Genomic DNA, 57,671 nt, shown 5'->3' on the forward strand with positions numbered 1-57,671 from the left:
CCCACGCTTGTTAACGATCTCTAGGATCTGTGCATCATCGGGCTGGGACTCCGATAACTAGTTGCCGCTAGTTATGGGGCTTCACTTTAAAGGAATGTTAATTAATGGGGAAATTTGACCATACAAGGTTGTCAAGTTCACTCCGGCCCTGCGGGCCTGCGCGGGACAGCCTACGCGTTGCTCCGGCTGCCCCTTACAACGGCGTTAAACGTAAGGAAATAGAGAGAGGGAGATCGTGAACAAATATCATATTGCTCAAATTAATATCGCAAAAGCGAAAGCAGAAATGGATAGCGATATTATGTTAGGGTTCGTGGAAAGGCTTGATGAGATTAATTCTCTAGCTGACGAATCTCCAGGTTTTGTTTGGCGCTTACAGTCAGAAGATGGTGACTCCACGGCTATCAGAGTATTTGATGATCCCCTTTTACTTATAAATATGAGTGTGTGGGAAGACATTGAGTCACTAAAGACCTATGTCTATCGAACTGCGCATGTAGATTTAATCCGAGATAGAGACGCGTGGTTCAATAAAACCCAGACCGCGCATCAAGCGCTGTGGTGGGTTTCGCCAGGTCACATTCCTTCACTTGAGGAGGGTAAGTCAAAACTAGATTTGCTCAATAAACAAGGGCCTTCAAGTGACGCTTTTACTTTTGCAAAACCATTTGCGCTCAACCAAACAAACGTTTAACAAACCGGTCAAGGCAGGGACAGTTTTTCCGCCCGGCCTTTTGTGGTTGATACCACAAAAGGCCAAGCTCCAAAACTGCCCCTTACCGGGGCGTTGAGACTGTAGAAAAACTCCAAAAACAAGTGGTTTTTAAGTAAAATCAGGCATCACCCAAGGGAGTAGAGCATGCCTAACTTCAAGAAGCCAAATTACAACCAAGACACTATGGTTGTTATCAATTTCGAAGAGCAGATTCGGCCAGGCACCTTCGAGTTTGTACTTCATCGGCTAATCGAAGATAAGCTGGATCTCTCCACCTTCTATCAAGCGTACAAGAACGACAGTGGCGGTCGATCAGCCTACGACCCCGCAATACTCCTGAAGATAATCCTCTTTGCCTACTACCACGGCATCCGATCTAGTCGCGATATTGAATGGGCCTGCCAAAACAACATTATGTTTAAGGCACTTTCCTGCGATACGGTTCCCCACTTCACCAGCATCGCCAACTTTATCAGTGGCCACCCGGATGCCATTGAAGACATATTTACTCAAATCTTGATGATCTGCGATCAGCAAGGCCTTGTTGGTCACGAGTTGATCGCTATCGATGACTGTAAAATCTCTTCCAATGCGGCTAAGGAACATTCGGGAACATTAGAAGAGCTCGAGCAAAAGCAGGACAAGATTCATCGTCATATTCACGTGTATATTTAATAATAGATTTGGGGTCTAGTGGATATCTAAAATTATATTGTTTTTAACTTGGTTGTTTATCCAATAAACATTCGCCCTGATGTATAATTCGGACTTTTAATGGTTGCTTAATTACAATTTTCTGTAGTTGGTGTTCCTTCTTTTTCTATTCTTAACGATCTTTTATAGCTCGAAAAATTTGACTTTAATCTACGAGGCTCAGGATGACTTTAATTCGTCGCAATTCCTCTTCGCTAACACCGCCGGTTGGCCCGTTTGTTCACTCTGTGCAGCACGGCAATACTTTATATGTTTCTGGTATCACTGCTTTTGGTTGTAGTGCACAGCAAGGGCCTATTGCGGATCAAACCAAGGCGGTATTTGCACAGATAAAACTGATTGCGGAAGAGTTTGGAGCCTCTATGAACACCTTGATTCGGTTAAGCGTATTCGTTACCGAGCTGGATGATCTCGATGGTGTACGCCGTGAAATGTTTGCCGCTTGTGGTGATGCACTGCCGGTGACTTCGCTTATGCAGATATCGGGTCTGTTTTCACCCGATTTGAAGGTTGAAATTGAATCGACCTTTGCGGTACCGGATTAATTCTAGCTCGCCGATGGCTCCTCCAATTTGGCTTCATCGGCGCGTAGCATCTTCTCAATAATGGCACCGCTAAATTCTGTTGGGTATTTAGCGGGCTCTCCGGCTATACGGCAGCTGGCCATACACTCCACTGGTGTTTGGTAGTCCAGGTTAACAAACGTAGGAATCGAAAATCGTGCCTGGTCGGTTCGATTAATAACCCGGTGCGGTGTTGATGAGTAGTAATCGTTGGTCCAACGCTTGAACAGGTTGCCTAAATTGACGATAAAGCTACCCTCAATATAGGGCGCTCCAACCCACTCGCCAGACTTGGTTTTTACCTCCAGCCCACCGACCGAATCTTGATTCAATATGGTAATCAGACCGTGGTCTACATGTGGCGCTACTCCAAACTCGGAATCCGACGAGGTGTGGGGTTGAGGAGGGTAGTGAAACAAACGAGTATGCATCATCGGCTTGTTAAAATAGCGGATAAAATAGTCTTCATCCGCTTTTAGGCTTAGTGCAAACAGACGCATTAAAATGCGCGACGTCTCCATTACGCCATCCAGATAGATTTCGATCGTCTCTCTTAGCCAGGGTTGTTTTTCCGGCCAACGATTGGGCCCGTGCATAAACTTTCCGGCCAATACGTCGGGATCATTGGCCGGTAGCTCGAAGCCAAAGTCAAAACTCTCTTTAAGATCCGGACTGTTCTCGCCCACTTTGGTTGAAAACATCGGCATATAGCCGCGCCGGCTGCGCACGTCCATCAGGCACTCCATTTTGTCTGCCAGTGGCAGCGAGAAGTAACGTTTAGCCGTAGCAAAGGCGGCATCAATAGTGGTTTGCGTTACCGGATGACCCTTGACGTAAAAGAAGCCTAGGTTCATGGCCGCATGATGTAGCTCTAGCGCCAAGCTTTGCCGGCCTTCTGCGGTATTGGCGCGGCTCAAATCAAGAATGGGGATCTCTTCTATAGACGCTGTTCGGGGTGCTTCCAACATAGGTCAGGCTCCAGGCGTATTCGTACTTCGACTAAAATTGCATCGATAAAATTAGGTAAACAAACAACAGTGCATCGATAGCCAGAATGGTTTTTGACAACTTTGGCCACTGTTTACGTACAATGCAGATGCCGGTGTAAACAAAGCAGCCCGAAGCCAGGCTCATTACCAAGTCAGACGAGGCGGCCGTGATGCCAACCATCAGCAGTGGTGGAATACTTTGCTCCGGGATTTTGAGATCGATATCGACCAGCGATCGCAACATCAGTAAGCCAACAATAATTAATGCCGGCGCGATAGCCTGTGCTGGCACAATGGTTAGAATTGGCCAAAAAAAGAGTGAGGCGATAAAGAGCAGCGCCACCACCAGGGCAGTTAGGCCGGTACGCCCACCCATGGAGATGCCGGCGGCTGACTCGACAAATACACCAATGGTTGAGGTGCCCAGCAGCGCTCCGATGGTGGAGGCGAGCCCGTCGGTGGTGTAGGCCTGGAAGCTATTGCGTAGGTTGCCGTTTTTATCCAGCAGCCCGGCATCTCTGGTGAGTGCCATCAGTGTGCCGGTTACCCCAAAGAAGTCAGCTATAAACAGATACAGCATAACGGGTAAGGCGGTGGCGGCTTGGCTAAGTAGGGTGGGGAGATCCAGTGAAAAGGCAATATCGGTTGGCGGCACAGGCCACGCAAAGAGCGCGTCGGGAAACTGTGTGAGAGGCACTCCACTGGCATCGGTAACAAAGCGGCCTAACACAGTGATAAGTACGATACTCAACAGCAAAGCGAAGGGCACCTGGGCGGCAACACAAATAATCGTAATTAACACGCTGGCATAGGCAAAAAATGTTGCCCCTTGCCCTAAAGAGGCAAAGCTCGCGCCGTGAGCGGAGTGTGCGATTAAGCCACTATTGGTAAAGCCCAGCCAGGCAATAAACAACCCCAGTGCGGCCTGTATGCCGATTTTAATCGCTTCGGGGAAGCCCCGAATAATACGTTCGCGCACGCCGGACACCGCGATGACAACAAACAACAGCGCGTTACAGAACACCATGGCCAGCGCAACCGATGGCGAAAATCCCATTCGGATAACAATGACCTGCGCAAACAGAACGTTGTAACCCATGCCGGGTGCCAGTGCGATCGGCAGGTTGGCCCACAGCGCCATGATCAAGGTCCCTATGGCGCTGGCCAGCGCAGTGACAATCACCAGTTGCGCCTGATCCAAGCCGGCGGCAGACAAAACCGCCGGATTGACCGCCAGTATGTAGCTCATCGCGCCGAAGGTGGTTAACCCGGCTAAGCATTCGCGTGCGAGGGTTGTCTCACGTTCCACCAGTTGGAAGTGTTTGGTGAGTTGTTTGGATAGGCTTGATACTGCGTTCATCAAATAAACCTGACTGGTAGGTCAGGCTTTGTATGCGTTTTTCGTGCCAGCTGTGGTGGCCGTTCTTCCCGCTGGCTGGCCAGATGAGTACAGTTTAGTGCTTTACTTTGATGCGATTCCGCTGGCAATACCCCTAGCTGCTAGAAATCTTGATGCCTTGGTCAAATTAATTGTGGTTGTCGATCAAACTTTTTGTGCGCTTTTAAGTACCAACGGTTTATCTTTAGTTTTTACACCTTACCTAATATTGTGCACTCGCACGCAAATGAAACAGTTTCTTGGCAATTATGAGCGGCTCCTTTCAATTTAAACACTTCCCGGCTGAGCTACTACCTCAGTTTATACAGGGGTTACCCAAGGTCGATCTGCACTGCCATCTGATTGGGGCGATACCAGAACAACTCATTGCCCAGTTGGCTGAAAAGCATAGTGTTCCTCTGCCCTGTTCCATAGAAGCGCTGTTCGAATTCTCTGAATTTGATCGCTTTATACAGGCATTGCGCTTGGCCGCCACTGTTCTGCGGGCCGAAGAGGATTTTGCTGAGGTGGGTTACCAGGTACTTAAGCAGGCTCACCAGAAGGCTGGGGTTGTTCACCTGGAGCTAATGTTCAATCCGCAATACCACCTAGAGGCGGGTGTTAGTTATCGCGAGATGGTCGACGGGCTTATCTCCGGGCTTGAACGAGCCGCTGCCGAGTTGGGTGTCAGCTACCGGTTGATTGCCGCATTGGATCGTATTATCGCCCGTGATCAGGCGGAGGGGATTCTCTCGGAAATTATCGCCAACCCACGCCAACAGGTTGCCGGGATTGGGCTAGACGGGCCAGAAGGTAAAGGCCCACCACAGTTGTTCGCCTGGTTTTATCAACAGGCCAAAGCAGCCGGTTTAAGGTGTACCGCTCATGTATGCGAGGACAATCAATCCTTAATAGACGCGCCAGCCAAAAATTACGAGGTGTGTAAAGAGTTGTTGGCGTGTGATCGCTTCGACCACGGTTACAACCTATTGCACGATTCGGTATTGCTGAACCAAGCCGTTCTGAACCAGGATGTCTTTAATGTTTGTTCGGTCACCAGTGTTGTTAAAAATCGAGCCCGGCGGTTGGCGGCAATTAAAGCCATGTACGAGCAGGGTTTAAAATTAACCATTAACACAGACGACCCTGCCATGTTTAAAACGGACATGTGCCATAGCTTGGCGATCCTGTGTGATGAGTTGGCTTGGGGGCCGACAGAAGTGGTGGCGCTCACGCGTAATGCCATCGATGCCAGTTGGGCCAGCAGTGAACGAAAAAGCGCCTTGCATGATCTGCTTGGGCAATATTTGAAGCGCTATACCTAAGCTGCATTTCTGAGGCTCTGATCTGGCTTTAACCGGGGTGGTTGGATTGTTAGCTGAATAGCCTTGTTTCACTATTTTGAGTGGCTTTGGTGGGCTGGAATAAATTGACTTTAACGGGAAGGCTCCTATTCCGATTAGAGTGGCCTCTTATTTCTGCATGAGTACTGGTTTAACGGTTTAGCGATTGTTCGCCATTTTTTTTTACGGTGTGTGGGTATGTCGTAAATCAGCGCATAGAAAGCGTCTCTCACTCTGCTGCCGAGTTTTTGCTAAAGCAAGGATGGTAACCCTTTTCAAGTGCCTATCCGCCGTTGTCAGCGGCCATAACGCCACCGTTAACCATTCACTAAGGATTCCTTGTTAATACGAGGTTTTAAAGGGATATTTACTGATCGCGCAGTTAAATTCCTCCCCCCAAGCTGAGCTGTGTTAGCCGTAGAGATCGCCTGCTGGTGAGCCCTTCCAAAGTCGCGGTGTTCTGGGTGATTAGGTCATTGTTGGTTTGATTGGCCGTTTAACCAGACTATCCAGGTGACGTGCATATTCAGCTTAGAGCTATGTGACTCTTTTTTATATGCCATTTGATCGTATGTAGGGTGCGCGATTGTTGCAGTAGGTTCTTTTTTAGGGATCTATTTTCCTCTACCAAACAGAGTTGATGGCGAGCGAAATTTAAGGCAAGCGGCCTGTTTTGTCACCAAATTGGAGTCAATTATTGACGGGTTGGTCAGATTTGCAGGGTTGGTTGGCCATCTTGCTCCCAAAGTCACACCTTCGCTCCTGTTATAAGCCAGCATTTGAGGGCGATAGTGGCTGCCAGCTGCCCAAAATTACCCCATTTTTTATACCTTGGTAGGGGAGGCGGGCAGTCAGTTGATTTAGAAAATGTTTATCAATTGTACTGGGCAATTGAATTCAGCATAATAAGCCGTCTTTTCCTGATGTCTGGCGCCAGGGCTTGAGTGTTGTTTCGGCGGCCTTCTGTTCTGTGTCAATGGTTTACAGGTGGGTCACTCCTGTTACATCGGGTCGTCTCCTCTCGAGGATCGATTGCAGGTAACTGTGAGGAAAAGGGGTATCTTCTACCGCCGCCTTAGTGATGGTGATAACAAGGCTGGTTATTTTTTAGTTCACCATAAAATGAAGATTGAGAATATGAGTACAGGTACGGTTAAGTGGTTTAACGCAGACAAAGGTTTCGGTTTCATCACTCCAGACGATGGCAGTAAAGATTTGTTTGTTCATCATTCAGAAATTCAAATGAGTGGTTATAAAACACTTAATGAAGGTCAAAAAGTTGAGTTTGAAGTTGGGCAAGGGCAAAAGGGGCCATGTGCCACCACTGTTAAGCCTCTCTAACTCACCGGGTTGAGATAGATTGAAAGCCGCTGCGGATTGACGTAGCGGCTTTATTATTGGCTCACCGCTTCGCAGCTACTGCATTGTGGGAAGAGTTGGCGCTATTTGAGTAATACTTTGCGCCCTACGGCTTTCATTGCCGCTAGTCACTAGGACAGAGTCGCCAGTCTCTATGTCGCAAGTGATGGGCAATGAGGGGTTCGCCGTGACGGGGGTTATTGCTATCTCTCTGTTGTCATCAGGTGTGCTTTCTATTTGATAGCCAAAGCCTGGCGTTTGATGTTTAGCTGGGCTGAATATTGATATAACAATAGTAGAATTAAGCCCTCTTTGGTTTCTCCGCTTCCGCTTCCTTTTCCTCCCTTCATCACATTAAGTCGCTTAATCTTGCTTGCCGTGGCTCTGTTTACCGAATTCAGCGTATTATCAGCCGCCGGAACAACCGGACTTATCGACCTGCTCTAGAGCTGTTGTTAGGTGTCTCAGCAGATATTCCTGCTGGTGAAACTCTACGGAGCTTACCCAATTTACGGGTGGGGTAATGGTTCGGCGGGATTTAACGGCGTGAATTACCGGAGTAGACTCCCCGTCGGGGCCGCATCCGGGGCTCATTAAAGAGTATGGTGAGAGGGCGATGGTCCTGAATTGTCGCAACGCCTACTTGGTTCAAGGCCGTGGTCAGGCTGTCGACTGTGGTCGCTCAGCGTCAAAATTCAACGCTACTAACGGTACGGCGATAATTTTTAAATCGTAAGTTCATGGAAAATAAAACTAGGGAAGGGATTTAATGGCGTTGATGGTTGCTGCTGTTTTTCAGAAACACTCATCTTACTCAAACGCATTCCGTGCAACTTCCCGTCGTGGCCGGTGGTGCCGGATCAGTTTTGCCCTAGCGCTAAGGATAATCAGATTGTGGTAATGGAACCGGTAACAGGTGTAAGTCTGTGGGAGCTAATTCGCCACCTTAAGCAGTGGCTGATTAACTTAACGCGGGCCAATAGCGCCCGCAAGCAGCAATCCATTACTGCCTTGCGCTCGGTTATTATTGCTGCTCGCAGCACCGCCGCCTATGTGCGAGCACTTAACGACACCGGCAGGCAATCTCACTCGACGGAGGCAACGCTCTCTGAACAGTGGACGCGACTCGGCTTTGAATTGAGTGACCTGGGGCTGGAAAAGTTGGCCAAGCGGTGTGAAATAAAAGGCCGCTATTGGGCAGATCCTGCACAGTTTGACGATGATTTTTTAGCAAAAGCGGATGTTAGCTTGCAGCGAATGGAGCAGCTGGCCCGGCAGTTGGTGGCGGAGATAGAACGCTGAGTGGCGCTGCCCGGTGCATCGCTGATTCGGGGAGTATCTACACTTGGCCGGGCAGAGTATTCAGACAACTTATCGGATTGGCAATAATGAATTTTGGTGGGTTACTCGGCCGGGCCGTCTGGCTGCGGCGGCAAAAACCAACGCAAACCTGTGAGCGTTGTGGATTGCACTATGTGCCAGAAGAGCACGAGCAATGTCCTCATTGCGGCTCGTTATCGGAAACCGGTTTGCAGCAGCTCAAAGCTCAGATTGCTCGGGAGCAGTTGGGTAGTCGCCGTGTGGGTGTGTGGTTTGCCGGTGCGGCATTGGTTATTTTGTTTGTGTTATTGCTAATCTCTAGCCGATAGTGGCGTGCCCATCGTTCGGGTGGTTGACAGAATTCTTTCAGCTTTTTTATTCGATCGTTGCTGTGTTCGCCTGCCAAGTGGCTTGGTGGCTGTAGTTTGTAACGATGGTAAATCAATTCCCATGTACAATTTTTTATCGGCAAATTATGGCGTTGACCGAACAACTTCCTGGTAATGGATCCTCACCAGAATGTGGTAATACGCTTTGCAAGTCATGGTGGTTGTTGGCGTGGTATACGCACCGGGCGAGCGTCGAGCGCTGCCAATAGGAGGATTTGTTTATATATCTGGACAAAGCAGCGCTCTTCGCCAACGGGTGTTGGCAATACTACTAAAATCGATAACAATGCTGCGCACTATTGGCCATTCAAATAATAAAAAGGGGCAATTTCTGATGCAACGCAGTAGTTCTTCCAACAGTAAACGCTATCGGGTTGTGCAGTGGGCAACGGGCAACGTCGGCTCGCGCGCTCTGCGCCGTGCTATTGAGCATCCGCAGTTGGAACTGGTGGGCGTATGGGTACATGGCGCCGATAAGGTGGGGCGTGATGCGGGTGAGTTAGCCGGAGTTGCGCCGGTTGGTATTAAGGCCACCAACAGCATCGAGGCGGTGATCGCTCTCCGACCTGACTGTGTGCTTTATATGCCGCATGTATTTAAAGCTGATGATGTCTGCCAATTGCTTGAGGCGGGTATCAATGTGGTGAGTACCCGCATGGAGCTGCAAAATCCCAAGGCGCTGGATGAGGCGCTCTATCATCGCCTTCAGGCCGCCTGCAACCAGGGTAACAGCTCCGTGCATGCGACCGGCTCAAGCCCGGGTTTTATCAGCGAAGCGGTGCCGATTGTGCTGGCCTCCATTCAACGACGGCTGGATCTGCTTACTATTAACGAATTTGCCGACTGCTCTTCCCGTAATTCACCTGAGATGCTGTTTGGCATGATGGGCTTTGGCAAACAACCCGGGCCTGCCAGCCAGGGGCAGCTGGAGCACATAAAATACAGTTTTGGCCCTTCGCTGCAGCTGGTGGCCACGGCTATGGGGTTGCCTATCGACGAGTTTGTGGTGGAGGCCGCTGTTGGCCTGGCCCGCAATGATGTTCATATCGCCGCCGGCGTGGTTGAAAAGGGGACAGTGGCGGCCACTAAAACCATCCTTACCGGTATGCACCAGGGTAAACCCTTGATGAAATTCACCACCACCTGGTTTATCTCCACCGATGTTGAAACCAGTGATGGTGAAACCTGGAAATTTGTGCAGCCCTCTGGCTGGCATGTGGTAATGCAGGGCGATTGTCCGCTGGATGTCGTGATCACCTTTCCGGTGGCGCCGGAAGATTACGCCGAGATGACGCCCGGTTTAACCGCGCATCGCCCAGTGAATGCTGTCCCCTATGTGTGCGAAGCGCCGGCTGGCGTCTGTACCACGGTAGATCTGCCACAAATTATTCCGCAGCTGGCGTAATGACCCAGCAGAGCTTGCTCTCAGTTAATCTTCTCTAGCCGCTGGTGGCCGAGTGCCCTGTTGGGGGCTCGGCCTGCCGATGGTATCTCCCAGTACAATCCGACGATGCTCTTACTGGCACAGTTTGCCAAGGGCTTCAAAAGCGGTGCTGTAGCTGCCGGCCAAAACCCGCACTCTTTTTAAAGCCGGCCCTACCCTTTGCCGGCGGGCGTTGTATGGGTGGCTGCGCCGGGGCAAGGTAAAGCCGGGGCAAGGTAAAATAGTTAGCGTAAATCGGTGTCGCAATAGCCGAGCACTAAACTCAATTATGGTGAGCTTTGGCTTGTTAACGCTGTAAATAATTGCCGGGTTCCTGGGCGGAATGGTTTTGGAATTTACCTTCAAAAACAGGTCTTTTTTTAATTGGCATATCAAGTTTTCGGTAGCTATTTTTAACCACCGGTTAACACGCGTGGATAAAAATGGTGCCTATATTTTTGCGTGCAGCGGTCCCAGCTTTTCGTGCTGCACAGCCCAATATTATTCGTTATAGTGCCTGCCACACGGATGTATGTGGCCATGGGAGATTTGTAATGAGTACACCGAGTCTTGGTCGTCTTGGGCTTTGGTCGCCAGAGCTGCGCTTGAGTAACAGGGCGGAAGCAGCCAGTGTTGCCGCTGAAATTGAGTCCTTGGGTTTTGGCACGCTGTGGATTCCCGGTCGGATTGATAATCAGGTGTTGGACGATGTCGCGCACCTGTTAGCCGCCACAGAGTCCATCTGTGTCGCCACTGGAATTCTTAATTTATGGTTGCACGAACCGACTGACGTGGCTAAGTGGTTCCTGGCACTACCGAAACGCGACCAACGCCGTGTGATGTTGGGTGTTGGCGTCAGCCACAGGCCGTTAATTGGTGAGGTTTGGCAAAAGCCGGTGGTCGCCACTCGGGAGTTTTGTGACGCTCTGCTGGATGCGGGACTGCCCTCTGACAACCTTTGTCTGGGGGCATTGGGGCCGCAAATGATCACCCTGGCGCGGGATCTGACGGCCGGCGCACACCCGTTTTTAACCACCCCGGCCCATACACAAAAAGCCCGGGACATTCTCGGTGTAGGCAAATTGCTGGCGCCGGTGCAGGGGTTTATTCGGGAGCAGACCGCGGAGCGGGCCTACGCCATCGCACGGGCCGCGTTGGTGAAATATTTAAAGCTGCCCAATTACTGCAACCACTGGCTGCGCTGGGGCTTCACCCAGGCCGATCTCGATACCGCCAGCGACCGCCTGGTGGATGAGCTGTTTGCCTGGGGCAGTGCGGCGATTATCGCCAATCGGGTTCAGGCACACTGGCTGGCGGGGGCGGATCATGTGGCGGTGCAGTTGGTGCGAGGAGCAGCACCTGGCGATCTGCCCAGCGTGGTGGCGGCCTGTCGCGAGTTGGCTGGTGTTTTGTTGCCGGCTTGATTGGCTGCCACCCTTGCAGGTCTCGTCGCCAAGCCTCGTGGCGGGGCATGGCCGCCATTTTCACCACCCGGCATGGGTACCAAAGCGGTGAGATTCGTCTCTGTTTGAAGGGCACCCGGGAGATAACTTCTATGATCGGTGATGGGATCGGACTACCGGTTTGCCAGTCCACTCAGGTTGAAATGCCCTAAATGAGGCGCTAGGGTAAGGGGTTCGAAAAGGCTTTGATAATAATTACAGTGTGCTTTGAGGAGTAGTGCATGAGTGAGGCGAGTGGAACGCCGCTATCCAAGTTGATTGTCCTCATCGCGGGTCTGAGCAGTGTTGTGCTTATCTCGCTGGTACTGTTCGAGGATCTGTCACCAGCCACTCCCGGCCTGAAAAAAGTCTCCTGTTGGTTCGAACAAGAGCGCGACTGGCCACCCAGCAGTTGCTACTTTATGACGGTCTATGAAGTGCCGGGCGACCCTCACAGCCAGCTGATCCGCTTTCCCGTTATTCGCTTCCATGCCAAAGGGGGTGATAAAAACCCGGTGCTCGATTTGGGCGGTGGTGGCCCTGGTTTCCCAGCCGGGCTGGATAGCGACTCGTTCAACCGCTATCACTGGTACAGTTACAAACAGCTGTCGCTCGATATTGGCCGTGATCTCTACCTGATGGACCCGCGCGGCGTGGGCATGGCCGAGCCGCGACTCTACTGCCAGGAGTTTATCGACCTCGCCCCCAAGTTATTGTCCGAGCCCTATACCCGAACGCAAGAGATGAGCGCGACCCTCGCCTCGGAACAGCTCTGCCGGGACCGCTGGCGGGCGGCAGGCCACCAGGTGGGTGCCTACCATAGCCTGTCGGTGGCGCAGGATGTGGAGCAGTTACGCCAGGCGCTGGGGGTGGCTCAGTGGAATTTTGTTTCGGTCTCCTACGCTACCCGCTATGCCTTAACCTACGCCCGGGAGTTTCCCGGCAATGTGGAAGCCATGGTGTTGGATGGCGCGGTGTTTCCCAATATCCGCTACGAGGAGAAGCGGGCATTGAGCGATAGTTCGGCCTTTCACAACGCCTTCGCCTGGTGTGCGGAAGATAGCCACTGTGCTAGACAGTATCCTTTTATTGAGCAGCGTTTTTGGCGCATGGTGAACCAATTGAACGCCGCGCCGCAGCGCATGACTGTCGCCAATCCGGTTGATGGCAAACCGCTCGAGTTTGCCCTCACCGGCGACCGATTCTATGACGCCGTTTTTTTTCAACTGTATATTGAGGAGTACCTCACTAAGTTGCCGGCTATCATTGCCGATCTGGAGCAGGGCTCTACCAACAAGGTGAGCGAAACCGTGACCGATTATGTCAGCTACCTACTCGACTCCTCGGTGGCCGATGTCACTATCGCCAGCCACTACTGCTATGAGGAGTACCCCTTTGTCGATGCCGACAAGCGCGCGGCGGATGGCGCCCACGCCAATCACTACCTGCAGCAGCGCGATGAAGAAAATATTGAGTTTGATAAAAACTGGTGTGCGCTCTGGCTGCCGGGAGAGGCTGCACCGGCAAAAGAGGGCATGGCGGTGGTGACCGATGTGCCGACGCTGTTTATTCACGGTCGGCTGGACCCAGTACTGCCGGTGGAGGATATTGCACCTCAGCTTGTCAATTTTACCCGCGGCGCGTTGGAGATTTTTGATGACTACGCTCACAGTGTGATCGCAGCCAGTGCTTGTGCGGAAACGGCCGCCGGCCTTTTCTACGAACATCACCTGCAGTATCGCCAATTTCTGCGCTGCAATCATTAGCGCTATTGTCGGTGCAATAACGGCTGTGGAGCAGCTGATGGGCAGTAATATAACGGCTTTAATTTGTTAAGTTATAAATTAAAAGACAATCAATGAAATATCGGTTAATGGCGGTGGCGAATGCCCCGTTTTAATCGATTTGGGTTGGGATTAGGGGATTATCGCTCCTGAGTTTCTCCCAGTAATCAACAAGCGGCGCTTTGATCATCAAGTGAGAGGGTAAAGTTATGCAACCGGAATATCAGATAAAAACCGAAGCCGAGTTGGAGGCACGGCTGGGTACGCCGATGGAGTTTGTGCGAGCTAAAATCCAAACCCGGATCGATGACGCCATGCGCCAATTCGTTGAGCGCTCGCCACTGGTATTGGTGTCGACGATGGATAGCGATGGTCTGCTGGATGTATCTCCCAAAGGAGACCCTGCCGGCTTTATTCAAATTACGTCAGAGGGGGATCTGTTAATTCCCGAAAGGCCGGGTAATCGGTTGGCTATGGGCTTTCGCAATATTCTCGCCAATGGTCGTATCGGGCTTTTGTTTGTGGTGCCCAATCAGCGGGAGACACTCAGGGTTAAAGGCATAGCTACCCTGCATACCGACCCCGATCTGTTAGAGGGCATGACGGTCAATGGCAAGCCGGCATTAATGTATACCCGGGTTAAAGTCTCGGCCTGTTTTGTTCACTGTGGCAAGGCGATGATCCGCTCCAAACTGTGGCAGCCTGACTCCTGGGGTGATAATAAGGTCTCATTGGGTGCCCGGGCCTTTGCCGCTTTGGGCGGAGAGCTGACCAGCGAACGGGTACAGGAAACAGAGCGGCGCCTGGACCAATCCTATAAAGATGCGCTCTATTGATTTCATCAGCGGATTTCGCGCATCCCCTGTTCTTGATATTGGAGCGTTCTTGATATTGGTGTGCGTTGTTGAGTGAAGTCCACGTTGTGGAGAGTAGCATAGAGCATTCGCGCTGCATTGAGTGCGGCCCATACAAATATCTGTTGTGTGGGCCCTACGTTAATTTACCTAGAGCCCGGGAAATATTACCCATAGCCGAGCCTGTTGTCTTCGCAACTGAGCTGCCTCCTGATTCGTTTTTCCCTGCTATTTAATTATTTACAATTTTAATTTTATCAGCCTTGAGTGGCTGAATTAATCGGTTAATAGTTATCGATTGTTCGGCTACAACGCCTTTTATTTTTCTTCCCTCCAACATCAATTACGTCAATTGACGTAGCGGCTTGGGCGAAAGAGCCCCTGCGCAGGCTAAAAAAAAGTTTCTACCATGAGGCTGGCTTGTTTTTTACACGCCACCATTGTGAGCGACTAAGCCGGCGCTGTTGATTCTGCTTTTTCACTGCGCACCACACACAAACTTATTATGTCTATTGTTCGGGGGGAACCGACACCAATGAATACCAATAAACATCTGCTGACCAGTCTTATCGCAGCTGCGGTTTTGGGGAGTGCTGGCAACGCCATGGCTGAAACCACTATGGGCGATGTGGTTATTTCCGGTTATCTGGATATGTCTGCGAGCTACACTGAATTCGACGATGCCAGTGACAGCTCTACCGGTTTGGATCGTGCGGAAGTTCGATTTAATTCACAACTGGATGACAAGGTATCTATCGAGGCGCACGTTGCCGGTGGCGCCGATGAAGATTACACGCTGGAACACGCCATGATGGTTTATCAGGCCACCGATAAACTCTCTTTCAAAGCCGGTAAATATTTGAGTGCCCTGGGTTGGGAAGCTTTCCACGCACCGGATTTGTTCCAATACTCCACCTCGGTTGCACTGGTTTATCCCGCCTTTTTTAACGGTGCCGCAGTTACCTACACTACCGACGACTTTATGATTTACGGCTCGCTCGCCTCAGATATCTGGAATGGTACCGATACCGACTCCAGCAATGTTGGCGCTGAGGGTGCGTTTAAGTTTACCGGTGTGGAAGATCTCACCGTATTTTTGGGCTTCGCTACCTCTAAAGTGGAGCCGGTAGTGGGTGATGCCTTTGACCAAACTCTGGTTAACTTCTGGACCAGCTACTCCATCAATTCGCTGTTGCTGGCTTTTGAATACAACGATGTCTCTGATTGGGGTGTTGAGGGTAACGACGGTGACAGCTGGCTGGTGATGGCCAACTACGGCTTTACCGATAAGATTGGCCTAACCCTGCGCACCAGTGCCATTGAGTTGGACGATGGTACCGACCTTGAGAAGTACACCGCTGCTGGTTCTTACGTTTTGACCGACAACGTCTCTTTCGTGTTGGAGTACAACAACGTCTCCGACAACGCCACCGATACCGATGCCGACACCGTGGCCTTGGAGATGATCGTCGTTTTCTAATAACGAGTCGACGGGGGGCGAAGTGTGCGCCCCGCTCAAGCTTAAATTGTTGCAAAGGTGAATTTTATGAAATTTAAACAATCCCTGTTGGCCGGTGTTGCCGGTCTGTCGATGGTTGCCTCCATGGCCTTGCAGGCGGCCGATACTATTAAAGTGGGTGTGCTGCACTCGCTCTCCGGCACCATGGCTATTAGTGAAACCACGTTGAAAGACACTGTCTTAATGCTGGTCGACCAGCAAAACGCCAAGGGTGGCTTGCTTGGTAAAAAACTGGAAGCGGTAGTGGTTGACCCGGCTTCCGACTGGCCACTGTTTGCGGAAAAAACCCGTGAATTACTGGAGAAAGACAAGGTCGATGTTATTTTCGGCTGCTGGACTTCGGTATCGCGCAAATCGGTACTGCCGGTGATTGAAGAGTTGAACGGTTTGATGTTCTACCCGGTGCAGTACGAAGGCGAAGAGTCTTCAAAAAATATCTTCTACACCGGTGCCGCGCCCAACCAGCAGGCTATTCCCGCGGTTGATTACCTGATGAACGAATTGGGTGTGAAACGCTGGGTATTGGCCGGTACTGACTACGTCTACCCACGTACCACCAACAAAATTTTAGAAGCCTACCTGAAATCCAAAGGCTTCACCGATGAAGATATCATGATCAACTACACGCCCTTCGGTCACTCCGATTGGCAGAGTATTGTTTCCGATATCAAAAAGTTTGGCTCAGCCGGTAAGAAAACCGCGGTGGTCTCCACCATTAACGGCGACGCCAACGTTCCTTTCTATAAAGAACTGGGTAACCAGGGTATCTCGGCCGAAGATATTCCTGTTATTGCCTTCTCTGTAGGTGAAGAGGAGTTGTCGGGTATTGATACCGCACCGCTGGTTGGCCACCTGGCTGCTTGGAACTACTTCGAGAGCGTTGACACTGATGTTAATGCGGATTTCATTAAAACCTGGAAAGCAGCCATGGGCCCAGAGCGTGTTACCAACGACCCAATGGAGGCGACCTACATCGGTTTCAATATGTGGGTGAAAGCGGTTGAGAAGGCAGGCACTACCAGTGTTGACAAAGTCTCTGCGGCATTGATCGGTACTGAAACCGCCAACCTCACCGGTGGCACCGCCAAGATGTTGAAAAACCACCACCTGACTAAACCGGTTCTGATTGGTGAAATTCAGGATGACGGTCAGTTCGAAGTGGTTTGGGAAACCGATGGTCTGGTACCTGGTGATGCCTGGTCTGACTTCCTGCCCGGTTCCAAAGACATTATCTCCGATTGGACTGCGCCGATTAGCTGTGGCAACTACAACACCGTTACCAAGAAGTGTTCTGGTCAAAATTTCTAATCGAGTGCTTTGACTGACGAGAGCCGGTGTCTGTTGGCTGGCTTTCAAATCGATTGCGAAGGAAGGTAGGGCATGGATGCCAATGGCAGAGCAATCTGTTGCCTCTCTGCACAGTGAATGCCAACACTTTTGTGGAGTTAATAGGGAAGTTAAACCGGCGCTTTTACGCCGAATTTATCGGCGTGTTGTTCTCCTTAGTCTTCACCCGAGCTTAGGCTCGGGTGCTTTGTTGCTCAATCTCCCGGAGGTTCCTGTGCGGAAAATATTCCGAATCGGCTTGAGTCTGTTAATTTTCGTGGTATTTAGCCCGCTTACCCGGGCGGATGATGCCGAGGTGCAGGCACTCTTGCACTCGCTGACGGAAGCGAGTCTCAACGAAACCGCAGATATTATCACCCAACTGGAAGAGGCCGGTGGCGACAGCATGATGCCGCTGTTTGAAACTTTGCTGGCGGGTGATCTCTATTATGAGAAAGAGAGCAAGCAGCTGATGCTTGCCACAAAAAATGACGAAGGTTATAGCGGTGCAGAGGTTTTTACCGGTGCAGATCTTGGTCAATTCGAGCGTGGTGCCGTTAAAAAAATACGCGTTAATAATGCTTTGCGTACACAATTGCGGGAGGCTATTGCCCGCATCAATTTAAGTGCCGAATCCGCCCAGCAGCGACTGCACGCGGTGCAGACCATGCTGGGAGAGCTGGATGAAAGCTCGGCGCAACTGATTCAAGAACGCATTGCTGTGGAAGCCGACAGCGATGTGCTGGCGGCGCTGCGCGAGGCCTATGCCCTCTACCAATTAAAAAGCAGTGCCGATGACGAACAGCGGCTGGCCGCGATTGCACAATTAACCGGTAGTTTGGAACCGGATGTGCGGGTGGTGCTCACGCAATTGTTGGAAACCAACGGCGATGGTGAATTTATAGAGAGTTCGGCGCCGGTGCGTGCCGCTGCGGCCACTGCCCTGAAAAAAATCGAGAGCAAAATTAGCTTCTACAGTTTTCTGGAGCAGCTCTTTTTTGGGTTGAGCCTGGGCTCGGTGCTGCTCCTGGCTGCCATCGGCTTGGCCATCACCTTCGGTGTAATGGGGGTGATCAATATGGCTCACGGCGAAATGATGATGCTCGGCGCCTACACCACCTTTGCTATCCAGGAGTACATTATGCCCGGGGCCATCGGCTATTCGCTGTTAGTGGCGATACCGCTCGCCTTTTTGGTCTCCGGTAGCGTGGGTGTGGTAATTGAGCGCACCGTGATTCGCTTCCTGCACGGCCGGCCGCTGGAGACCTTGCTGGCCACCTTTGGTATCAGCCTGATTTTGCAGGAGGTGGTAAAGGCGATCTTTACTCCGCTTAACCGCCAGGTGATTACCCCCCAGTGGATGAGTGGCTCTCTGGAGATCAATTCGGTCTTTTCCATCACCTACAACCGTCTGTACATTTTGATATTTGCGCTGCTGCTCTTTTTTGCGTTGCAGTTGATTATGAAAAAGACCTCGCTCGGTTTGAACGTGCGTGCGGTTTCGCAAAACCGAAATATGGCCAAGGCTATTGGTATTAAAACCGACCGTGTTGATGCGCTGACTTTTGGTTTGGGTTCGGGTATTGCCGGTATTGCCGGTGTGGCGCTGTCTCAGATCACCAACGTCGGCCCCAACCTCGGCCAGTCTTACATTATCGACTCCTTTATGGTGGTGGTGTTTGGTGGTGTGGGTAATTTAATGGGCACATTAGTAGGCGGCTTCACCCTGGGTGTGGCCAATAAATTTCTTGAGCCTGCCACCGGCGCCGTGCTGGCCAAAATTTTGATTTTGGTATTTATCATTCTGTTTATACAGAAGCGTCCGAAAGGATTGTTCCCACAAAAAGGGAGAGCCGCCAATGACTAAGTTCAATCTCTTCGCCTGGTGGGCCAACTCCCGCGCCACCGCCAACGCCTCTATGGTTTTTGTGGTGGTGCTGTTTGGTGTGACTATTCTGGCCTCGGCGGGCAATCTGCTCTTCCCGGAAGGTTCTCTGTTGCACGTGAGTACCTACACCATCACCCTGCTGGGTAAATACCTCTGCTTTGCGCTGTTGGCCTTATCGGTGGATGTGATTTGGGGTTACTGCGGAATTTTAAGCCTGGGCCATGGCGCCTTCTTTGCGCTGGGCGGCTACGGCATGGGTATGTATCTGATGCGGCAGATTGGTGATCGCGGTGTCTATGGCAACCCATTGCTACCCGACTTTATGGTCTTTTTGAACTGGCAGGATCTGCCCTGGTTCTGGCTGGGCATGGATAACTTCCTGTTTGCCATGGCCATGGCTCTGTTGGTGCCCGGCCTGCTTGCCTTTGTGTTTGGTTGGTTTGCCTTTCGCTCGCGGGTGACCGGTGTTTATCTGTCGATTATGACCCAGGCGTTAACCTTCGCATTAATGCTCGCTTTTTTCCGCAACGAGATGGGCTTTGGTGGTAACAACGGCCTGACTGACTTTAAAGATCTGTTGGGTTTTGATCTGCAGGCCGACAGCACCCGCGTCTGCCTGTTTATTATTACCGCCACGGTGTTGGCCGGAGCCTATTTTTCCAGCCGTTACATTATGAACTCCCGCTTTGGCCGGGTGCTGTTGAGTATTCGCGATGGTGAGTCGCGCACGCGCTTTTTAGGTTATCGCACGGAATATTACAAAGTCTGGCTGTTTGTCTACTCGGCGCTGTTGGCGGCGGTGGCGGGTATTTTGTATGTGCCGCAGGTGGGTATTATCAACCCCGGTGAATTCCAGCCGCTGAAATCCATTGAGGTGGTGGTGTGGGTGGCCGTGGGTGGTCGTGGCACTCTCTATGGTGCCATCGTCGGGGCGCTGCTGGTCAACTACGCCAAAACCCGCTTTACCGCCATATTCCCGGATGGCTGGGCCTTTATGCTGGGGGCGCTGTTTGTCTACGTGACTATCTTCCTGCCCCAAGGGCTGGTCGGCTGGGTGAGTAATCGCCTGCAACGGGCGAAAGCCAAAGCGGAGGTAGCGTGATGAAGTGGTTGGATAAAACCCGCGAAGTGATGGCACCAGACCGGGTCTGGCCGTTTCTGGCGCCCGAGGTGCCGCCCGATTTGGATGTCTCTAAAAATGTGATTTTGTACGTGGAGGGATTAACCGTCGCCTTTGATGGTTTTAAAGCGATCAACAATTTGAATCTCTACGTCGACGACGGTGAACTGCGCTGTTTAATTGGTGCTAATGGCGCTGGCAAAACCACCTTGATGGATATTATTACGGGTAAAACCCAGTGCGACTCCGGCACAGTCTACTTTGGCCAGACCATTAATTTATTGCAGCGCTCTGAGCCGGAAATTGCCCAGCTGGGTATTGGCCGTAAATTTCAAAAGCCAACGGTGTTCGAGGCGCAAACGGTGTTTGCCAATTTGGAGCTCTCCATTAAGGCCAGCAAGGGTATCTGGTACACACTGCACGCCAGCCTCAGCGCTGAGCAGCGCGAAAAGATCGCTTATGTTCTGCAGTTGATTGGCCTTGCTGAGCAACAAAACATGTTGGCCGGTGCGCTCTCCCACGGCCAGAAGCAGTGGCTGGAGATTGGCATGCTGCTGGTGGCCGACCCAAAACTGCTGTTAATTGATGAACCGGTGGCCGGTATGACCGCCCAGGAGACGGAGCGTACCGCCGAGCTGCTGACCAGTCTCGCCGGTGACCACACGGTGATTGTGGTGGAGCACGATATGGAGTTTGTGCGCAGCATCGCCCGCACGGTGACGGTATTGCATCAGGGCTCGGTGTTGGCCGAGGGCACTATGGACGAGGTGCAAAATAACCCCGACGTGATTGAAGTTTATTTGGGGAGCGACGAATGATTCAGTTTAAAAATATCAATCAGCTCTACGGCGGTACCCAAATTCTTTGGGATTTAAATCTCGATATCGAGCCCGGCTCCTGTACCTGCATTATGGGCCGCAACGGTGTCGGTAAAACTACGTTGCTGAAATGTTTAATGGGATTATTGCCCATTAAAAGCGGCGATATTCTCTACGATGGCCAACCCATTCAGGGGCGGTCTGCCGAGTGGCGGGCGCACAATGGTATTGGCTTTGTACCCCAGGGGCGTGATATTTTTCCGTTGTTAACGGTGGAGGAGAATTTGCGGGTGGGCCTACCTTGTCGCAAGGAGAAGACCAAGCAGATCCCCGACAAAATATTTGAGCTCTTCCCGGTGCTGAAAGATATGCTCAACCGGCGTGGCGGTGACCTCTCCGGCGGCCAACAGCAGCAACTGGCCATTGGCCGGGCGCTGGTGATAGAGCCCAAGGTACTGATTCTGGATGAGCCCAATGAGGGTATTCAGCCCAATATCGTTAAACAGATAGGCGATGTGATAACCAAGCTCAATCGGGAAGAGAATTTAACGGTGATTTTGGTGGAACAGAAACTGGGTTTTGCGCGCAGAGTGGGGCAGGAGTTTCGGCTGATGGAAAAAGGCCGAGTGGTGGCTGCCAACAAAATGAGCGAACTCAGTGATGAACTGATCAAACAACACTTGGCGGTGTGATGGGGCTGCTGGAAAAAGCCAATCTGTCTGTCGGCGGCTCACAGTGGGCCGCCTCACTTCACCTGCAGCTGGGCCACACCCAGCGCGGTACCCGGCTGCTGCAACGCGAGCACAGCGGCCCGCTCTACGTACAAAAGCCTTTCTACCCCGAGGGCAGTGACCTCGCCCACATCTACCTGTTGCACCCCCCGGGCGGTCTGGTCTCCGGCGATCATCTGCAAATTTCGGCCGAGCTGGCGCCCGGTGCCCAGGCGCTCTTCACCACCCCCGGTGCCAGCCGACTCTACCGCGCCCGGCCCGACCAGGCGTTACAGCGGCAGGTGGTGAGTCTGCAGTTGGCCAATGGCTCGGCGGTGGAGTGGCTGCCGCTCGAGACCATCGCCTTTCCCAACAGCCGCGGCCGCCTGGTGACCCGGGTGCAGTTGCCGCAAGCCGAGCCCCAACCCACTCCTGAATCACGCGCGGCCCGTTTTATTGGCTGGGAGATCACCTGCCTGGGGCTGCCGGCCAGTGGCCAGCCGTTTACCTCCGGGCAACTGCTGCAGTCGTTTGAGCTCTGGGCGGGAAACAAACCCCTGTTGCTGGAGAGCCTGCGCCTGAATGCCAGCGATCAACTGTTAATGGCGGGTGCCGCCGGTCTACAGGGGCGGGTGGCCTCGGCGCTGATGGTGGCTGGCCCCTTTGCGCAGGCCGAGCCGCTGGCTGATCTGATCGCGACACTGCGCGCGCAATTGGTGAACCCGGATAACCACCTGGGAGTCACCAGTCGAGGCCAATTTATTGTTATTCGCGCCCTGGGCGATAACGCCAATCAGCTGCGGCAGTTATTAACCAGGGCCTGGCAGTTGTTGCGCCCGGCGTTGTTAGAGCGGCCTGCGTGCCTGCCGAGAATATGGGCCTGCTAGTGCGGCATAGGCCCACTCAACATTGATGATCTGGTGAGCGAGAGTCATGGAACTGTTACCCAAAGAGAAAGATAAATTGCTGATTTTTACCGCTGCCTTGCTGGCCGAGCGGCGTCTGCTGCGCGGCCTGCAACTCAACTATCCGGAGGCGGTGGCCTATATCACCATGGAAATTATTGAAGGCGCCCGCGATGGCAAAAGCGTGGCGGAGCTGATGGCCTACGGTAAGCAGGTGTTGCGCGCCGATCAGGTGCTGGATGGCGTGGCGGAGCTGATTCACGAAGTGCAGGTGGAGGCGACCTTTGCCGATGGCACCAAGCTGGTAACGGTGCACGATCCCATTAATTGATTTTTAAGTTCGATAGGGCGCGCTGATGGCGGTGAGACCAGCGCATGGGCAGAGCAAGAGGCAAGATTATGATTCCTGGCGAATATCGGGTGGCACCCGGGCAAATTATTCTCAACGAGGGGCGGGCCACGGTAACGCTCACCGTCGCCAACAGTGGCGACCGCCCCATTCAGGTTGGCTCCCACTACCATTTTTACGAAGTGAACCCGGCGCTGGTGTTTGAGCGCAAACTGGCCCTGGGTTTTCACCTCAACATCGCCTCCGGCACGGCGGTGCGCTTCGAGCCCGGCCAGACGCGGGATGTGGAGCTGGTCGCCTACGCCGGCAAGCGCGAGATCTACGGCTTTCGTGGCGAGGTGATGGGGCCGTTACCGGCCACTGACGGAGGGCAACCCTAATGGCGACGATGGATCGCAACAGCTACGCGCAGATGTTTGGGCCCACCACCGGCGACTGTGTGCGCCTGGCGGATACCGAGTTGTGGGTGAAGGTGGAGCAGGATTTCACCGTCTACGGCGACGAGGTTAAATTTGGTGGCGGCAAGGTGATTCGCGATGGCATGGGCCAGAGCCAGGTGGTCAGTGCCGAGTGCATGGACCTGGTGATCACCAATGCTCTGATTATCGACCACTGGGGTATTGTCAAAGCCGATGTCGGCATCAAGGCGGGCACCATCGCTGCCATTGGCAAGGCCGGCAACCCGGATGTGCAGGCGGGGGTGACCATTAACGTCGGCCCCGGCACCGAGGTGCTGGCCGGCGAGGGCTCTATTCTCACCGCCGGCGCCATCGACGCCCATATCCATTTCATCTGCCCGCAGCAGGTAGAAGAGGCGTTGATGTCGGGTATCACCACCATGATTGGTGGCGGCACCGGCCCGGCCACGGGTACCAACGCCACCACCTGTACGCCGGGGCCCTGGAATATTGGCAAGATGCTGCAGGCCACCGATGGCCTGCCGATGAACTTTGGCTTTTTGGGCAAGGGCAACGCCAGTAAACCGGAGGCGCTGCGCGAACAGCTTGAGGCCGGCGCCTGCGGCCTGAAACTGCACGAGGATTGGGGCACCACCCCGGCGGCTATCGACTGTTGTCTGTCGGTGGCCGAAGAGTACGACGTGCAGGTGGCAATCCACACCGACACCCTCAACGAGTCGGGTTTTGTCGACGACACCCTGGGCGCCTTCAAGGGCCGGGTGATCCACACCTACCACACCGAGGGGGCCGGCGGTGGCCACGCGCCGGATATCATCAAGGCCTGCGCTTCACCCAACGTGCTGCCCTCATCCACCAACCCGACGCGGCCCTACACAGTCAATACCGTGGATGAACACCTGGATATGCTGATGGTTTGCCATCACCTGGACCCGAGCATTCCCGAGGATGTCGCCTTTGCCGACTCGCGCATCCGCAAGGAGACCATCGCTGCGGAGGATATTTTCCACGACCTGGGCGCCTTCAGCATGATCTCCTCCGACTCCCAGGCCATGGGACGGGTGGGTGAGGTGATCTGCCGCACCTGGCAGACTGCCCACAAGATGAAAGTACAGCGCGGGCCACTGCCTGAGGACGACGACAGCTGCGATAACTACCGCGTGCGCCGCTACATTGCCAAGTACACCATCAACCCGGCCATTACCCACGGCGTGGCCGACACCGTGGGCAGCATTGAGGTCGGCAAAATGGCCGATTTGGTGCTCTGGAAGCCGGCCTTTTTTGGCGTTAAGCCGGCCACTATTATCAAGGGCGGCTTTATCGCCGCCGCCCCCATGGGTGACCCCAACGCCTCCATTCCCACCCCGCAACCGGTGCACTATCGCCCCATGTTTGGCGCGCAGCCACTGGCGGCGGCGAAGACCTCGGTCACCTTTGCCGCCAGTGCCGCGGTGGCGGCGGATGTCGGCACCGCGCTGGGCTTGCAACGCACTCTGGTGGCCTGCAAAAACACCCGCACCATTGGCAAGAACGATATGGTGCTCAACAGCTGGCAGCCCAAAATCGAGGTCGACCCGCAGACCTACGAGGTGCGTGCCGATGGCGTGTTGCTCACCTGCGAGCCGGCCAAAGAGCTGCCGTTGGCCCGCCTGTATAACCTGTTTTGATAGTGTGAGAGGTGCAAACCATGTTGGAAGTTTATGAGCGCCTGGGCGATCACTGTCACGACCCAGTATTTGCTGAATTGGTGTTGAATCATGAGCAGCGGGACAAGGGCCGCCTGCGCACCCTGACCGCCGATGGCCAGGAGGTAAGAATCTTTCTGGAGCGTGGCCGGCCGCTGCAGGTGGGTGAATTTCTGCGTACCCACTGTGGCAAAACCCTACAGGTGTGTGGCGCCATGGAGCCGGTGGTCACCGCCCGCTGCGACGACTGGCTCACCTTCGCCAAGGCCTGTTATCACCTGGGTAATCGCCACGTGAAGCTGCAGGTGGGTGAGCTCTGGTTGCGCATCACCCCCGACCACGTGCTGGAGGAGATGATGCAGCTGCTGGGCTTGACCACGGTACAGGAGGAGGCGGTATTTGTGCCCGAGAACGGAGCCTATGGCGGCCATGGCCATCACCACCACTGATGCCGGCCTGCTGCGCCTGCTGCAGCTCTCCTCTGTGAGCCTGCCGGTGGGCGGCTTTGCCTTCTCCCAGGGGCTGGAGAGCGCCTGCGAGCAGGGCTGGGTAACCAACAGCGAAAGCGCCGGCCAGTGGCTGGCGGCGCAACTGCAACACACCCTGGCCTATTTGGATGTGCCGGTTTTTTTGCGCCTGCACGCCGCCCACAGCCAGGGTGATAGCGAGCAACTGCACTACTGGAACGACTACCTGTTGGCCGCCCGGGAGAGCCACGAACTGCATCTGACCGATACCGCCATGGGCCAGGCGCTGCGCCGGTTGTTGTTATCGCTGGCGGTGCCGTGCGAGCTGGATAACCCGTGCAGCTTCGCCGCCACCTTTGCTATTGCCGCCAGCTACTGGCAGGTGCCCGCGGCCACGGCGGCTATGGGCTTTTGCTGGTCTTGGCTGGAGAACCAGGTGGCCGCCGCCACCAAGCTGGTGCCCTTGGGCCAGACCCAGGCGCAACAGCTGCTGGGGCAGCTGCAGGGATTGATTCCCAGCGCTATTGCCACCGCCGAAACTCTGGCGGATGACGAGCTTGGCGCCAGCCTGCCGGCCCTGGCTATTGCCAGCAGCCTGCACGAACACCAATACACCCGGTTATTTCGCTCTTAGCGAAGCGACAACCACACGGAGTAACTATGAGTAACCCAGAGAGACCCAAACAGACCCTGCGCGTGGGTGTCGGTGGCCCGGTGGGCTCGGGCAAAACAGCGCTGCTGCGCTCGTTGTGCTGCGCCCTGCGCGATCACTACGACATCGCCGTGGTCACCAACGATATCTACACCATGGAGGACGCCAACTTCCTCACCCGCCACGAGGCGTTAACGGCGGACCGCATTATCGGCGTTGAGACCGGTGGCTGCCCGCACACCGCCATCCGCGAAGATGCCTCCATGAATCTGGCCGCAATCGACGAATTAAAAGCGCGCCACGGTGACCTGGATGTGGTGTTTGTTGAGAGTGGCGGCGATAACCTCAGTGCCACCTTCAGCCCGGAGCTCTCCGACCTCACTATCTACGTGATTGATGTCTCCGCCGGCGACAAGATTCCGCGCAAGGGCGGCCCGGGTATCACCAAATCCGATCTGTTGGTAATCAACAAAACCGACCTGGCGCCCTTGGTGGGCGCATCGCTGGAGGTGATGGCAAAAGATGCCAGGGCGCAGCGGGGCGAGCGCCCGTTTGTCTTCTCCAACCTGAAAGCGGGCCAGGGGCTGGACGAGATCATCCACTTTATTATTGATGCCGGCATGTTGCCGGAGAAGGCGTTGCCACCCGCCGTGGCGGTGGTGTGAGGGGGAATTGATGAAAATGATAACGCGTACAACCGTTGCCCTGGCGGCGTTACTGATGCCACTGATTGCGCTGGCTCACCCCGGCCATGGCCAGGGCAGCCCGATTATGCACGATGCCGAACACCTGGTTTGGCTGTTGGCGGGTTTGGTGGTGGTAACGTTGGTTTACACGCTGGTCAAGCCGAAGCTGGCCGCACGGATGGCGGCCAGGCAGCGCATTAATAAACGCTAGCACCTGGCCGTTTCGTTACCGCTAAGGGGGCTTTGCTAAGGGTTGGCGTCGCCCTTGGTGACGGTGTGGGTGATGGTATTGCTGTGGCTCGCGCCGCTGGCATCGACCACCGTGATCTCCTTGGTGAGTGACTTGGCCTCTCTATCCACACTGACATCCACCTCTGTCTCAACGCTGGCGCCGTTGCCATTGCTGCGGCTGATGCTGCGCTGGTAACCGTTCTCCGTGCGCACCACCTGCGCATCGCTGCTGAGTGTGCTGCCGTTAGCGCGCACGGTGGTGCGTTCCCGGGTGAGCACACCCTGGTCGGCATCAACGTTCACGCGGCTGTGCATCTCCCGGCTTTGGCCGCCGGGGCCGGTGGTTACCCGGTTGCGTTCAAAGCCGTTGGCACTGGTTTGCAGGTGGGTATTGCGGCTAAAGGTGCCGTGGGCGTTGGTCATGGTGGTGGTGTGGTTACGCTCACCGGCGTTGGCCTCCAGGGCGGTCAGTGCCAGCAACATGGGTAGAGCAATCAACAGTGGTTTCATAGTGAACTCCTTGGGGGGTTGTACATTGAGCGCTTCTCTTTGAGTGAACGTCTCTCTGTTAGCTAAAACGCCCCGTCTCCGGTTTGGTTGACACGCCTCGCCAAAAAGTTGGAATATCCCTCCGTTTACATCCACCACCACCGGCCTCGGGTCCAGGTGTTGAGTATGCCCAATCACGTTCGCCTGCTTGGCCAACCGTTACTACGCAAAGGAGATGCAGCCCAGCTTATGCTGACCACCCCCAGGGCTATTGTTGCCACCCTTTTTGCTGCCCTCCTGTTTTTACCCAGCCTGGTGTGGGCTGAATCGATAAAACCCTTCACCTCCGATGGCTGCAGTGTCTTTCCCGATGGTACCCCCGGGCAACAGCAGCTGTGGCTTGCCTGTTGTACCGAACACGATTACGCCTACTGGCAGGGTGGCACCTATGAGCAGCGCATGCAGGCCGACCTGCGCCTGCACGAGTGCGTCACCCAGGTGGGGGAGCCGGAGATAGCCGAGCTGATGTTGGCGGGGGTGCGTGTGGGTGGTTCGCCCTATTGGCCCACCCAATTTCGCTGGGGCTATGGCTGGTCCTATCCGCGTGGCTATCGCGCGCTGACCGACCAGGAGCTGGCCGAAATCGCCGATCGACACCGGGAGGTGAATATCTCCGCCGGTGAACAGTAATGCCACTACTGGCGCTGGTGGTTGGGCGGATCAGGCTCTGTGGTGAATCCTGGAGCGGGCGTAGTGAGTGGCAAAGGGAGGTTGTATTCACAGTAATGCTGGCCTGAACACAATAGCATTACCCATTTAAAAATTGCCGTACCTCTCCTTAAGAGGCTCTGGCAAATAACTATAAAACCAGCAACTTAGGGCAAACTATCATGCAAAGGAAAAAAACGTCACTGGGTCTATTAGGGTTTACGCTGCTGTTGGCCGCCTGTGGTGGTGGTGGTTCAGGCGGTGGCGACAAGGGTATCAGTACGATGGAGGATGCCACCGATGTCTCCAAGGCGTTTGCGGATGTCGCTAAGCAGGCGTTGGTTGGCGAGGCCTTTGATGGCCCCGATGTTGGTATCTTCAGTAAACCGGCGGCATCGGATACAGGTTTTAAAACGATTATTGCTCCGTCTATCCGCAAAATTGTCAATGAAGATGTTCCGCCGGAGACGGTATTTGGCGATTGCGGGGGCAGTAGTACCACCTCCGGCTCCGTCAGCTATGACGATGTCAATGGTTATCCGGTAACGGCCGATCTGCAGGTGAGCCTGGATAGCTACTGCCAAACACTGGATGAGCTCTACAGCATCACCCTGGATGGATCGGTGGCGGTGGTAGTTGATCTCGAGAGTGAGTTGGCGGGCAGCACAGAGGCGGAAGTGGACTACAGCTACAGCACCGATGCGCCGGGCCTGCCGCCCAGCGGCTCTTTCCGGCAGAGCGCCAGCTGCACCTTCAGTAATGGGGTCGATAACATTGATGACGATCTCGACTGCACCTACACCACCTATTACCAGGGTACGCGTGGCGAGTACGAAGCCACCGATATTGTCGTCACCGGTAATAACGACTCCGGTTACGATATTTCGGCAACGGTGGTTGATGCCCAGGGCAATAGCTTTGATGCCATGTTCAGTGGTCTGACCGTCTGTGCGAACGGCAATATTGGTTCGGGCAGTGGCACCATCAACTTTAACCAGGGCTCCATCGACCTTGAGTACATCAGCTGCGACGAGATGGTCATTACCTTTCAAGGTAACGCCGAGACGGTAGCGCAGTAGCGTGCCTTTTTTTAATCCGTATCGCCCAATAAAAAAGGCTGCAGTGAGCAGCCTTTTTTATTTACCCTTGTGACCCTTTTGTAAACAGCGGCTAATGCAGTCGCCGTTTGCAGAGTTCAGATTTAAGCGAGTGCCTCTGCGGGCATCTCTGCTTTTAATACTTCCACCCAGCGTGACAGGCGCTCATCGGTTTTGTCATCTTCGTTCACCCGGTCGAAGGGGAAGCCGACAAACTTGCCATCGCGGATCGCTTCGGAGTGGTCGAAGGTGTAGCCATCGGTGGGGAAGGCACCAATAAAGCTGGCGCCGCGGGCGCCGAATTTGTCGTACAGCACAGCCAGTGCGCTGACGAATTGCTCGGAGTGATCTTTACAGTCACCGGCACCAAACAGGGCGATGGTTTTGCCGCTGAAGTCGGGTTTGTTGATCTGCAGATCTTGTAACGGCTCTACCCAGTTGTACTGTACTTCGCCAGAACCCCAGGTGGAGCAACCGAAAAAGAGTATGTCGTACTCCAGGAATTCGTCGAGATCCATGTAGTCGTCTTCAAGGTCTTTAATGTCGCAGCGCTCCTCGCCGAATGCTGCTTCCAGTTTCTTGGCTACCTGCATAGTTGAGCCAGTGGAGCTGCCCACATAAATTCCAATTTTTGACATGACTGAATCTACCTCGCTAAGACTCGGGATCAATACCTGGTGAGCGACCGATACTAAAACCAAAACTGTGTGGGGGCAATTTGCGGAAATTTCAGTGGGAAGACAATTTCTGCCAATTTTTGGGGCAGCGGCGTTCGGCTGGAAAAGCGGGCTTGTTGCTTGTCGAACAAGGCGGATTTTGTTTGTAATCTGTTTGTGTACCAAAAATGACAATTTACTCGGCAAGTGCAAAGAAAGATAAATTGGATCTCCACTTCTGGAAGCTTTTGCACCTTTATGTTTCTTTGCTAGGCTTGGCGTGCACAAAAAAATAGCGGTAAATTCGCTGAATTAATCTAAGATAGTTTGATTTCAATCAATCAACTGGGTCGCTTTGACGGGAGAGACCGCCCCATGCCGTGGCGCTGGTTTTTAATCTGTCCACTGTTCTGCATTCTGCCAACCACTCTGGTGCAGGCAGCAGAGGCCGTGGTGCTCTGGAATCGCAATTTCGATACGGCACCGGTCGACAAGGTGCTGAGCCTGGCTTTGAGGAAAACCGAGGATCTGTTTGGTGCCGCCGAAATTGTGCGCAGTGCTGATATGGGCCCACAACAGGCTCTGGCCAAGCTCGCCGCAGGCGACGAGCTGAATGTGGTGAGCATGGCTACCTCGCCAGAGGCAGACGCCAATTTTTACACTTTGCGTTTCCCAGCGTTGCAGGGGCTGCTTGGGCACCGCATCTGCCTGATTCGCCAGGGCGATCAGGCCCGCTTCGATGCCGTAGCAACCGGCTACGATCTGATTCAAAAAAAGATTGCCATCTGTCAGGGGGAATCCTGGCCTGATACTCAGGTTTTGCGCCGCAACGGCCTGCAGGTGATTACCTCGCCAAGTTACAACGAGCTATTCAACCTATTGCAAGCGGGCCAGTGCGACTGCTTTTTGCGGGGCGCTCAGGAGCTGGTGCCCGAATATCGCAGCCACGCCGACAGCCTGGCCATAGAGCAGCATCTGGTGATCCACTATTTTCAGCCGGGGGTGATCTACGTTAACCGCCAGCACCCCGAGTTGGCGGCGCGCCTGGAACTGGGGCTATTGCGCGCCTGGGATGACGGCTCCTATCAACAGCTGTTTGATGAGCTCCTGGGGGAGGATCTCAAACTGCTCGACCTGCCCAACCGTCACTACATCCCACTGAATAATCCCTATCTATCAGGGCCGGCCCAATTGATACAGTCGCTGGAGCCAACCTGGAGTATGCCCACTTGGACGGAGTAATAAGCCACTCGCCTTGGCGCTCAACCGGGTGTTGGTTGCTGGCCGTTCTCTGCGCCTGCTGGTCATTATTGGCGGCAGCGGGTTCGCCGGACGTTGAGCCCATCACACCCGCGCCAACTCTCAACAGCAACGAGACAATCACCTATTGGTATCGCAATTACGATCTACCCTCCACTTATGCGTTGTTGCAGATGGCCCTGGCAATGACCGAGGATCTTTATGGTCCAACGCAAATTAAACGCAGTACAGAGATCAGCCAGGGACGCGCGCTGGCGGCATTGGCCGACCACCATTTTGAACAGGTGAGCGTGATGAACGTGGTGGTGGATGAACATCGGGAAGAGGCCAGCTCTCTCATTCCCATCCCCATCGCTACCGACCAGGGACTATTTGGTTATCGCATCTGTATTATTCAGAAGAAAAATCTGCCGCTGTTTGAAAATATCAACAGCCACTTGGATGTCAATGCCCGAGGTATTGTCTTTGGTCAGGGTGCGCACTGGCCGGATACTCGCATTTTGCAGGCTAACCAATTGCGCGTTGTGACCAGTGCCCGTTACGAAAATCTGTTTGATATGTTGAAAGGGGGCCGCTTTAACTGTTTTTTGCGCGGCGCCAACGAGGTGGTTGACGATTTAGCCTACGCCAACGACCCCAATTTAATCATTGAACCCAACCTCGCCTTTGTTTACCCCTCGGCCGCGCTCTTTTTTGTAAATAAAGCCGATGTGGCACTGGCGGCGCGCATCGAGCTGGGCTTGCGGCGGGCGATATTATCGGGTGCCTATGCCCAATTTTTGCGGGAGCACTATGCCAAAAATTTAGAGTTGTTGAATATCGACCAGCGGCGAATTATTCGCCTGAATAATCCTCTGATTGACCATTTGGGTCTCTATCAAACCAAGGATGCGCTGTTGTCGGAGGAGGGAAAAATAAACTATTAAGTGCGGCGCTGTTACAAGATGAAACGATAGCCGACAAAAATATAGTTACTGCCGTAATTAAAATTACTTTCGCTGGTGTGAATCGCCTCGTTGCCCATCTCCAGATTCATCTCCAAACGGCGCCAGGGGCGGTAGGTAACATTCAACGAGTAGCGCAACAGCTTTTGGGTATCGTCATTGGCGTCGAAGCTGATTTCTGAATAGAGCAATTTGGGAATCACCACCCACTGGCTGCCCAGGCGCAGGCGCTCGTTAAAGATCAGTTGTGTGGTGTTGCTGGTTTCACCCTGGGTGTGTTTCAAGCCGAGGGTGGTACTGTCGTTTAACCAGAGAAAATTATTAAACACCAGGCGGCTGCCCACACTTTGGTAGTGGTAGCTGTCCGGGCTGTTCCCCGTCTCGGGCAGGCCCAACAGCAGTTCGGCACTGGGCACATCGGTGAGGGTGGAGTCGTAGAGGTCGATAACCCAGCGGGCCTGATCATTCACCTCGGTGGTCACCGAAAGCGAAAAATATTGGTTATTGGAGGTGCGCAGCAGCGCATCGTCAAGCAGATTGGCCCGGTTCTCCTTGTTCGATAAATAACTCTCCAGATCCAGATCCGCCTGGCCAATTAAAATGTTGGAGGCGGTCAGAAACGGTGAGCGCTGCTGGCCGTAGGTCATGGCCAGTTGCAGGCGCTTAGTCACATGGGCATTGCCCACCACGAGAAGATTATTGAGTTCGGCAAAGGCGGTGTCGTAGTCGAGGTTGACGGCCGCCGAGAGGCGCGGGTTGTGAAAGCGGCCACTCAAACCCACGGCTTCGCGGTCGGTGACACTGTTCACCGTCTGGGTGATGAAATAGCCATTAATTTGCCACTGTTTGTTGAACTCATACTCACTGTTCACACTGTAAAAGTAGTGGTCGAGCTCCTCCAGGGCGTCACTGCGATAGACCGGCGTACCAGTGCTGGCGGCCACCCGCCACTGGTCGGTGATGGGGTAGCTTATCTGCACGCCATCGAAGGCGGTAAAGACACCGGTGTTGATCTCCCGTTGCCGGCCGAGCGCCGCCGCCAGACCACTGGCGGTGTGGTGATAGTTAAGCTGCAGGCGCTTTAATACCAACTCGTTATCGCCATCCTCAAGCTGGTCGCTGAGGTGGTAGCCGCTGATGCGGGTGCTCAACTCGTGGCCTTGAGTATGCCAGGTGGCACGCCAGTCCCAGTCGGTACTCAACAGGGAGAGCACCTCCTGGTCCGGCGCGTCGCTTTGGCTGCGCTCCATGGTGCGGTAGTACTGGCCGAACACGCCACGGCTGTAGAAGGGCGAGCGGCCGCGACCGCTGTGGCTGCGCAGGGGCGCGGGGTTGTCGTCGGCGGCAGTGGCCAGGCTGCGCTGGCGCTGCTCAATACGCTGGCGGCTGTTGCCGGCAGGGTAGGCTTCCAACAACTCTTCATAAAGGGCCAGCGCCTGCTGGCGTTCGCCCAGTTTTTCGTAGCTGAGCGCCGCCAGCTCCTTGGCCCAGTTGGCGGTGGTCTCATCGGCCAGGGCCGCCAGCAGCAGATATTGGCGCGCGGCCAGGTCGTAGCGCCGGCTCAGGTAGTTCTCCTTGGCCTGGTCCAGCAGCTGCTTCTGGTTGCCCACCACTCCCTTATCGGCGCGATTGTCGATGGCAAACAGCCACAAGTTATTGGCTGCCTGCTCATCCTGGCGCAACGCCGCCAACACCTGTTGGTGCTCCGAAGGCGCCACCTCCACCACCTTCTGTCCCGCCATGAAATAGCTGGTGGCCTTGATGAATTCCCGGGTCTCCTGCCGGCTGGCAAAAAAGCCGATTCTGAGTTGTGCCGTGGCACGGCTCGACTGCTGCTCGGGCAGGTAGAGCAGCAGGTATTGGTAGCTGTTCAGGTGTTTTTTCAGCGCCTCGAAATTGGTGCTGGTGAGGGCCAACTCTATGGCGAAGTGGTTGCGCTCATAATTTTCGTAGCTGGCGTACCAGTCGAACGGGCCGCCACTGGCCGCCCGGCTCCAGCCGGGTAGGAGAGCCAGCGCCATGATCGCAATCAGGCGCCAGCGTCCTTTAATTGAAGCTGGCGTCTTGTACACGGTGCTCGCCCGTTCGGAATTCGCGAATGGTGGAGAAGGTGGCATCGGTGTATTCGTGGCAGCTGCCACTGCAATCTTTCAGGTCGCCAGCGGTGTAGAGAATCAGCGGTGTATCCACCTTTTTGTGGGCACTTGGCGCGAAGTCGTTGGCGTGGCAGCCGGCACAGTCGGGCGCGTAGGCGGGGAAGCGCCAGGGAATGGTTTCGGCGTTGCTGGTGTGGCAGGCCGTGCAGCTTAGGCTGGCCCGGTGGTCGCCCGGATAGTTAGCCGTGCTGTGGACAAAAATATCGGGCAGCCAAGCGGTCTTGGTGTGGCAGAGGTTGCACTCCTGGTTCGTTTGGAAGTGGCCCGCGTCCTTGCCGGTGGCCGTGGAACCATTGTGGCAGCTGGAGCAGTCGCCGGTGATGCTGTCGTGGTCGAAGTTGGCCGGCACCCAGGCGACGGTGGAGTGGCAGAGGTCGCACTCGGCGCTGGTGGTGATGTGATCCGGGCTCTTGCCGGTGGCATTGACGCCATTGTGGCAGCTGGAACAGGCCGCAGTGATGCCACTGTGGTCGAAGCTGGCCGGTACCCAGGCGACGGTAGAGTGGCAGGTATCGCACTCGGCGGTGGTGGTGATGTGATCCGGGGTTTTGCCGGTGGCGGTGGTGCCGTTGTGGCAGCTGGAGCAGGCCTCGGTGATGCCGCTGTGGTCGAAGCCGGCGGGCACCCAGGCGACGGTGGCGTGGCAGAGGTCACACTCGGCGGTGGTGGTGACGTGATCCGGGGTTTTACCGGTGGCGTTAACACCGTTGTGACAGCTGGAGCAGGGCTCGGTGACGTTGCTGTGGTCGAAGCTGGCCGGTTCCCAGGCGACGGTGGCGTGGCAGAGGTCGCACTCGGCCGTGGTGGTGATATGGCCAGGGTCCTTGCCGGTGGCGGTGGTGCCGTTGTGACAGCTGCTGCAGCTGCCGATGACCACGCTGTGGTCGACATCGGCCGGCTGCCAACCAAACACGCGATGGCAGTACTCGCAGTCGTTGCTGGAGAGAATATGGTCGGGGTTTTTGCCGGTGGCGGTGGTGCCGTCGTGGCAGCTGATGCAACCGTCGACAATACCGCTATGGTTGAAGCGGGCCAGGTTCCAGCTGAGTGGCACGTGGCAATTGTCGCAGCTCTCATTGGTGACTATGTGGTCGGGGTTTTTGCCATCGGCGACCACCCCGTTGTGGCAGCTTTCACAGCTGCCCACCACCTGACTGTGGTCAAGCAGAGGGATGTCCTGCCACTCGCTCTCCCGATGGCAGGCGTCACAGGCGTCGGTAGTGGCGATGTGGGTAACCGGCTTGGGGGTGGCATTGATCAGGCCATTCAGGTTATGACACAACGCGCACTCGGTGGGGGTGCCTTTGAATTGGCCGTTTTTATGGCAATCCTCACAGGCGACAAACTGGTGGCTGCTGTCCAGGTCGAAGCCAAAACCGCTGTGGTCGAAGGTCTGCGTTTGGGCCGCCACCGAGGTGGCCCCCGCCAATGTGGCAATGACCAGAACCAGTAAGCCTAAGATCCGTTGCATGGGCTCTCCCTACTCGAAGTGCAGTTCGAAAAAGTTGCTGGTGTTGTGGCAGCGGTCGCAGTGGTCGCCAAACTCGCCGTTATGAATATCGCGTTGCCGGTGGCAATCGGCACACACGCCACTGGTTTGTGCCGGGTCGCTGTCGGGCTGGTGGCAGGCGTTGCAGGTTAGGCCGCTGTGCTTGCCGGTCAGGCTGAAGTCGGTCTGCTGGCCGTGATCAAACTGCCAAAGGCCCCAGTTGTTGGGGGTGTGACACTGGCTGCAGTCGTTGCCCAACCCGCCCTGATGTGGGTCCTGGTGGCTGTGGCAGGCGTTGCAGCTGCTGTCGTTAAGGTTGAACTGGTTGCCCACGTGGCAGCTCTGGCAGGAGACCAGCCGGTGCATACCGAGCAACGGAAACTGGCTGAGGTCGTGGTCGAAGCGGTTGGTGCTGGCCCAGCTGTCGGTGTTGTGGCAGGTGCCACAGAGCGCCATATCGGCCGAGTGGTGGACATCATCCGCCTGGTGGCAACCGGCGCAGTCGCGCGGCAGTGATTCGCTCAATGGCCCCCGGTGGCATTGGTTGCAGGTGAGTGCTTCATGGCGGCCGGTGAGCGGGAAGTGGGCGGCCAGGTTGTGATCGAACACCACACCCGACCAGTTCGCCACGCGGTGGCACTGTTGGCACTGCTGGCCAAACTGCCCCTGGTGAATATCATCGGTTTTATGGCAGCTGAAGCAGTCGGTAGGGGTCTCTTTTTGCGGGATTGCGCCGGTGTGGCAGGCGCCACAGCTGAGGCTCTGGTGGCCGCCGCGCAGCGGGAAGTCGGTGTCGTCGTGGTTGAACTGCAGCTGGTCCCAGCCCTGCTCGTTGTGGCAGCTGGCGCAGTCGCTGCCGTTGCTGCCCAGGTGGATGTCGTTGCTGCGGTGGCAGTCGACGCACTGTTGGCTGGCAAACTGGTACTGCTGGCCAAGGTGGCAGGCGTTGCAGGGCACCTCCTGGTGCTGGCCGTGCAGGGGGAAGTCGGTCTGGCTGTGGTCGAAGCTGAGCAGCTGCTGCCAGTGGTTAGTCTGGTGGCAGGCGTTGCAGTCGTCGGCCAGTTCCTGCGGGTGGGGGCTCTGCTCCTGGTGGCAACCGCGACACTGGCTGTCGGTCTCCCGCCAGGGCTGGTCGTCATTGTGGCACTGGTTGCAGGTAAGTAGCTGGTGCTGGCCTGTGAGCGGAAAGCGGGTGAACTGGTGGTTAAAGTTGTCGCGCATCATGCCGACTATGTCGGCCTCCCGCCCCTCGTGGTCGGTGTGACAGGTTTCGCAGCGGCCAGCCAGGGCGGCGGGTGACTGGCCGTGAAAACCGCTCTTGCTGGTGCGGTCGTCGGCAATATCGTCGTGACAGGCCAGGCAGCGCTCGGTGAGCGACTCCTTGGCAAAGGGGGTGTGGCAGCTTTCACAGTCGGCTTCGATATCGGCGTGGCCGGCAATCAGTGGCCCGGGCATCAGTATCTGTTGTTTGAGGGTAAGCTCCTCGGCGCCGGCCAGAACGCTCCAGCCAAGCAGCGCCGCCATAAAGCTGAATAAGAGTGTAAGCCGGCGCATCTTAATAGGCGTGCACAATATAGACGTGGATGGCGGCGGTGAGCAGCATCAACACAAAGATGGGAATATGCACCACGTGCCACAGCGAGAAGAGTCGCTCGAACAGGCGCAGCCCGGGCAGCTTGCGCAAAATGGCCAGCAGCGCCTGCTGGTCGGCGATCAGGCGTGACTGCAGCTGGCCCACAGCGCTATCGAGCGAGTGGCTGGCGAGCAGAGTTTGCAATTGGCGGTAGAGCTGGTTGGCGGACCGTTTTTGGCGCCAGTAGGAGAGGCTCGACTGTTGGCCGGCCATCAGCAATTGCTGAATGTTGTTGACCACCGCTTCGTATTGGCTCTGTTGGGCGGGCGTCTCGGCCAGGCCGGTGAGCTCCTGGCGCAGCAGCTGCAGGTCGTTCTGGGCTTCGCGCAGGCGAATGCGCTCGCCATACAGACCAAAGTGAATGCGGGTATAGATGAAGCGGCCAATCACGCCGCTGCCGGCCACCAGCAGCATACAGACCAGCGCCAGGGTGCTGTTGAGCGAGCCGAGGTGGTAATTGCTGTGAAACAGAATGCAGAGCGGGCCGACGATGCCGAGTGTCATGTGCAGCTGAAACCACAGTTTCAGGGGCAGCAGCCGAGCCAGCAGGCGCCAGCGTTTGCGCAGACTGTAGGTCAGCAGCAGCAACATGGCACTGCCGCCGCCAATGCCCAGCCAGTAACCGGTACCACTGGCGGCACTGAGGTAACCCTCATCGCGCTGCAGCCAGCCAAGGCCAATAGCCACTGTGGCCAGAATGAGCCAAAAGCTGGTGAAAAAGGTGCCAGAGTGGTTGCGCCAGCGGCTGGTTATTTTATCGGTATCGCTGGTGGAGACGAACGTCGACATGGTTAGATCTGCGCCTAATAAACCCCAGAAACCTAGTCACACTACCTTAAGAAAACCTTAAGGTTGGTGTGGTTTTTCACAGAGTTGTGATCCATATCTAAACCTCTGCAAATCCTTTTTAGCTGCCCAGGCCGGCTCATGTAGAGGCCGCTAGAATTGGTGGTTGACCTACTGTTTTGGGCTGTTGAACAGCCAAGGGTACCTCTGTTGAATAGTTATATTGTGATGCTGGCCGCGGTATTACTGCTGGTGATGGGGGCTATGGTCTGGCGCCAATGGCACGGCAACCGGCGGGCGCTGGCACGTATGGCCGAAGCCGAACAATCCGGCCTGTTGGAGCCGGCCAGCCTGCACCCGCTGATTGACCCCAACCGCTGTTTGGGCTGTGGCTCCTGCGTCAGTGCCTGCCCGGAGGGGCACGTTTTGGGGTTGATCAACCGGCGGGCGCAACTGGTCACCCCCTCGGCCTGTATCGGCCACGGCGCCTGCCAGAAGGCCTGCCCCACTGAGGCCATCACCCTGGTGTTTGGCACAGCCAGTCGCGGCGTCGAGATCCCCGCCGTCAGTTCCGATTTTGAATCTTCCGTGCCGGGGCTCTTTATCGCCGGCGAGTTGGGAGGCATGGGCCTGATCCGCAATGCCATCAGCCAGGGGCAACAGGCGGCCACGGCCGCTGCCGCCATGGCGCGCAAGCGGCAGGGCGGTGATTTTGATCTGATCATCGTCGGAGCCGGCCCGGCCGGGCTCAGTGCCGCCCTGGCTGCCAAGCAGAAGAAACTGCGTTACCTGGTGCTGGAACAGGACAGCATCGGTGGCACCATCGCTCACTACCCGCGCGGCAAGGTGGTGATGACGGCACCGGCGACTCTGCCGGGCGTAGGCAAATTCCAGTTTAAAGAGGCCAGCAAAGAGGCGCTGATGGCCTATTGGCAGCAGGTCGCCCAGGAGCAGCAACTGGCGGTCAAAACCGAGCAGCGGGTGGCCAATATCGAACACGATGCCGAGGGCTTTACCATCCACACCGAGCGCCAGCAATTTCGGGCGCGCACCGTGTTGCTGGCCATGGGCCGGCGGGGCACGCCGCGTAAGTTGGGAGTCGCCGGAGAGGAGCTGGGCAAGGTGATCTATCGTCTGCAGGAGCCGGAACAGTACCGGGGCCGGCGGGTGCTGGTGGTGGGTGGTGGCGACTCCGCCCTGGAGGCGGCCCTGGCCATCGCCGAGCAGCCGGGCAGTCGCGTTACCCTCAGTTACCGGGGCGACGCCTTCGGCCGCGCCAAACAGAAGAACCGGGAGCGTGTGGCCGAATTTGCCGCCGACGGCCGGCTGCAGCTGCTGTTGTCCTCTGAAGTCCAAAACATCACCGCCGATAGTGTTGAATTGAGCACTGTGGCCGGGCGGCAGCGCCTGGGCAACGACGACATTATCGTCTGTGCCGGTGGTATTTTGCCCACCCCCTTCCTGAAGAAGATTGGCATCCATGTGCAAGAAAAGTTTGGTACGGCGTAACGCGCCCCTGGCGCTTCTCTGCCTGCTGCTCAGTGGGCCGCCGGTGCTGGCGGCAGAGGCGGTGGAGCTATCCGGGGTGGATCTGTCCCGTGCCGCCAAGGCGGTGCGTTTGGAGGATTACAACACCGCCTTTCGCCTCTACCGGGTGGCGGCTGAGGCTGGCAGCAGTGAGGCCCAGTATCAACTGGCCAGTCTCTACCGTTTGGGGCGGGGAGTGGCGCGCGATGCCAAGGCTGAACGGCTCTGGCTGGAGCGGGCGGCCCAGGGCAGTCACGCCGAAGCCCAGTACAGCCTGGCGCTGCTGCTAACCGAACAACCCGCCCGGGCCCAACAGCTGCTGGAGCGCTCCGCGGCCCAGGGCTTTCTGCCCGCCCAGCGTTATCTGGCGCAGCAGCACATAATCACCGTCAGTGGCGACCAACCTCTAAGCCCACTGGCGCAGTGGTTGGCGGCGGCGCAGAAGAACCAGATTGGTCGTCTGCCCGAGCTGTTGCAGGCGGTCGATAACATCAACCAGACCGACCGCGACCAGCAGAGTGCGCTGTTGCTGGCCCTATCCGCAGGCAGCCGCGATGCGGTGCAGTGGCTGTTGCAACAGGGTGCCAACCCCAATCAGGTCGACCGCTTTGGCAAAAATGCCGGCTTTGTCGCCATCGATGCCGATCAACCCTGGGCTTTGGCACCGTTACAACACGCAGGCCTCAAGCTTAATAGCCAACTGGCCAACGGCGACACCCTGCTGCACTACGCGGTGCGGCGCCAGCGGCCACAGTGGCTGCAGCCATTGTTGGCGACGAATATTGCCGTTAATGCCCTGAATAGTGAGCAGCAGACCGCCCTCGACCTGGCCGAGGCCGAACTGCGGGCGCCACTCGTGGCCGCCGGCGCCAAACCCGGCCCTGGCCAAGCGCGCACCAAGGGCGGTGGTGAGCAGCGCTTTGCCGAGGAGTGGACCGGAGACGCAGTGACTGTCGCCGAGCTGGCGCGCCTAGTGAGCGGTGGCAATGTCGAGTTGGTGCGCAAACAGGCCGCAGCCCACCCGGCGCTGCTCGGCCAGCGCCTGGCCGATGGCTCCAATCTGCTGGCACCGGCTATCGCCCAGGGCGATGTCAGCATGGTGTCGGCGCTGCTCGACCTGGGACTGGATCCCGAGCAGCCGGTCAGCGGTGAGCTCTCCGCCCTGCAGTGGGCAGCGCAATCGGGCAAGGTTGCCGTTGCCAAGCTGCTGCTCAGCCGGGGTGGTAACGCCTATCGCGAGACGGATCAGGGGCGCGATGCGGTGGAGCTGGCGCTGATGGCCGGGCAGACCGGGGTGGCGGAACAACTGCTGCAGGCGCTTGGTCTGCACAACAAACCCTCGGCACCGCGCCTTGGCCGCTATTTTCTGGTGGCGGCGATGGCCAATCAAACCGCTTTTATTAAGGCGATGCCCAAGCCCAGTTCGCCGGTGGCGCGCGATGCCCAGGGGCGCAGTGCCCTCTGGTTTGCCGCCAACCACGCCAACGCCGAGATGATCCGTCTGTTGCTGAAAGCGGGCCTGATGGACGACCAGCCCGACCGCGAAGGGGTGACACCCGCAGCGGTCGCCGCCGACCGCTCCTGCCTGCCCTGCTTGACCGTAATGTCCGCAGAGGCCGACTTCAATCGACCGACCCTAGCCGGCAACACGCCGTTGCACTCGGCCGCCGCACGCAGTGACGATGCGGTGGTGGCGTGGTTGTTGGCGCGGCAGGTGGATGTGAGTGTGCGCAATCAGGCGGGGGATACGGCGTTGATATTGGCGGTAAAGGCCAACGCACTGCCAATAGTGAAGCGTCTGGTGGCGGCCGGCAGCTCGGTCAACCGCAAGAACAACATGGGCCTGTCGGCCAGAGATATAGCCAAAGACGGCGACCCGGAGATGGTCGCCGCCCTGCGTTAACAGCCCTTGCCGGATGGCAAGGGCTGCGGCCTTTAGCGAGGTACCGCTAGCGGGTACTGCTAGAGCGGCACTGCTTCAGTAACCACCAGTTGGATGAAATAGAAGATCTCACTGCTCCCGTCGCTGGCTCTGAGGGTAAAGTTGTAGTTACCCAGTTCCGTGGCTATACCGGAGATGGTACCCGCTTCGCTATCCAGGGTGAGCCCCACCGGCAGCTCGCCGTCTGTGATCGCCCAAGTGGGGGCCGTCAGGTAATCGGCCGCGAAGTAGAAGGTCGTCAGGCTATTCTGGTAGGCAACCAGATTACAAAATCCCTCCGAACCGGCTACGCAACCGGGTTCAAACACCTGGATGGTAAAGCTCGCCTGGTAGGTGTTGCTGTCATCCGCCGTAGCCTGCAACGTGAAGTCATAGCTTCCGGGGGATGCGTTCGGGTAGCCGGAAATTTCACCGGTGACGGTATCCAACGACAGTGATGTCGGTAGGGCACCCCCAGTGAGGCTCCAGGCCAGTGCTGTAATGCCACTCACCTCTGGCGTCCAGCTGTAGAAGGAACTTTGCAGGGCCACTGTCGGCACGCCACCGATACCCACCGGGGAGGTGACTGCCAGCTGATAGGCTGCCGAGGTGGCCAGATAGTTACTGTCGGCGGCTTTGCTGGCGGTAATAGTGGTGCTGCCGGCGCTCACCAAGGTGACCTCACCGGAGGCCGCATCGACGCTGGCCACGGCAGTGTCGCTGCTGCTGTAGCTGATGGCGCCACTGCCCGAACCGCCACTGGCCAGGTTGGTAAACGCGGCCTCATTCAGCGCTTTGCTGATGGGGCCTGGGTCGGCAAACTGCAACTCAGCCTGCTGGCCGGGGTTAACCACCAGCGTCACCGCGAGTGTATCGCTGCCGGCGCTGTTGCTGGCTTCTACCACTATGCCGCCGAAGCTGCCCGCTGCGGTGGCGGTGCCGGAGAAGGTGCCATCGTTGAAGTTGATACCGGCCGGCAGGGTACCGCTTGCCGACCAGCTGCTGGCGTTGCCGCCACTGTTGCTGATGGTGAAACCGTAAGCCGTACCGACCGCAGCCGGGCTGGGCGTGCCGGAGAGCGCTGGCGCGGTGATACCGGCGAGCACGGTAATGGTGAACTCACCGGTTTCACTGCTGCCGCCGGCATTGACCGCGCGCAGGTTAATACCGGTGTGATTCGCCACCACGGCGGGTGTACCCGAAATCTCGCCGGTGCTGGGGTCGAGGCTCAACCAGTCGGGCAGATTGTCGGCCTCCCAATACTCTGCGGCTTCACCGATGTTGGTGGGGGTAAAGCTGAACGCCTGGCCAACCGCGACCGCAAAGATTTCACCCACTGGCACCACTTCCGGCGGCGCCATAAAGACACTTAGGGTGAAGGAGAATATCCCTTCCGGGCGGAAGTCGCCGTAGATGTCACCGAGCTCACCAAAGTAGTCTCCCAGTCGGGGGCCCACCGCTTTCATATAGACCAGGTTTTCGGTGTTGGCGTCGCTGGGCGTTGGTGTGCCGGTAATCTCGCCGGTGTCGGGGTTGAGCCCGGCCCAGGCGGGCAGGCCATCACCCTCAGCAATGATCTCCCAGTAGTCAACCGGGCCTTCGCTGTTGGTCGGCGTAAAGCTGAACGGGCGATTGACCTGCGCGGGCTCGGGTGTGCCGGCGGGCTTTGGCCCCCACATCACGCCTTGATCATAGCCGGCATAGGCTTTGGCGCAGTTTGCATCCTCGAGCACCGCCGCCACATTGGCGAAATAGAGGAGGGTGGGTGTGCCGTTAACAATCAGCCGTCCAGGTGCGCCGCTGGCGACACCGTTGTAGAAGTTCATGCCATTGGGTACCGCGCCATCTTCGTCGAGCACAATCACCTCATAGGGTTCCAGGCCACCAGCGTAGTCAAAGGCGGCGATGGTGATGGGGGTGGCGACGTAGAGGTAGGGCGGTTCAAAGGCGGAAAACTCCAGCGCCGGTGAGACCTCAATGGTGTCGATCACTATGTCGTAATCCTTCCGCGTGCCATCGCTGTGAAAGCTCTCCACATCCACCTGAAAGGTATAGCTGCCCGCCTGATTGGGGGTGCCCGTTAAGCGGCCATCCTCTTGCAGCTCCAGGCCCGGTGGCAGTGACCCGCTGACGACGGAGAGCGTGTAGGGGTAGATGGATTGCACCTTGATGCGCGGCCAATCGCCACAGGCGGCGTAGTTGCTGCCCTCGGTGGCGGTGTGGCGTAATTGATTGTCGACTTTGAATTCCAGATCCATCACCAGTGGAATATCGATGTGTGTGGGTTCGCTGAGATATTTACAGTAGACATCGGAGTCGATACTCGATGAGCGCTCACTGCCCTGGTCATCGACAAAGATGTAGTCGTAAGAGGCCTCGAAGCACCACAGGCTTTCAAACACTTCACCGCTGCTCGTCTCGCCGATGTTGCTGACGGCAAAGGTCTCTACCTGTGCTGTGGGACTGCCGACGTAGATGAACAGCGAGACCAGTTCACCATCGAAATCGGTGATGACATTGCCGTCGGTATCATAGGCAATCACGGCGTAGGAGAAATCGAAGAGCTCTTCATCTTTGGGGTACCAGTCGGTATTCCACCAACTGAAATGGCTGGCGGTAGCGCGCATGGCCAAGCCCACCGGGGAGTAGGGGCTGGCAATCACTTCACCTTCACCCTCGTATTGCCACAAACCGCTGGTTTCATTGAGCGACCAGAGCGGAATCTTGTCGCCGATTTTTACCTCGGTACCATTGGGGTATTGGCTGGCGTACATGGGCAGCTCGATGGTGGCGGTGGCACCTGGGGCCAGTTGCAGTACTTCATCGCCCTGCTGGAAGTGAAATTCGGTGGAGCCAAAGCTGGCGATGGGCACCTGGTTGCCATCTTCGAGCAGACCGGCGAAGGCGCCGGGGAAGGCCGCCAGGCCCAGTTTGCTGCTGATATCAACAGGCGTGATGGAGACCTCTATCTCGCCACCGACCAGGTTGCCGTCGCTGTCGACAAAGGCGTCGGCGGCCACCTGCACCCGGGCGCCATCTTTACCGACCACATCGGCCTCCTCCTCGGCGGCAAACGCTTTGGGCAGCTCGCGGGCCAGCAGGGCAATGGCAAAGTGGAGTGGAGCGTTCTGCTCCGGGGTGTGGAAGGGCTTAACCTGGACGGCAAAGCCTGTTTTGCTGAAGCTGGCCACCAGGTCGCTGTTGGTGGGTAGCTCTGCGATGGCAATCTGGCCATTGGCGTCGGTGGTTGCACTGGCCAACTCACTGTTGTCACTGGCTGAGCGAATGGTAACGGTAACCTCGCTAATGGGTGCCCCGACGAGATCGGTGACCTGGGCCGAGGCGCTCACTTTTTCCACGGTAACACCGCCGCCGGAGTCCTCCTCTTCATCGTCGTGATGGCAGCCAAACAGCAGCGTGGTGATAAACAGTAGCGCCAGTAACGGGCGCAGGTGTGTTAACAGTGACATGTGTGCTTCTCCCTAAGTTTTTTGTAAGCAGTCCAGGCGAAGATGAATTTCGCTCAATTAACTGGGGTTATCGGGTATACGGTTATTGGGTTTGAGGGTATTGGGTTTGAGGGTATTGGGTTTGAGGGTATTGGGTTTGAGGGTATTGGGTTGGTTGGGGGTGGCCGGTTCGGAGGGGGCGATACTGCTGGCCAGGTTACTTTGGAAGCAGCGGTCCGGTCCGCTGCGAACTTCCAGTTCAAAACCGGCCGCGCAGCCCGGCGGCTCGTTTGCCTCGTCATCTACGCCGGTTAGGCAGAGATCGTGCTGGCCCTGGTAATCGATGGCTAATACCGTGTTACCCGTGAGTGTCGGGCAGGCGTTGGCGGCGCGGTAGGTGGTCTGTTGTGGCCGGTAACAGCGCACGGCCGAATCGGTGAGCTGCAGCTCGTAGCCTTCGGTGCAGGTGAAATAGCGTTCGCTGTGGCTGGCGGTTACCAGTGTTGGTTTCAGCCAACAAAGGCTGGTGATGGTGATCAGCAGTGCGCCGCATAACCAAGGCCAGACTGTTAGCAGGCGGCTAAAAGTCTCCGGCATAGCTCTCTCTCCCTAATTGAGTGTGGTGCTCGACGGGGAGTTAAACAGAGCCGGTAGAGAGAAGCTTGAATCTAACCTGAAACTTTTTGAAAGCTATAAAAAACAATGGGTTATGGGTTTTTAACTGGGATGATGCTGTGCATTGCGGAGGGTGCAAATTGCCTGTGTAGCGAGCGGAGAGGGTTGCGCGGCCGGGCTAAGGGTAAATGTGGAGTGCCGGCGGCAGAGTTCTCTTTGAGACGTGAGCGCGTTAGGTGGTTTTAAAACCAGTGCTCAAATTTAATTAGCCCATGCCATAGCTTGCCTAAAAGCGATGGGAAAAGCCTGGGTATCAATAGCGCAACCAGGGCAAAGCCACCCAGCACCAGCCAAAAGCCGGTTGTGCCCAGAAAAGCGCCAGAAGGCCCTAGGTGTTTATTGGTGGCCAGCCAGAGTAAAGCGGCTGTGGGAGTGGCAAACAGGGCTGTGGCCAGTGGCCCCATAAGCGGCGCGATAATCGGCCCTTCGGAACGCATTTTTCCCGGTGCGTTTTTCTGAGCTTGCGGATCATTATTTCGCTTAGGCCAGCCAGCCATCGTCATTAGCGGGCCGAGTCCGGGTTAAATTCCACCATCATCTGGGCGTAGTCGTGGCGGCTGGCGCGGCCCAGTGTGTCCTCCTGGGCAAAGAAGTCTGCCCACGCCTGGTGACCGGCTGTCCACTCCTCTCCCAATTGTGTTTTAAGCGCGGCGGCTGCGTCGGCGGCCTGTTGCAGTCGCCCCTGCTGATGGGCGTAGATGGCCGTGATCATGGCGTAGGGCAGGCGGGCGTCGAACCACTCGTTGGTTTGCCGTTCGCTGACAAAGGGCTCAGCGGCGGTATCATCATTTTGGTAGAGGTGGGCAAGTGAGAGGATGGCCGAGGCGTGGGAGCGGACAAAGCTGAGGTTTTCACTGGCGTTGTAGGAGGCCTGGGCAATGGCCACCGCTTTCGGGTAGTCACTCTGTTTTAAGGCGATGCTGGCCAGGTCGTTGTCGACCAGTAACACCCCTTCGCTGTCGCCCAACTGCTGGTAGAGGTCACGCACTTGTGCCAAGTCGCGCTCGGCCGATGGGTAGCGGCCACTCTCCAACTTAACCCCGGCCAGCATATGCTTGCTGTAGGCCAGGTAACCTTTGGCGCCGACCTCGCGAAACAGCTGCTCGGCTTGGTTGTAGTGGTTGCTGGCCTGGTCATAGCTGTAGCTGCTGGTCCAGAGGGCGTTGCCCAAATTGAGGTGTGCCTGGCCACTGCGCAGCCGCAGTTGGGCCGCTTCATAGACCGCCACCGCCTGCTCCAGGTAGTCGATGGCTTTGGTCGACTCCCCCAGCGCCTGCCAGGCGGTGCCCTGGTTCATCAGCGCGTTGCCCTCCAGTTCCGGGTCATCCAGGGTTTGGGTTAGCGCCAGTAGCTGTTCGCCAAAGGCCAGCGACTGTTCCAAGTCGCCGGCGTCGTAGGCGATATTCGATTGCAGGCGGGTAAGGGCGTATTGCTGGCGGGTAGTCAGTGGCGCCTGCAACAGCTGTTGCACGATGGTGCCCGCTTCGCTGCTTTGGCCAACGCGGGTGAGGGCATCGGCTTTTTGGATCTCTGCCCAGGTAAATTGCGGCTCCTTCTGCAGGGCCAGCTCTAAATAGGTGAGGGCACTCTGTGGCTCACCCTGGTAGAGGTAGTCCATGGCCAGGGCGTAGTCCTGATTGGCCTTGGGGTTGCTGGTGTAGCCATTGACGGCGACCACCCGCTCCGGGCTTTTCGGCAGCAGGGTCTCCAGGGCGTGTTCGATCAGCATATTGGCGGAGAGAAACAGGTCGTTATTCTCAAACACAAAATCGCTGGTCTGCCCTTGGCTGGAGATCAGGTGGTAGCGCAGTTGCAATTGGCCATTATTAAAAGAGAGTGTCAGTGGCATCAGCTGGTCACAGCCGAGCTTGGGGCAGAGGGTTTGGAACAGGTCACCCTCGGTGCTGTTGGCGTCGAACTCGATGGCCGACAGCGAGCGCAGGGTTGAAGACATATCGGCCACTTCCAGCTCCGGGTACTGGCTCAGCTGGTCAATCACCAGGTTCATAATGCCGTATTTGGCCCACTGGTCGTGGTCGTCGCCGGTATTGATGGCCACCGGCAACACCAACAGCCGCCCCGGGTGCGGCTCTTGGCTATCAAAGCCCCAAAAATAGAGTGCGGCGCTGGTGATCAAGATAACAACGGCGAGCGTCAGCAGGCCCGCGCCCCATTTAGCCGGGGCTTTGTAGCCCTGACTGTTTAGGCCGCTGGCGGCGTTATCGCTGAAGGTGATCTCGATAGCCGGGTGAATACGGAAACCCTTGCCGCGGATGGTTTGAATAATAGCCTGGTCTTTGGCGTTTTCACCCAGGGCCTGGCGGGTATCGGAGACCAGACGGGAGAGGGAGGCATCGGTGACTATCTGCTGTGGCCACAACTGCTCGATGAGTCGCTCTTTATCGACATAGCTTTGGTTATCGACATAGCTTTGGTTATCGACATAGCTTTGGTTATCGGCAGAGTGTTGGTGATCGATCTGATTTTGGTTACTGCTATAGCTTTGGCAGAGCAGTATTTGCAGAAGATCGATGGTGCGCTCGGGGGCTTTGATGGCGGTGTCATCGCGCCGTAGCTCCCGCCCGCTGAGGTCGAGGGTTAGATCGGCAAAATGAATAAAACGTCCGTTGTTGGCTATCTTTTGCACGTTTGTAACTGTTTGGCTGAAACAAATTTACTACGCCGTCACTGTGCTGGTGGCACTCCGCCACGCCAGTTGCTACGGCCGCGAGCCTCCAGAGTACCGGAATTTGCTTTTCCATAGCAAGGTTGAGGAAATAGACGGCAGCGGCAGGATTGGCTCTGTCGGGCAAAGCTCAGATCGATTTGCCGGGAGTGACTCAACTTAGCGGGAGTGACTCAACCATTGTTGAGCCGCACCGGCAGTTTGTGGTCGATCGCGCAACAGCTGGCCGAGAGCTGGCAGCCATAGGCGAGGATCTCCACCCCGGCGGCTGCGGCCTCGCGCAGCGTTTGGCCATAGACGGCATCGATATGGTCTGCCGGTGAAACCGAGGTAATACCACTGTGCTGGACACAGAAAAAGAGTACGCTGCGATAACCCTCGGCCTTTAACGCCATCAAAGCGCGCAGATGTTTACTGCCGCGCTCACTGACGGCGTCGGGAAAATAGCCGAGGCCATCCGCTTCGCGCAGGGTTACGTTTTTCACCTCGACAAAGCAGTCGGGTTCACTGGCGCGGCCGTCGCTCAGCAAAAAGTCGATGCGGCTGTTATCGATGGCACATTTCACCTCCGGCTTGATGGTGCGATAGCCCGCTAATTCCGCGACCACGCCATTGGCAATGGCTTCAGCCACCAGGGCGTTGGTGCGGCTGGTGTTGATGCCGGCCAGGTCTCCGGTGGGGGTGGTGATCAGCTCCAGTGTGTTTGGGTATTTGCGCTTGGGGTTGTCTGAGGTGGAGTACCAGCAGGGGGTGCCGGGGGCTACGCAGTTTTTCATGGAACCGGTGTTAGGGCAGTGCACGGTGATGACCGAACCATCGGCCAATTGGATATCAGTGAGGAACCTTTTATAGCGCTTGATAAATGTGGCTTTGGAAAATTTAGGACTAAACTTCATAAGATGTTCGGTTTATTCGTAAACGGGAAGGCTGTGATGGCTCCGTTAGGGTCGAAAAATCTGATTTAGCTGCCAGTTGTGTGCCATTAGAGCAAAAATTGCTAGCACTGCCCTAGGGTTTCTGGTAGCTTCCTCCGCTCGAAAAAATGGACTTAAAAAATACAGAGGGGGCCGTATCTAAACAGGCCTGTGTTTTTGATAAGCGAGGCACAAAACCATGCCAAATTCATCCGCTGCAGACAAGATTTCCTCTCACGGGATCGAGCCTTATCAGCCGGCGCCCGGTGAAGAATACATGAATCCTGCGCAACAGGAACACTTCCGTCAGTTGCTTCTCGCATGGAAAGGAGAGCTGTTGGAAGAGGTCGACCGGACCATGAGCCATCTGAAAGATGAGGCTGCCAACTTTCCCGATCCCGCTGATCGTGCCAGCCAGGAAGAGGAGTTCAGCCTGGAACTGCGCACTCGCGATCGCGAGCGCAAATTGATTAAGAAGATCGACTCCACCCTGGAATTGATTGAAGCCGGTGACTACGGCTACTGCGACACCTGCGGTGTGGAGATCGGTATTCGCCGACTGGAAGCGCGGCCAACCGCCACCCTGTGTGTCGATTGCAAAACTTTGGATGAGATCCGCGAAAAGCAGGTTGGCGGTTAAACGCTTCTGATGGGGACCGAAAGGTCCCCTTTTCGCATCTGGATGATGCCACTGCGCAAGCATTGCCTGGCGGCATCGCGCCCACCACTGACTCTTCACCAATCTATCGGTTGCCATGCCCGTCAGTAGCAACTCCGCCGCCAGTCATTACGTTGGCCGTTTCGCGCCGTCGCCCACCGGCCCCCTCCATTTTGGTTCTCTGATCGCCGCTTTGGCCAGCTTTCTGGATGCCCGTGCCGCCGGTGGCCGCTGGTTGGTGCGCATGGAGGACCTGGATCCGCCACGGGAGCAGCCCGGCGCCAGTAACCTGATCCTGGCGGCGCTGGCCGGGCATGGCCTGGCCTGGGATGGCGAGGTGGTCTATCAGTCCCAGCGCCATGAACGTTATCGGGCCGCCCTGCAAAAGCTGCAGGCAGCGGGGCGACTCTATGCCTGTGCCTGTAGTCGTCAGCGGTTGTTGACGCTGGCGCAGGGTTACGATGGTTTTTGCCTGAAGCATCCGCCCAAACCTGGCCAGCCGGTGGCAATAAAATGCAAAGTTGGCCGGTTTGCCTGGCGCTTTGAGGATCGGGTGCAGGGCGAGATGGCGGAGAGTCTGCAAAGCCCGCAGGACGATTTTGTACTGCTGCGCAAGGATGGGCTGTTTGCCTATCAACTGGCGGTGGTGGTGGATGACCATGACCAGGGGGTCACCGATATCGTGCGCGGTTCCGATCTGCTCGACAGCACGGTCCGCCAGGCGTGCCTCTACAGCCTGTTGGATTACCCCAAACCGAGCTACGCCCACCTGCCGGTAGCCGAAAATCGCCAGGGGCAGAAGTTGAGTAAGCAGAACCATGCGCCGGCGTTGGTTGTTGATCAGGCCAGCAATAACTTGGTCTCTGCTTTGATCTTTTTAAACCAGCAGCCGCCTCGGGACTTGCGTCAGGGCTCGGTGGATGAAATTATCCGCTGGGCCATTGGCCATTGGCAGATCGACCGGGTGCCCAAGCAGATGGCGATCGTTAACGATGGCAGGTGAGGTTGTTTTGTGGGGGCTTAGGTGCGTTCTGAAAATTCGCTATCCAAACAGCGATTAATCATTCTGATTCTGGTGATGGCGGCTGTCTTTTCGCCGTCGGTGCTGCAGTGGATTGTCAATCCTCAGGGCGCCTGGTACCGCCCCTTCCTGCTCTGGGGGCTGGTCATTCTGGTCGCCTTCTGGTTACAACGCAAAGGGTCCTCCGGCGATGACCTTTGATCTCTCCACGGTAACCTTGGTACTGGTGATCTATGTCACCATGATTTTCGGCGTTGCCATCATTACCAATCGCGGTTGGATCCCAGACGCCATTGTTAACAACCCGATTATCTATATTCTCTCGCTGGGGGTCTTTGCCAGTACCTGGGCCTATTACGGTATCGTCGACCTCGCGTTCCAGTATGGCTACAGCGCACTCACCTACTACATAGGCACCGCCGCACTGTTTGTCTTTGCGCCGGTGACGCTGACGCCGATCGCGCAACTGGTGCGCCGCTTTAAAATTCCCTCGGTGGCCGATCTGCTGGTGTTTCGCTACCACAGCCAAGCGGTGGGCAGCCTGGTGACTCTGTGTATGCTGGTGAGCCTGCTGCCGCTGTTGGCGATGCAGATTCAGGCGGTATCGGAGTCGCTGGCGATTTTAACGCTCAACTCAAAATCGTTCGCCAAACTGACCAGCTATAACATCAGTTTCGAGATGATGGTGGCCATGGTCTACTGCCTGTTGTTATGCGTTTTCTGCCTGTTGTTCGGCGCCACTCGGGATCGCCACCGGGGCTTGGTGATGGCCATGGCCATGGAGTCGCTGATCAAGGTGTGCGCGCTGATGGCCATCGGCCTGGTGGCGCTGTTCCAGGTGTTTGGCGGCCTTTCCGGTCTGGATCAGTGGCTGCTCGACAACCCCAATCAGCACCAACTGCTGTATGAGTCGCTCAACGACAGCAGCGCCCATACTCTGCTGCTGGTGTTTATCGCCACCTCCCTGGCGCTGCCGCACATATTTCAATCCTCTGTGGTGGAGGTGCCGCTGGCCCGCTCGATGCGCATCGTCTCCTGGGCATTTCCACTCTTCCTTCTATTTATGGCATTGCCGATTTTCCCCATCCTTTGGGCCGGGTTTGAGCTGTCGGTACCACTGCCGGTGCAGTACTACACGCTGGGCGTGCCGTTACTGCTCGATAGCCCTTGGCTGACACTGCTGGCCTTGGTGGGTGGCCTGTCGGCGGCCACCGGTGCCATGGTGTCGATCACCCTGGCCAGTTCGGTGATGGTGCTCAACCACTGGCTGTTACCGCTCTCCCGGCTTGGCAGTCAGCGCGATCTGCGCCGGCGCCTGGTCTGGTTACGCCAGGCCACCATCTGCGCAATTTTTGGGGTGGGCTTTCTCTTCTATCTATTGGTGGGTGGTCAGCACAGCCTGATGGAGTTGGCGCTGGTGACCTTTATCGAAACCTTGCAGTTCTTCCCCGCCATTATTTCTGTGACCTACTGGTCGAGGGCCAACCGAATCGGCTTGATAGCAGGCCTCAGTGTGGGCAGTGCCATCTGGTTCCTGTTGCTGTTCCTACCGATGATGTTGAACATCAACCAGCTGGCGGTACCCTATTGGGGGGTGATTACCGTCGGCATTGATGGCTGGAACAACATCACCCTCTGTTCCCTGGGGCTGAATATGGTGGCCTTTATTGTGGTCTCGCTGCTCACCCAACAGAATGCGGAGGAGCAGTACAGTGCCTCCCTCTGTACCGAGAACGAGCTGACCCACCCGGTGCGTGTGATTCTCGATGTGCACAGCTGCGAGGAGATTAAAGAGCGGTTGAGCAAAAGCCTGGGGGCGACTCTGGCAGAGATTCAGGTGAACCGGGCAGTGGAGGAGTTGGGCTTCAGCCTCTCTGAACGGCGCCCCTACTGTTTACGGCGTATTCGCAACCGCCTGGAGACCAATCTGTCGTCGATGATGGGGCGTTCTGTGGCCAATGAGCTGGTCGATCGCCACTTGCCCTATCGCTTGCCGGATCAGACCAGCAATACCGACATCAACCTGATCGAATCGAGGCTGCACCGCTACCGCGACCGGCTGTCAGGCATGGCGGCTGAGTTGGATAATCTGCGCCTCTATCACCGCAATACGCTGCAGGAGTTACCACTGGCGATCTGTTCGCTGGGTCGCGACTTGGAGGTAATTATGTGGAACCGGGCCATGGAGGCATTGACCGGAATTGAATCGGCGACCATTGCCGGTTCGCACCTCTCCGATCTGCCTACCCCCTGGCGCGAATTGATTACCGCTTTCAGCCAGGGTGATGAGGCCCATCGCCAGAGTGTACTGGTGCGAGTGCAGGGGCGGGAGTGTTACTTCAGCCTGCATAAGTCGACCCTGCACAGCCCAACCTCTACCGGTGAAGATGACGGCCAGGTGATTTTGCTTGAGGATATTACCGAGCTGAAGCACCTGGAACATGAGCTGGCGCACAGCGAGCGCTTGGCTTCTATTGGCCGCCTGGCCGCGGGCGTAGCCCATGAAATTGGCAACCCGGTAACGGGTATCGCCTGCCTGGCTCAGAATTTAAAGTATGAGGTGGACTCCCCCGATGCCCTGGAATCGGCCCAGCAGATCCTCTCGCAAACCGATCGAATCAGCCGCATTGTGCATTCACTGGTGAGCTTTTCCCACGCAGGTAATCATGGCGGTGACTCTTTTCATCCGGTGGCGCTCTATGACTGTGTGGCAGAGGCGGTCTCGCTGCTATCGTTGCAGAAAGACAATATCCAAGTAGACTACTGCAATTTGGTTGGGCCGAGCGTGCAGGTATTTGCCGACGACCAGAAGCTGATTCAGGTATTTGTGAATCTTCTCTCTAACGCCCGGGATGCCAGTCAAGATGGTGACAAGGTGCTTATCGAAGCCCACGAGCAGGACACCGAGGTTGAAATTTGGGTGACGGACCAGGGCTCGGGTATTGATAAGGCCCATCTGGATCAAATTGTCGAACCGTTTTTCACCACCAAAGAGCCTGGGAAGGGTACGGGCTTGGGTCTGGCGATGGTGTACAGTATTATCGATCAGCACCAGGGCACTATTCGGGTGGAGAGCCCAATCAACAAAGAGAGCCAGACCGGTACCCGATTTATTATTTCGCTACCCACTGGCCTTGAATTTTTACAAGCGGATGACCTTCAAGCCGGGACGGCTGATTAATCAGCTAGCCAGTATGGCTGTTATTATCAGCCGGTGGTGACCACTGGTGTCGCCAGTAAAGGCGCTGGGCTGTTGCTGCCTGGGGCCTAACTGGCCATCGGCCCGTCGTGGCGAAGCCTGGCATGGTCGCTATGCCCCAGCTTCCCGCCCGCTATAGGTTATCGCTACACAAGACACTGATGGCCCAACGATTATTATGAGTAAAATTCTGATCGTAGAAGACGAAGTTATTATTCGCACTGCTTTGCGTAAGCTCCTGGAGCGCAACAAGTACGAAGTCTGTGAAGCGACATCCGTCAAAGAGGCCACTACCAAATACCAGCTGGCCGATTTCAGCCTGATCATCAGTGATCTGCGCCTGCCTGGAGCCCCGGGCACCGACCTGATCAAACTCTCCGGTGATGTGCCGGTTCTCATCATGACCAGCTATGCCAGTCTGCGCTCGGCCGTTGACTCCATGCGCATGGGTGCCATGGACTACATCGCCAAACCCTTTGATCACGATGAGATGGTGGCGGCGGTAAAACGGGTGATAGGCAAGGCCAATGAGAATAAACCCGGCCTGAAGAAAACACGCAGTAACAGCGCCACCATTGAGGGTATGATTGGCAACAGCGCGGTGATGCGCGATCTCTACGCCAAAATTCGTAAGATCGCCCCCACCGAGGCGACCGTGTTGATTCACGGCGAGACCGGAACCGGTAAAGAGCTGGCCGCTAAAGCCATTCACCGGCTGAGCCCTCGAGCCGGCCAGGCGATGATTTCGGTTAACTGTGCCGCCATCCCGGAGACGCTGATTGAATCTGAACTGTTTGGTCACGAAAAGGGGGCTTTTACTGGTGCCGCCATGATGCGCGAGGGGCTGGTGGCCGCCGCCGACCGGGGTACGCTCTTTCTCGATGAGATTGGCGAACTGCCGCTGGAGGCCCAGGCGCGCTTGCTGCGGGTGATTCAAGAGGGTGAAGTCCGGCCCATCGGCGCCATTGAGTCACGCAAGGTGGATGTGCGCCTGGTGGCCGCCACACACAGGGACCTGCGCCAGTTGAGCCGCGAGGGCAAGTTCCGAGAAGACCTCTATTACCGTCTCAATGTATTACAGTTGACCTTGCCGCCACTGCGCGAGCGGGGCAAAGATATTATCTCGCTGGCGGAGATGTTGATCGAAAAGTTCTGCGAGCAGCTGAAGGTCCCCCTGAAGACCCTCTCGCCGGAGGCGATACAGGCCATCAGTACCTACACCTGGCCGGGTAACGTGCGGGAGTTGGAGAACGCGATGCAGCGGGCTGTGATTCTCACCGACGAGGGCCAAGAGATTGGTCACGAGGTGTTGGATATCGATTTGGACCTGGTTCGCACCGATAATCGGGAGCCGGAAGAGGAGGGCAGCTCCCCCTACGAGCAGAGCGACACCCTCACCCGCAAGCCGGTCAGCAAACCCAACACCGACCCTTCGGAAGATCTTTCACTGGAGGATTACTTCCAGCATTTTGTTTTGGAGCACCAGGAGTCCATGAGTGAAACCGAGCTGGCCCGCAAATTGGGTATCAGCCGCAAGTGCCTGTGGGAGCGACGGCAAAAACTGGGTATAGAACGTAAAAAGACCCTCTCTTCCTCCAAGTAACCCATCTTTCTGATTTCACCCTCCTGGCCCTGGCACTGTTGCTGCCAGCGCTTCTCGTGTAGCGGCAGCCCAGCTCGCTCAATCACTCCATATGGCTAATGCTGAGAGCACGACTACTCGGCCTAGGCGGCATCGATTAGTCCGGGCTCGACCCTGGTGATCTGGTGATCTGGTGATCTGGTGATCTGGTGATGGGGGCTGCTGATTCTGAAGTTGATCCGGAATATGGCCCGAAGGCGGCCCGCTCGGGTAACACTTTATCGACCTGCGACCTATGGTAACACCGACTAAAGTGTTACCTGGTTCGGAACTGAGTAACATTTTGCGGGAGAATAGGTAACGAATTGAAAATAGCAATTCGGCATAAGAAAGAGTGAAATCAAATTAAAGCATTGAAAAATAAAGAAATTTTATTTTTGGCACGCTGCCTGCTTTATAGCAAATACATAACAACAATAAACAATAAGAATAAATAACTTAAGTAAACGACAAATTAGAATAAAAACAATAAATAATAATAAAAGAAGCTATAATAACAACAAGAAATAATAATAAAGAAAGTTACAACAACTAAAATTAATAAAAACTAGCGACAAACTAACTTGAATCTCGGAGAGAGTTTGCGACAAGCAAATACTGATGCATGGAAGCTGCCAAATTTTCTGGCGATATAAAAGATTCAAAGGGGAAGAGTATCTCTTCCCCTTTTTACTTTCTACCCCAACCTTTCCGCTCTACCTCACTTATTCAATCCAGTAAACACGCATCAATTGTGGTTGGTTGCCTGTAGACTTGATGTGCCCTAGGCTTTCCGGCCCATCTGATTGACAGGCCTGAAAATTCCCCGCGCTCTATTCCTCTGGTAGACTCACCGCCTTGATCAAAATGATGGCACCCAGTTAACTCTGGACGCCCCTAAATCTGCATAGACGAAACTCGAAGCCCGCATGCTAAAACGGTTTATCAACCTCTTTACCGGTGATAGCGGTAAACGTACCCAGACAATAATCCCCAAGGGCAAGCACCTGTTATCGAACAAAGATATCAGCCACAGTGCCCTTAAGGTTATCGACCGGCTGAACGAAGCCAATTTCCAGGCCTATCTTGTTGGCGGTGGGGTTCGGGATCTGCTTTTGGGTGGGCACCCAAAGGATTTCGATGTCGCCACGGACGCCACGCCGGAGCAGGTACGCAAGCTGTTTCGCAACTCGCGTATCGTCGGCCGCCGGTTCCGCATAGTGCATGTACGCTACGGGCGTGAAATCATCGAGGTGACCACCTTTCGCAGTCACCACCAGCATGAGCATGTTGGCGAAGGTACTGCTTCCCGCTCGGCGGAGGGTATGCTGTTGCGCGATAATGTCTACGGCGACATTCGCAGCGACGCCGAACGTCGTGACTTCACGGTTAATGCGCTCTATTTTCACCCCAAAAGTGCTGAGATCCTCGATTTTACCCAGGGTGCCAAAGATATAGAGCGGCGCCTGCTGCGCATTATTGGCGACCCAACCACCCGCTTCAAAGAGGATCCGGTGCGCATGTTGCGGGCAGTCCGGTTCGCGGCCAAATTGGGTTTTCAGATCGAAGAGAAGACCGCAGCGCCCATCTACAAGCTGGGTGGCCTGCTGGATAACATCCCTTCCGCCCGCTTGTGGGATGAGTGCTTGAAGCTGTTGATGGCGGGTTACTCCACAGCGGTCTTTCGCCAGCTGCTTGAGCGGGATCTGTTTCGCCACCTGTTCCCCGGCGTAGCCG

General features: G+C 56.0%; 49 protein-coding genes (1 of these 49 running past the window's edge). 37 read left to right on the forward strand and 12 right to left on the reverse strand.

The genetic code is table 11. The annotated features are described in order from the left end of the window. Positions 1 to 235 precede the first annotated feature (235 nt). The 3 genes from SBL51_RS14640 (at position 236) to SBL51_RS14650 (ending at position 1,974) form a co-directional block, all read left to right on the forward strand. Entirely contained in the window at positions 236 to 694 is a 459-nt protein-coding gene (locus tag SBL51_RS14640; RefSeq protein ID WP_317931779.1) for a DUF3291 domain-containing protein, read from the forward strand. Positions 695 to 859: 165 nt separating this feature from the next. Continuing rightward, positions 860 to 1,390: a transposase gene (locus SBL51_RS14645; protein WP_317931780.1), complete on the forward strand. Its 531-nt coding sequence runs from the start codon at positions 860 to 862 to the stop codon at positions 1,388 to 1,390. A gap of 203 nt (positions 1,391 to 1,593) precedes the next feature. Next, positions 1,594 to 1,974: a RidA family protein gene (locus SBL51_RS14650; protein ID WP_317931782.1), complete on the forward strand. Its 381-nt coding sequence runs from the start codon at positions 1,594 to 1,596 to the stop codon at positions 1,972 to 1,974. A gap of 2 nt (positions 1,975 to 1,976) precedes the next feature. Here SBL51_RS14650 and SBL51_RS14655 read toward each other — a convergent pair whose 3' ends face one another. Both SBL51_RS14655 and SBL51_RS14660 read right to left on the reverse strand, forming a co-directional pair. After that, a complete protein-coding gene (locus tag SBL51_RS14655) occupies positions 1,977 to 2,960 on the reverse strand; it encodes an isopenicillin N synthase family dioxygenase (protein ID WP_317931783.1) in 984 nt (327 codons plus the stop codon). Positions 2,961 to 2,991: 31 nt separating this feature from the next. After that, the gene (locus SBL51_RS14660) at positions 2,992 to 4,341 is read right to left on the reverse strand and encodes an NCS2 family permease (RefSeq protein ID WP_317931785.1); all 1,350 of its coding nucleotides are present in this window, start codon (positions 4,339 to 4,341) and stop codon (positions 2,992 to 2,994) included. 28 nt (positions 4,342 to 4,369) lie between these two features. On the opposite strand from SBL51_RS14660, the gene SBL51_RS14665 reads away from it, so the two are divergent. The 22 genes from SBL51_RS14665 (at position 4,370) to SBL51_RS14770 (ending at position 27,025) form a co-directional block, all read left to right on the forward strand. Further along, on the forward strand, positions 4,370 to 4,651 hold the full coding sequence (locus SBL51_RS14665; RefSeq protein WP_317931786.1) for a hypothetical protein: 282 nt from the start codon (positions 4,370 to 4,372) through the stop codon (positions 4,649 to 4,651). Then, positions 4,629 to 5,684 carry an adenosine deaminase gene (gene add, locus SBL51_RS14670; RefSeq protein WP_317931788.1) on the forward strand — a complete coding sequence of 352 codons (1,056 nt, stop codon included), beginning with the start codon at positions 4,629 to 4,631 and terminating at the stop codon, positions 5,682 to 5,684. The genes SBL51_RS14665 and add overlap by 23 nt, the downstream gene beginning before the upstream one ends. Positions 5,685 to 6,839: 1,155 nt before the next feature. Beyond that, positions 6,840 to 7,043, forward strand: coding sequence for a cold-shock protein (locus tag SBL51_RS14675; protein ID WP_317931790.1), 204 nt, complete (start codon positions 6,840 to 6,842; stop codon positions 7,041 to 7,043). 918 nt (positions 7,044 to 7,961) lie between these two features. Then, positions 7,962 to 8,363, forward strand: a complete 402-nt coding sequence (locus tag SBL51_RS14680) for a hypothetical protein (RefSeq protein WP_317931791.1) — start codon at positions 7,962 to 7,964, stop codon at positions 8,361 to 8,363. Positions 8,364 to 9,104: 741 nt separating this feature from the next. Further along, positions 9,105 to 10,175, forward strand: a complete 1,071-nt coding sequence (locus SBL51_RS14685; RefSeq protein WP_317931793.1) for a hypothetical protein — start codon at positions 9,105 to 9,107, stop codon at positions 10,173 to 10,175. Positions 10,176 to 10,747: 572 nt separating this feature from the next. Then, entirely contained in the window at positions 10,748 to 11,617 is an 870-nt protein-coding gene (locus SBL51_RS14690; protein WP_317931794.1) for a TIGR03620 family F420-dependent LLM class oxidoreductase, read from the forward strand. 260 nt (positions 11,618 to 11,877) lie between these two features. Then, positions 11,878 to 13,401, forward strand: a complete 1,524-nt coding sequence (locus SBL51_RS14695; protein ID WP_317931795.1) for an alpha/beta fold hydrolase — start codon at positions 11,878 to 11,880, stop codon at positions 13,399 to 13,401. A 227-nt stretch (positions 13,402 to 13,628) separates the two neighbouring features. After that, entirely contained in the window at positions 13,629 to 14,255 is a 627-nt protein-coding gene (locus SBL51_RS14700; protein ID WP_317931796.1) for an MSMEG_1061 family FMN-dependent PPOX-type flavoprotein, read from the forward strand. A 553-nt stretch (positions 14,256 to 14,808) separates the two neighbouring features. Continuing rightward, a complete protein-coding gene (locus tag SBL51_RS14705; RefSeq protein ID WP_317931797.1) occupies positions 14,809 to 15,753 on the forward strand; it encodes an outer membrane beta-barrel protein in 945 nt (314 codons plus the stop codon). 66 nt (positions 15,754 to 15,819) lie between these two features. Continuing rightward, complete coding sequence (gene urtA, locus SBL51_RS14710; RefSeq protein ID WP_317931799.1) at positions 15,820 to 17,100, forward strand: urea ABC transporter substrate-binding protein; 1,281 nt, start codon at positions 15,820 to 15,822, stop codon at positions 17,098 to 17,100. A 253-nt stretch (positions 17,101 to 17,353) separates the two neighbouring features. Then, positions 17,354 to 18,985, forward strand: coding sequence for an urea ABC transporter permease subunit UrtB (urtB, locus tag SBL51_RS14715; protein ID WP_317931800.1), 1,632 nt, complete (start codon positions 17,354 to 17,356; stop codon positions 18,983 to 18,985). Next, on the forward strand, positions 18,978 to 20,108 hold the full coding sequence (gene urtC / locus SBL51_RS14720) for an urea ABC transporter permease subunit UrtC (RefSeq protein WP_411860487.1): 1,131 nt from the start codon (positions 18,978 to 18,980) through the stop codon (positions 20,106 to 20,108). Before urtB ends, urtC begins: the two co-directional genes overlap by 8 nt. A gap of 29 nt (positions 20,109 to 20,137) precedes the next feature. Further along, a complete protein-coding gene (gene urtD, locus SBL51_RS14725; protein ID WP_411860492.1) occupies positions 20,138 to 20,944 on the forward strand; it encodes an urea ABC transporter ATP-binding protein UrtD in 807 nt (268 codons plus the stop codon). Continuing rightward, positions 20,941 to 21,636, forward strand: coding sequence for an urea ABC transporter ATP-binding subunit UrtE (urtE, locus tag SBL51_RS14730; RefSeq protein ID WP_317931802.1), 696 nt, complete (start codon positions 20,941 to 20,943; stop codon positions 21,634 to 21,636). The genes urtD and urtE overlap by 4 nt, the downstream gene beginning before the upstream one ends. After that, complete coding sequence (locus SBL51_RS14735; protein WP_317931803.1) at positions 21,636 to 22,541, forward strand: urease accessory protein UreD; 906 nt, start codon at positions 21,636 to 21,638, stop codon at positions 22,539 to 22,541. The genes urtE and SBL51_RS14735 overlap by 1 nt, the downstream gene beginning before the upstream one ends. Positions 22,542 to 22,587: 46 nt before the next feature. Next, the gene (locus tag SBL51_RS14740) at positions 22,588 to 22,890 is read left to right on the forward strand and encodes an urease subunit gamma (RefSeq protein ID WP_317931804.1); all 303 of its coding nucleotides are present in this window, start codon (positions 22,588 to 22,590) and stop codon (positions 22,888 to 22,890) included. Positions 22,891 to 22,958: 68 nt separating this feature from the next. Then, on the forward strand, positions 22,959 to 23,288 hold the full coding sequence (locus SBL51_RS14745) for an urease subunit beta (RefSeq protein ID WP_317931806.1): 330 nt from the start codon (positions 22,959 to 22,961) through the stop codon (positions 23,286 to 23,288). Beyond that, positions 23,288 to 24,991, forward strand: a complete 1,704-nt coding sequence (ureC, locus tag SBL51_RS14750; RefSeq protein WP_317931807.1) for an urease subunit alpha — start codon at positions 23,288 to 23,290, stop codon at positions 24,989 to 24,991. Before SBL51_RS14745 ends, ureC begins: the two co-directional genes overlap by 1 nt. 20 nt (positions 24,992 to 25,011) lie before the next feature. Beyond that, on the forward strand, positions 25,012 to 25,458 hold the full coding sequence (ureE, locus tag SBL51_RS14755; protein ID WP_317931808.1) for an urease accessory protein UreE: 447 nt from the start codon (positions 25,012 to 25,014) through the stop codon (positions 25,456 to 25,458). Beyond that, positions 25,409 to 26,110, forward strand: a complete 702-nt coding sequence (locus SBL51_RS14760; protein ID WP_317931809.1) for an urease accessory protein UreF — start codon at positions 25,409 to 25,411, stop codon at positions 26,108 to 26,110. The genes ureE and SBL51_RS14760 overlap by 50 nt, the downstream gene beginning before the upstream one ends. Before the next feature lie 26 nt (positions 26,111 to 26,136). Further along, on the forward strand, positions 26,137 to 26,793 hold the full coding sequence (gene ureG, locus SBL51_RS14765) for an urease accessory protein UreG (protein WP_317931810.1): 657 nt from the start codon (positions 26,137 to 26,139) through the stop codon (positions 26,791 to 26,793). 10 nt (positions 26,794 to 26,803) lie between these two features. Beyond that, positions 26,804 to 27,025, forward strand: a complete 222-nt coding sequence (locus tag SBL51_RS14770; RefSeq protein WP_317931811.1) for a hypothetical protein — start codon at positions 26,804 to 26,806, stop codon at positions 27,023 to 27,025. 35 nt (positions 27,026 to 27,060) lie between these two features. Here the strand turns inward: SBL51_RS14770 and SBL51_RS14775 are convergent, their stop codons facing one another. Beyond that, positions 27,061 to 27,555, reverse strand: a complete 495-nt coding sequence (locus tag SBL51_RS14775; RefSeq protein WP_317931812.1) for a hypothetical protein — start codon at positions 27,553 to 27,555, stop codon at positions 27,061 to 27,063. A gap of 165 nt (positions 27,556 to 27,720) precedes the next feature. Between SBL51_RS14775 and SBL51_RS14780 the strand changes: the two genes are divergently transcribed. Both SBL51_RS14780 and SBL51_RS14785 read left to right on the forward strand, forming a co-directional pair. Continuing rightward, positions 27,721 to 28,224: a hypothetical protein gene (locus SBL51_RS14780; RefSeq protein ID WP_317931814.1), complete on the forward strand. Its 504-nt coding sequence runs from the start codon at positions 27,721 to 27,723 to the stop codon at positions 28,222 to 28,224. A gap of 200 nt (positions 28,225 to 28,424) precedes the next feature. After that, complete coding sequence (locus tag SBL51_RS14785) at positions 28,425 to 29,321, forward strand: hypothetical protein (RefSeq protein ID WP_317931815.1); 897 nt, start codon at positions 28,425 to 28,427, stop codon at positions 29,319 to 29,321. 122 nt (positions 29,322 to 29,443) lie between these two features. On the opposite strand, the gene SBL51_RS14790 is transcribed toward SBL51_RS14785, so the two are convergent. After that, positions 29,444 to 29,977 (reverse strand): flavodoxin, encoded by a 534-nt coding sequence (locus SBL51_RS14790; RefSeq protein WP_317931816.1) that lies wholly within the window; start codon positions 29,975 to 29,977, stop codon positions 29,444 to 29,446. Between the two features lie 393 nt (positions 29,978 to 30,370). On the opposite strand from SBL51_RS14790, the gene SBL51_RS14795 reads away from it, so the two are divergent. Further along, positions 30,371 to 31,237 carry a transporter substrate-binding domain-containing protein gene (locus tag SBL51_RS14795; RefSeq protein ID WP_317931818.1) on the forward strand — a complete coding sequence of 289 codons (867 nt, stop codon included), beginning with the start codon at positions 30,371 to 30,373 and terminating at the stop codon, positions 31,235 to 31,237. Further along, positions 31,225 to 32,181: a hypothetical protein gene (locus SBL51_RS14800; protein ID WP_317931819.1), complete on the forward strand. Its 957-nt coding sequence runs from the start codon at positions 31,225 to 31,227 to the stop codon at positions 32,179 to 32,181. Before SBL51_RS14795 ends, SBL51_RS14800 begins: the two co-directional genes overlap by 13 nt. A gap of 11 nt (positions 32,182 to 32,192) precedes the next feature. Here SBL51_RS14800 and SBL51_RS14805 read toward each other — a convergent pair whose 3' ends face one another. The 4 genes from SBL51_RS14805 to SBL51_RS14820 are packed head-to-tail and all read right to left on the reverse strand — an operon-like array spanning position 32,193 to position 38,266. Next, complete coding sequence (locus SBL51_RS14805) at positions 32,193 to 34,271, reverse strand: hypothetical protein (RefSeq protein WP_317931820.1); 2,079 nt, start codon at positions 34,269 to 34,271, stop codon at positions 32,193 to 32,195. After that, positions 34,246 to 35,826, reverse strand: coding sequence for a hypothetical protein (locus SBL51_RS14810; RefSeq protein WP_317931821.1), 1,581 nt, complete (start codon positions 35,824 to 35,826; stop codon positions 34,246 to 34,248). The genes SBL51_RS14805 and SBL51_RS14810 overlap by 26 nt, the downstream gene beginning before the upstream one ends. A gap of 9 nt (positions 35,827 to 35,835) precedes the next feature. After that, positions 35,836 to 37,398, reverse strand: coding sequence for a cytochrome c3 family protein (locus SBL51_RS14815; RefSeq protein WP_317931823.1), 1,563 nt, complete (start codon positions 37,396 to 37,398; stop codon positions 35,836 to 35,838). Position 37,399: 1 nt separating this feature from the next. Beyond that, positions 37,400 to 38,266 (reverse strand): hypothetical protein, encoded by an 867-nt coding sequence (locus SBL51_RS14820; RefSeq protein ID WP_317931824.1) that lies wholly within the window; start codon positions 38,264 to 38,266, stop codon positions 37,400 to 37,402. Between the two features lie 207 nt (positions 38,267 to 38,473). On the opposite strand from SBL51_RS14820, the gene SBL51_RS14825 reads away from it, so the two are divergent. Both SBL51_RS14825 and SBL51_RS14830 read left to right on the forward strand, forming a co-directional pair. Further along, positions 38,474 to 39,772 carry an NAD(P)-binding domain-containing protein gene (locus tag SBL51_RS14825; RefSeq protein ID WP_317931825.1) on the forward strand — a complete coding sequence of 433 codons (1,299 nt, stop codon included), beginning with the start codon at positions 38,474 to 38,476 and terminating at the stop codon, positions 39,770 to 39,772. Then, positions 39,744 to 41,693, forward strand: coding sequence for an ankyrin repeat domain-containing protein (locus SBL51_RS14830; protein WP_317931826.1), 1,950 nt, complete (start codon positions 39,744 to 39,746; stop codon positions 41,691 to 41,693). Before SBL51_RS14825 ends, SBL51_RS14830 begins: the two co-directional genes overlap by 29 nt. Positions 41,694 to 41,752: 59 nt before the next feature. Here SBL51_RS14830 and SBL51_RS14835 read toward each other — a convergent pair whose 3' ends face one another. The 4 genes from SBL51_RS14835 to sfsA all read right to left on the reverse strand — a co-directional run bounded on the left by SBL51_RS14835 (position 41,753) and on the right by sfsA (position 49,417). Further along, positions 41,753 to 45,181 carry a putative Ig domain-containing protein gene (locus SBL51_RS14835; protein ID WP_317931827.1) on the reverse strand — a complete coding sequence of 1,143 codons (3,429 nt, stop codon included), beginning with the start codon at positions 45,179 to 45,181 and terminating at the stop codon, positions 41,753 to 41,755. Between the two features lie 57 nt (positions 45,182 to 45,238). Then, positions 45,239 to 45,757: a hypothetical protein gene (locus tag SBL51_RS14840; RefSeq protein WP_317931828.1), complete on the reverse strand. Its 519-nt coding sequence runs from the start codon at positions 45,755 to 45,757 to the stop codon at positions 45,239 to 45,241. A gap of 580 nt (positions 45,758 to 46,337) precedes the next feature. Further along, complete coding sequence (locus SBL51_RS14845; RefSeq protein ID WP_317931829.1) at positions 46,338 to 48,482, reverse strand: winged helix-turn-helix domain-containing protein; 2,145 nt, start codon at positions 48,480 to 48,482, stop codon at positions 46,338 to 46,340. A gap of 212 nt (positions 48,483 to 48,694) precedes the next feature. Then, on the reverse strand, positions 48,695 to 49,417 hold the full coding sequence (gene sfsA, locus SBL51_RS14850; RefSeq protein WP_317931830.1) for a DNA/RNA nuclease SfsA: 723 nt from the start codon (positions 49,415 to 49,417) through the stop codon (positions 48,695 to 48,697). A 217-nt stretch (positions 49,418 to 49,634) separates the two neighbouring features. On the opposite strand from sfsA, the gene dksA reads away from it, so the two are divergent. The 6 genes from dksA to pcnB all read left to right on the forward strand — a co-directional run. Then, entirely contained in the window at positions 49,635 to 50,075 is a 441-nt protein-coding gene (gene dksA / locus SBL51_RS14855) for an RNA polymerase-binding protein DksA (protein WP_317931831.1), read from the forward strand. Between the two features lie 115 nt (positions 50,076 to 50,190). Then, positions 50,191 to 51,096 (forward strand): tRNA glutamyl-Q(34) synthetase GluQRS, encoded by a 906-nt coding sequence (gene gluQRS / locus SBL51_RS14860; protein ID WP_317931832.1) that lies wholly within the window; start codon positions 50,191 to 50,193, stop codon positions 51,094 to 51,096. 21 nt (positions 51,097 to 51,117) lie between these two features. Then, on the forward strand, positions 51,118 to 51,315 hold the full coding sequence (locus SBL51_RS14865; RefSeq protein WP_317931833.1) for a hypothetical protein: 198 nt from the start codon (positions 51,118 to 51,120) through the stop codon (positions 51,313 to 51,315). Continuing rightward, complete coding sequence (locus SBL51_RS14870; protein WP_317931835.1) at positions 51,305 to 54,295, forward strand: ATP-binding protein; 2,991 nt, start codon at positions 51,305 to 51,307, stop codon at positions 54,293 to 54,295. The genes SBL51_RS14865 and SBL51_RS14870 overlap by 11 nt, the downstream gene beginning before the upstream one ends. A 196-nt stretch (positions 54,296 to 54,491) precedes the next feature. After that, positions 54,492 to 55,916 (forward strand): sigma-54 dependent transcriptional regulator, encoded by a 1,425-nt coding sequence (locus SBL51_RS14875; RefSeq protein WP_317931836.1) that lies wholly within the window; start codon positions 54,492 to 54,494, stop codon positions 55,914 to 55,916. Positions 55,917 to 56,863: 947 nt separating this feature from the next. After that, positions 56,864 to 57,671, forward strand: the 5' portion of a protein-coding gene (gene pcnB / locus SBL51_RS14880) for a polynucleotide adenylyltransferase PcnB (RefSeq protein ID WP_317931837.1). 569 nt of this gene lie beyond the right edge of the window; the window shows 808 of its 1,377 coding nt (coding positions 1-808); it begins with the start codon at positions 56,864 to 56,866; its stop codon lies beyond the right edge, outside the window.

Origin of the sequence: Halioxenophilus sp. WMMB6, from assembly GCF_033283405.1 — a bacterium.
GTDB lineage: Bacteria > Pseudomonadota > Gammaproteobacteria > Pseudomonadales > Cellvibrionaceae > Halioxenophilus.

Coding starts and splice junctions, on each gene's coding strand:
- SBL51_RS14645 (WP_317931780.1), top strand. CDS start 860: ATGCCTAACTTCAAGAAGCCAAATTACAACCAAGACACTATGGTTGTT.
- SBL51_RS14650 (WP_317931782.1), top strand. CDS start 1,594: ATGACTTTAATTCGTCGCAATTCCTCTTCGCTAACACCGCCGGTTGGC.
- SBL51_RS14655 (WP_317931783.1), bottom strand. CDS start 2,960: ATGTTGGAAGCACCCCGAACAGCGTCTATAGAAGAGATCCCCATTCTT.
- SBL51_RS14660 (WP_317931785.1), bottom strand. CDS start 4,341: ATGAACGCAGTATCAAGCCTATCCAAACAACTCACCAAACACTTCCAA.
- add (WP_317931788.1), top strand. CDS start 4,629: ATGAGCGGCTCCTTTCAATTTAAACACTTCCCGGCTGAGCTACTACCT.
- SBL51_RS14675 (WP_317931790.1), top strand. CDS start 6,840: ATGAGTACAGGTACGGTTAAGTGGTTTAACGCAGACAAAGGTTTCGGT.
- SBL51_RS14680 (WP_317931791.1), top strand. CDS start 7,962: ATGGAACCGGTAACAGGTGTAAGTCTGTGGGAGCTAATTCGCCACCTT.
- SBL51_RS14685 (WP_317931793.1), top strand. CDS start 9,105: ATGCAACGCAGTAGTTCTTCCAACAGTAAACGCTATCGGGTTGTGCAG.
- SBL51_RS14690 (WP_317931794.1), top strand. CDS start 10,748: ATGAGTACACCGAGTCTTGGTCGTCTTGGGCTTTGGTCGCCAGAGCTG.
- SBL51_RS14695 (WP_317931795.1), top strand. CDS start 11,878: ATGAGTGAGGCGAGTGGAACGCCGCTATCCAAGTTGATTGTCCTCATC.
- SBL51_RS14700 (WP_317931796.1), top strand. CDS start 13,629: ATGCAACCGGAATATCAGATAAAAACCGAAGCCGAGTTGGAGGCACGG.
- SBL51_RS14705 (WP_317931797.1), top strand. CDS start 14,809: ATGAATACCAATAAACATCTGCTGACCAGTCTTATCGCAGCTGCGGTT.
- urtA (WP_317931799.1), top strand. CDS start 15,820: ATGAAATTTAAACAATCCCTGTTGGCCGGTGTTGCCGGTCTGTCGATG.
- urtC (WP_411860487.1), top strand. CDS start 18,978: ATGACTAAGTTCAATCTCTTCGCCTGGTGGGCCAACTCCCGCGCCACC.
- urtD (WP_411860492.1), top strand. CDS start 20,138: ATGGCACCAGACCGGGTCTGGCCGTTTCTGGCGCCCGAGGTGCCGCCC.
- urtE (WP_317931802.1), top strand. CDS start 20,941: ATGATTCAGTTTAAAAATATCAATCAGCTCTACGGCGGTACCCAAATT.
- SBL51_RS14735 (WP_317931803.1), top strand. CDS start 21,636: ATGGGGCTGCTGGAAAAAGCCAATCTGTCTGTCGGCGGCTCACAGTGG.
- SBL51_RS14740 (WP_317931804.1), top strand. CDS start 22,588: ATGGAACTGTTACCCAAAGAGAAAGATAAATTGCTGATTTTTACCGCT.
- SBL51_RS14745 (WP_317931806.1), top strand. CDS start 22,959: ATGATTCCTGGCGAATATCGGGTGGCACCCGGGCAAATTATTCTCAAC.
- ureC (WP_317931807.1), top strand. CDS start 23,288: ATGGCGACGATGGATCGCAACAGCTACGCGCAGATGTTTGGGCCCACC.
- ureE (WP_317931808.1), top strand. CDS start 25,012: ATGTTGGAAGTTTATGAGCGCCTGGGCGATCACTGTCACGACCCAGTA.
- ureG (WP_317931810.1), top strand. CDS start 26,137: ATGAGTAACCCAGAGAGACCCAAACAGACCCTGCGCGTGGGTGTCGGT.
- SBL51_RS14770 (WP_317931811.1), top strand. CDS start 26,804: ATGAAAATGATAACGCGTACAACCGTTGCCCTGGCGGCGTTACTGATG.
- SBL51_RS14775 (WP_317931812.1), bottom strand. CDS start 27,555: ATGAAACCACTGTTGATTGCTCTACCCATGTTGCTGGCACTGACCGCC.
- SBL51_RS14780 (WP_317931814.1), top strand. CDS start 27,721: ATGCCCAATCACGTTCGCCTGCTTGGCCAACCGTTACTACGCAAAGGA.
- SBL51_RS14785 (WP_317931815.1), top strand. CDS start 28,425: ATGCAAAGGAAAAAAACGTCACTGGGTCTATTAGGGTTTACGCTGCTG.
- SBL51_RS14790 (WP_317931816.1), bottom strand. CDS start 29,977: ATGTCAAAAATTGGAATTTATGTGGGCAGCTCCACTGGCTCAACTATG.
- SBL51_RS14795 (WP_317931818.1), top strand. CDS start 30,371: ATGCCGTGGCGCTGGTTTTTAATCTGTCCACTGTTCTGCATTCTGCCA.
- SBL51_RS14810 (WP_317931821.1), bottom strand. CDS start 35,826: ATGCAACGGATCTTAGGCTTACTGGTTCTGGTCATTGCCACATTGGCG.
- SBL51_RS14815 (WP_317931823.1), bottom strand. CDS start 37,398: ATGCGCCGGCTTACACTCTTATTCAGCTTTATGGCGGCGCTGCTTGGC.
- SBL51_RS14820 (WP_317931824.1), bottom strand. CDS start 38,266: ATGTCGACGTTCGTCTCCACCAGCGATACCGATAAAATAACCAGCCGC.
- SBL51_RS14830 (WP_317931826.1), top strand. CDS start 39,744: ATGTGCAAGAAAAGTTTGGTACGGCGTAACGCGCCCCTGGCGCTTCTC.
- SBL51_RS14835 (WP_317931827.1), bottom strand. CDS start 45,181: ATGTCACTGTTAACACACCTGCGCCCGTTACTGGCGCTACTGTTTATC.
- SBL51_RS14840 (WP_317931828.1), bottom strand. CDS start 45,757: ATGCCGGAGACTTTTAGCCGCCTGCTAACAGTCTGGCCTTGGTTATGC.
- sfsA (WP_317931830.1), bottom strand. CDS start 49,417: ATGAAGTTTAGTCCTAAATTTTCCAAAGCCACATTTATCAAGCGCTAT.
- dksA (WP_317931831.1), top strand. CDS start 49,635: ATGCCAAATTCATCCGCTGCAGACAAGATTTCCTCTCACGGGATCGAG.
- gluQRS (WP_317931832.1), top strand. CDS start 50,191: ATGCCCGTCAGTAGCAACTCCGCCGCCAGTCATTACGTTGGCCGTTTC.
- SBL51_RS14870 (WP_317931835.1), top strand. CDS start 51,305: ATGACCTTTGATCTCTCCACGGTAACCTTGGTACTGGTGATCTATGTC.
- SBL51_RS14875 (WP_317931836.1), top strand. CDS start 54,492: ATGAGTAAAATTCTGATCGTAGAAGACGAAGTTATTATTCGCACTGCT.